This is a genomic window from Alkalibacillus almallahensis (genome assembly GCF_011761495.1).
GTDB lineage: Bacteria > Bacillota > Bacilli > Bacillales > Alkalibacillaceae > Alkalibacillus > Alkalibacillus almallahensis.
This window is the reverse complement of sequence record NZ_JAASRU010000001.1, coordinates 282840-340510: the sequence shown is the minus strand read 5'-3', so window position 1 is coordinate 340510 and position 57671 is coordinate 282840. Positions and strand designations below refer to the sequence as shown.

Below are 57671 nucleotides of genomic sequence, written 5' to 3'. Positions count from 1 at the left end.
ATAGGCTGTTGTAGCATTGAGAAAACTTAGTTATCTTGTATGTATAAGTCGTATTTTGCGCTTACCCGGGAAATAAAGGAGGTTAATGAATGATATTACCTGAAGATTGGGAGCAAAATTTAAAACCAGAAATAAATCATGGTTATTTTCAACATTTATTAGAAACGGTAGAACAAGCCTATACTGAGAACGTTATTTATCCTCCATATCATCAACTGTTTCGTGCTTTTGAATTAACACCCTTTGCCAATGTAAAAGTGGTGTTGTTAGGTCAAGATCCTTACCACCAACCGAAACAAGCTAATGGACTTAGTTTCTCTGTTCCTAAAGGACAAGCATTTCCACCATCGCTTCGAAATATTAATAAAGAGTTGTGGAATGATTTAGGTTGTGAGCTACCACATGGTGATTTAGCACAATGGGCTGAGGAAGGTGTATTAATGTTAAATACATCTCTAACAGTCAAACAAGGTGAAGCAAATAGTCACCGTCGTTTAGGTTGGCATTCTTTCACAGACTTCGTCATTACACAATTAAGTGAAAGTCATTCCCATATAGTCTTCATTTTATGGGGGAAACAAGCTTATCAAAAAGCTCAGTTTATTCAAGCGCGCCACACGATCGTGCATGCGCCACATCCAAGTCCTTTATCAGCTTATCGAGGTTTCTTTGGAAGCCAACCATTCTCACAAGTTAATAAGGCTTTAAAAAGACACCAACAAACGCCTATTGATTGGTGTTTGACACATTAGCCTATACAATAAGGGTCATAATCCCGTATAAGTATAGTAGCTGATAAAGGAGTGAGATGGAATGGAACCCATGTATAATTGGCATAATCCTATGCACGGTGGCTTAATGAATCGCAGAAAACCGAATCTTTTAGAAAAATTGTTTGGTTCAACTCACAGTCGTAAGCCCTTGTTGATGCAAGCTAAACCGAATGAACATTCATTGCACGAAACGCTTTATATGGTTCAAAAAGGGTTAGCACTTGTCCAACAATTAATTCCCGTTTGGAAACAATACGGTCCGCTTCTAAAGCATGCACCTTTTATGGTTGATATGATAAAATTAATGATGGAAGATGAAAAACATGATGAATCTAAGCATGCAATTGATGATCATGACTTAGATAAAACTAAATACCATGATTTAGGTGTAACTAAAGTAAATCAAACTAAAGAAAGCCATCACGATCAACTTCCAGAACCTAAATTGTATATCTAATTTGTCATTTAAGAGGTGATGATTTTGTCTAATAACTTAAAACTGGCAACATTTGCTGGCGGTTGTTTTTGGTGTATGGTTGAACCATTCGACCTCCGTCCAGGAATTGAATCCATTGAATCAGGTTATACAGGGGGACATACGGAAAATCCAACTTATGAAGAAGTATGTTCAGAAACTACTGGCCACCGAGAAGCTGTACAAATCAAATATAATCCTTCTGTGTTTCCTTATGAAGATTTATTAGAGGTCTTTTGGCAACAAATTGATCCAACTGATGCAGGTGGTCAATTTAATGATCGAGGTGAGTCGTACAAGCCAGCTATTTATTATCATGATGAGGAACAAAAACAATTAGCTAAACAGTCGAAGCAAGCTTTAGCTGAAAGTGACAAATTCAAAGATCCCATTGTCGTTGATATCCTTGAAGCTAAAACATTTTATCCTGCTGAAGAAGAGCACCAAGATTATTATAAAAAACACCCATTCCATTATAAAATGTATAAGAAAGGGTCAGGTCGACAAGGTTTTATTAAAGAACATTGGTCAAATCAGCAAGAAATGGACGATTTAAAAAAGCGATTAACTGACATACAGTATAAAGTCACGCAAGAGGATGCAACAGAAACTCCATATCAAAATGAGTACTGGGATCACGAAGAAGACGGTATTTACGTTGATATTGTGAGTGGTGAGCCACTATTTTCATCAAATGATAAGTATGATGCGGGCTGTGGTTGGCCAAGCTTCACGAAACCTATCGCACCGTTAGAAGAAGATCTTGATACTTCTTTAGGCATGCGCCGAATAGAAGTGCGCAGTCAGCATGCAGATAGTCATTTAGGTCATTTGTTTGATGATGGACCTCAGGAAGCAGGTGGTATGCGTTATTGTATTAATTCGGCTGCGCTTAAATTTATACCGAAAGAACAGCTGGATGAACAAGGTTACGGCAGATATAAAGAATTATTCGATCAATAAGTAGGAGTGATAACAGTGATTCATAAAACATGGGAGCAAAACGAACCTATTAAACAAATTAAATGTGTTCACACAAATGCGGAAAAATTCACAGTTGAAAATGTGTTAACATCAGGCAAAACATATGACGTAAAAAATGAATCAGAAGAATTTTACTTTGTTATTGATGATAGTGGTAAAATGGGCGGCTTTTACAAAGATTATTTTCAAGAGGTTTAAAATTAAGAGGCTGAGACAAAAGTTGATAATGCAAAGTAAACCCGAACGATTTATTTTTTCAATTAAATCGTTCGGGTTTACTGCTTGAATGACGCTTCATCAAAACACTCCGCTTGCCGCGGGCACGGCTGGAGCCTCCTCAGCCCAAATACGGGGCTTGCGGGGTCTCGAGACGCGTGCTGTTCCCGCAGGCGTCTACGTGTTTTGATTCCGCTTTACTACTGCTTACATATAATTATTTCAAGAATTCCTTTTACAAGAGAATTTCCTTTTATCCCATCCTGTTATTCATACCTCCATATTGGCTAAAATAATACTTAAGGCTTGAGGGTAGAACTTGTTTAAATCACTTATAGGCAACGGATTCACGCCGCTACCAAGTTCTACTGTGAATCCGGGTCTTTTAAATGTTTGAATAAACCAGTCTTTATACCCGGCATGACTATCAACGAACTGGATTGGTTCATAACCACTAACATGGCCATAATAATTAGCAATTTGTTCAGATTCTGGTGGTTCTAATCCTTCATATCCCCAGTAAATCACTTCACCTTGCGTATGAAATGCTAGGACACGATCAAATTGTTTATTAATCGTCAACTCATAAATAGCTATCGCTTCAGGCTCTGTCAGAGGTTCAAAGCCTGGAAAATCTCGAGGTGAAGGTTGTTTAGGTTTTCGTTGTTGTTCGATTTCCCAATGAGCTGGGAACTGATTGTTAAGATCAACACCTCGAATGTTGGCTTTCCATCCTGCAAACTGGTGTGAATATTGATTAATCGATAATACGTCATTTTTGAGTGATTTTGATTGAGGTAGCCCTTGATTAATTAAATCGACACCATCAGGGTTAACAAGAGGTACAATGGAAAACTTAATCTGATTATACATAGACCTTGCATTTATATGGTTAATCGACTCATTATTCTCATAGGCATCAATATAATCAGCAAGAAACCGCATTAAGACGTTGGTTGTAATTGATTCATGAGCGTGCATTGAACCATTTAAATGGATGGATTGGTCACCATCTCCTATGACGATTTCATATATTGATTTTCCCTGAATAGAAGTCCCGATTTTATCAATTGAAAAGATAGGGTGTTCAGCGTGTAATGCCATTAAATCATGCTCAAACTTTGCATAAGTGTAAAGAGATTGATCTTGAATAAGTTGTCTGGCCCGCATTAATTAAAACCTCCTAATCGGTTCATAATATGTATGTTAAGGTTTAAATTTGCACAAAATTTGAAAACTCCTTATAATGAAAGGGAAAATTTCTATTCAGACGTAGTTAACAGCGTTAATAAATGGTATGATGGGTTTATACACAACAGTTAAAGGAGGATTTATCTTGGCATTTGTTATTTCATCACCATGTAAAGATGAAAAGGCAGCAGAGTGTGTGGATGTGTGTCCAGTTGATTGTATTGAAGAAGGTAAAGACATGTTCTATATAGATCCAGATATTTGTATTGATTGCGGAGCATGTGAGGCCGTATGCCCGGTTGAGGCAATTTATCACGAGGACGAGCTTCCACAAGAAGAACGTGAATACATCGAAATCAATCGGAAATTTTTCCAAAGTTAACAGATACATTAGAAAGAGACTGGATGTCGTATCTAGTCTCTTTTTTTTACACTGAATGAATTCAATTTATTAGGAGATTATAGATATGTTCAATAAAAAAGACGAGTACATCGAAAATATTTTTTCATATGCACGCTGGTTATTATTAGTTAGTTTAGCCTTAATTTTTATGCTACAACAAGGAGAAGAGATTTTCATAATTGATCAACAGATTTTTTGGTATAGTATAGGCATTGTTGCACTTTATACCTTGATTGTTCATATCAGTTTGAAAGCCTTGGCGACGTATTCTAAAGTGAAGTTGATTATTGTTCATATAGGATTAATCTTGGATTTAATATTTTATACGATTATATTACTAATGGCAGGAAGTCATTATTCATTATTCTTACCATTATTCTTTATATGGTTATTACATATTACACTTGTTTGGAGTATGAAGGTTTCAATGTTAATGACTGTCTTAGTTATGGCAACCTATAGTATTATTAGTTACTATGTTAATGGAGTAAATGATTTTATTACGATTCCCTTTGTTATGAATCTAGTAATTATATTATTAATTGGTATTTTAACGAGTTCAATGACCATTCGAAAAGAAGCTAGCTCATTTGATCACATCGATTACAAGGAAGAGGCGATGAAAGATTATGTTTCAGGCCTCTATAATCACCGCACGTTCCAAAACACCCTAATGAAGCTCGTGGATCAAAGGAAACCTATCGCTTTAATTAAATTCAATATTGACGATTTTCAAACGTTAAACGATCGCTTGGGCTACGAGTGGGGTGATCGAGTACTAGCTGTTATCGGCTCTACGCTAGATTTTTGGGTTGAACCTCAGAAAGGTTATAGCTTTAGATATAATGGAGATGAGTTTACGGTGATTCTATTCGATCAGAAACGTACTCATCTAGAACAAGAGATTGAGAGATGGAATAACTATATCTACGAACATGTTCAATTGCTTGAACCTTTGCAAGGCGAAAATGTCACATTAAGTTATGGCGTTGGGACGCTAATGGAGAAAGACGACCATAATGAATTCTTACGACGAGTGGATCGTTGCATGCAACAAGCTAAAGCGACAGGTAAAAATCGAGCCGTTTTTGATGAGACATTTCAATAGATTCGTATAAGGGAAGATGGGGAGTTAGAGAATGACAACAGGAACACAGATGGCATTAAATCTAGATACGTTATTTGAAGTGGCTAAACGAAATGATGAGAAAAAAGAGCAACAAAAAATAATGGATTTATATCAAAAGTGGTTAAATGTTGAAACAGTCATTGGATTTACTGGACATTTTTCAGCAGGAAAGTCATCCATGATTAATCATATATTAGATCAATCCATATTACCATCAAGTCCGATTCCAACAAGTGCTAATATAGTAGAAATTAAGCACGGAGATGAACATGTGACTTATCACTTAAATCAGGAACGATATGCTACGTCATCATCTATTGATATGGAAGAAGTACATCGTCTTTCAAAAAATGGTGAAGAAGTTCAGTCTTTAACGATTGAGACAGACTTACCATCTCTAAAAGGAACGACATTAATGGACACTCCAGGTATTGATTCTGCAGACGATCAAGAATTTGCTAGAACTCTATCTCGTGTGCATTTAATTGATTATTTCGTATATGTTGTCGATTATAATCACGTACAATCAGAGATTAATTTTCAGTTTTTATATGAATTAGAGAAAAAATCAGTGCCATATATTATTGTCGTGAACCAAGTCGATAAGCATGATGCTAAAGAAATGACAATGTCTGACTATTTGAACGCTTTACGAGAAAGTTGCGAACTTTGGGGGCTTAATCCAGATGGGATTTTCACAACATCTTTAATTGATCTTGATCATGAACATAACCAATTGGATGAACTTAAGTCTTATATCGATCGTATGACTGATACAATACAGGATCAGCTTGAATCACGCGTGAAAGTAGAAGTTGAGACGGTGATTGATCAGTTAGCGAACCGATATTATGATGAGGCAAACCAAACGTTGAATGCTGCCGATGAACAAACCTATCAAAGTCAATATGATGAACTAAAAGAGCAACTTAGCTTATTAAATTTAGATCAACGACAATTTATCACACAGTATAAACAAACGATTGGAAAAATAGTTAATGAAGCTTACGTCATGACAGCAGATACACGTGAACTTGCAAAGGCTTATCTTGAATCTTTACAACCTAAATTTAAAGTTGGTGGCTTATTTTCTAAAAAGAAAACTGATGAAGAAAAGGAAAAACGTCGAGATCAGTTTATTAACCAATTACAAGAAAAAGTCACGACTGAAATTAGCTGGCATGTTCGTCACACTTTGCTTGAAACATATAATCAGCAATCTTTAAGTAATAGTCAATTAAAACAGACGCTTCAACAATATGATTTTCAAATAAACGAGGCTATTTTATTAGAAACTCTCAATTCATCTGCAGAAATTACGGGTCATTATGTACTTAATTACACAGAAAATCTGCAAACAAAGCTCAATCAATCTATTAAAGAAGATGTAACCCCTTTATTAGAACAATTGTTCACAGAAATAGCAAATGCAACTGAGGATCAGCAGGAACAATTGACTGAGCAACTTAAAGACATTGAAGAACACTTGGAAAATGCTAAGAAATCAAATCAGGAAACATTAGAAAAGAAACAATTTATTGATTATCTTAAACGTGAGACTTGGATGACCACGAGTGAACATAGTCTTCTAGAAGATGCGATCAACCATAAAAAAGCTGAGCAAACTAAGGTGTTAATTGATGATATTATATCTGATTCAATAACTGATTCTATAACAAGTTCTGATTCTGAACCATCTCATAATCAATCTACTTTAGTAGTAGAAGAAGTCCAAACTCAAGCCCAAAACATATTATCACATTTAGAAACGATGCCTCTGTTAACAGAATTTTATAGTTCAATTCAGAAAAGCCTTACTCAATTAGATCAACAGCAGTATACTGTTGCTTTGTTCGGTGCCTTTAGTGCTGGTAAATCATCATTTGCCAATGCTTGGGTAGGCCAGGCAATACTGCCAGTTTCACCAAATCCAACAACAGCAGCCATTAATAAGATTGCACCGCCTAATCTTTCTAGGGAACATGGTGAGGTCATCGTACAATTCAAGACAGAAAATACTTTATTACATCAAGTTTCAAAAGTGCTAGAACCTGTAACTGATAAACAGTTTAATGCGATCGAACAGCTATATTCATTTATAGATAAACAACAAGAGGACTTACAGGCCATGCTTTCTAAGGCAGATTGGTCATTTGTAGAAGCATTCTTTACAGGGAAGCAACAGTCAGAACAATATTTAGGTGAAACATTAACTTCAAGTTTACAAACGTTCGAGCCTTATGTGACGGATGAGACACTATCTTGTTACGTAGAGGAAATAACGGTTTATTATGATTGTGAACTAACAAGACAAGGCGTCACTCTGGTTGATACGCCTGGAGCAGATTCAATTCATGCACGACACACAAATGTATCGATGCATTATGTGCGTCATTCTGATGTGATTGTTTATGTTAATTACTATAATCATGCTTTTGCTCGAGCAGACCGTGAATTCTTATCTCAACTAGGACGTGTGAAATCATCCTTTTCATTAGATAAGATGTTCTTTATTTTAAACGCAGCTGATTTAGCCAAAGACGATCAGGAATTAAATGATGTAAAAGATTATTTATCAGAACAATTACGACAATATGGGATTGAATCGCCTCAGATTTTCCCACTCTCTAGCAAAAGATTAAATGAAGATATGAGTCAAAAATATTCTGATTCTCGTTCAATTGCATTTTTTGATCGTTTTCAACAATTCATTGAAACAGATGCTAAACTATTAACGGCTCAAACATTATCGCAAGAAATTGAAAACCTAAAAACGTTCGTTACACAAACTGTTCAAGAATTACAAGAAAATCATGTCGAACAAGAACAACGTATCCAGCAATACGAAGAGCAATTCAAGAGCCTAAAACAATTTTTATCATCAATGGATAAGACCATTTACGAACAACAAATCAATCAACAAATAGATGAACTTGTTTATTACTTAAATGATCGCGTTATGATTCAACTAAATGAAATGATGAAAGAGGTTATTAATCCGACCACCATCACTCAAAAAGGTAAACGTGGCCAATCACAATTAAAGCAAGCGATAAAACAACTTGCGATCAATGCTGAAAACCGATTAGAAACAGAATTTCATTCAACAAACATGATTTTAGATCGTCATTTTCAACAAGTGCTTCAATCGATCAGGCAAGACATTAATCGTTTCGTTGATTCGGAGACAAATTTTGAACGATTAAATATAGCTGAGCAGGCAATGGAAGATGCAACGTATGAAATAGTGAATTCCATTGTTAATATGAATTCACTTGATCATTTTGTTTCGATGTACAAAGATCAAAAACAATTTTTTGTTGAACAACAGGTCAAAACTTTATTCGAAGAACTCAAAGCTCATGTACAATCCAATTTAAATGAAATTCAAAATCAATTTCTCTTATCATTTAAAGCACATTACCAAAATCAAATTGAAGTCACATATCATACAGAAACAGAGCGTTATTTAACCAATATTCGTCATATGATTGACTCTAAAGCCCAATTGTATGGTGATGCGGAACAAGCGAATCAATTAAGAGAATTACATGATGAATTTATTTAAAAAGTTTTAATTTTATTCGACATATTCTGAAAAAAATTATAACATGAAGGTAATAATATTTTACTTAGCTAGTTCATCATTTTATGAATCTAGTTGTGTTTCGATCATTGAATCCATATAGTCGGAGGGAATTATGACAACAAAAAAAGCAGTACAAGCGAATGATATTTTTAATTTGGCATCTTTAACAGATCCTAGGTATTCACCAGATTATAAGGAAGCTTTATTTGTTAAAACCACTTTGAATGAAGAACGCAATCAATATGAATCTAATCTGTTCCATTACAATGTGGCAGAAGATAGACTGTTACAATTCACATTTGGAGAATCACGTGTCAGTAATCCACGCTGGTCACCTAAGGGTGATTCAATCATTTTTATTTCGAATCGTGATGATCAGAATCAAGTCTATTGGATGTCTCGTTACGGTGGTGAGGCCAAGAAGATTACAGATGAGAAAGAAGGTGTATCGAAGGCTGAGTTCTCACCAGATGGTCAATTCATTATGCTACAAACTTCTGTTAAAGCAGAGGATTTAAATCAACGAGAAGAAGAGAACGAATCAAAAGATGATCAAGATGATGAATTACCTAAGCCTGTCGTGATTAATCGAATGAAATATAAAGCAGATGGAGCTGGACTCTTAAAGCGGAAATATCAAGTGATAAAACGACTGAACGTTGAATCAGAAGAAGTTGAAACCATTAAAGAAGGAGAGCAAAACTTCTCTTTTCAAACATGGGTTAACCAATCTCAAATTGTTTATACAACCGATTATTCTGAAGACGAAGATTTTAATTTCAACCAAGAAGCTTATTTGTACCATCTAACAGCCAAAACTGAACACCCGTTATTCACAGAAGAAGGATCGCCTTCAGGGTTTAGTGTCTCGCCTAATGGAGAGCATCTATTATTTGCTCATATGGGACGAAACTATGAAAACGCAACCCATGTTGAACTATATGCTTATCACATCTCTTCAGGCGTGACAGCTTGTTTAACAGAACATTTTGATGCACCTGTAGGCGATTTTATTGTTGCAGATACTCAGCAACAGCCAGTTTTAAGACCTGCTGTTTGGGCGAGTAATGAAACATTTTATTTTCCAGTATCAAATTATGGCAATGTGCTATTATATTTCGGGCATGTCGATGGATCATTATATCCAGCCATCAACGACAACTTACATGTTGTAGGCTATGATATTGATCCGAATAAACAAACTGCCTTAGTGACTATTAGTTATCCAACAAGCCCAAGTGAGTTATATGAATTATCTTTAACTGATGGACGCTTAACGCAAATAACAAACGAGCATCAGACATTTATTGATGAAACAGAATTGGTTGAACCAGAAGCCATTCAATACAAAAGCTTTGATGATTGGACAGTCCATGGTTGGTTGATGAAACCGGCGAATTTCGATGAAGCCAAATCATATCCATTGATAGTTAATATCCACGGTGGACCACATGCGTTTTATGGGAATACATTTTTCCATGAGATGCAGCAGTTTGCTGGTCAGGGATACGGCGTTCTTTATGTAAATCCTCGCGGTAGTCATAGTTATGGTCAAGAATTTGTAGATGCTGTACGTGGAGATTATGGTAATGGAGATTACCAAGATATTATGGCAGGTGTCGAACATGTCTTAACAAACCATGCTTGGATTGATGAGAATCGTTTGGCTGTAACAGGTGGTAGTTATGGTGGCTTTATGACGAATTGGATTGTCAGCCATACGAATCGTTTTAAAGCAGCGGTTACTCAACGAAGTATTTCCAATTGGACAAGCTTCCGTGGCGTTAGTGATATTGGTTATTACTTTTCGGATTGGCAAATCCAAGCCTCATTCTATGATATTGAAACAATGTGGAAGCATTCACCGATTGCATATGTTGACCAAGTTCAAACACCACTTAAAATTATTCATAATGAGCATGATTTCCGGTGCCCAATGGAACAAGCTGAACAACTTTACATTGCTTTGAAATACCAGCGCAATGAAACAGAATTTGTTCGTTTTCCAGAAGCAGATCATAACCTATCGCGCACCGGTAAACCAAACTTAAGAATCGAAAGACTACAGCATATTATTGATTGGTTTAATCAATATATTAGCTAAAAAAAGCCGTTTCCTCTCAATGAAAGGGGAAACGGCTTTAATTAATTAGACCAATATTCCTCGATGAATTCATCACGACCTGATTTCACGCGATCAGCTTGATATTCATCAGGATTCTTTTCATGAAAATCTTGGTGATATCCTTCTGCTGGATAGAAGGTTTCAGCTGGCTTAATTTCAGTTACAATTGGTTTATTAAATTTTCCTGATGCTTCAAGTTGTTGCCGACTAGCTTCTGCTAATTTTTGTTGTTCATCAGTATGATAAAAAATAGCCGTACGATACTGAGGACCTCTGTCGTGAAATTGTCCGTCTGGGTCAGTAGGATCAATCTGTTTCCAATATAAGTCTAAAATTGTGTTATAATCTATTTTATTAGGGTCATATGTAATTTGAACGGATTCATAATGACCACTTTGACCAGATTTTACCTGCTCATATGTTGGGTTTTCAATGTGGCCGCCAGTATAACCAGAGATGACACTGTCGACGCCATCCCATTGATCGAATGGTTTTACCATACACCAAAAACAACCACCAGCAAATGTTGCATATGCTTTTTGCTTGCTCATGTCCATCACTCCTTAAATCGTCTTTTGATTATAGCAATTTTTTTCAAAAGACGAAAGACAACCGCTTCAAAAAAAGCTGCCAATCAAGTGATTAGCAGCTACAAACTTCGTTTTCCTGTAATAAGTTGATAAATAAAGACAATGCCTGCTACTACGAGAAGGAGATGAATGAGTCCACCCGCAATTTCTAATACAAAACCAATCAGCCATAATGCTAAAATGATAATAATAATAGTCCAAAGCATTTTAATCACCTCAGTTATAAGATTACCCTAATTTTAAATCTTTCAATCAAATTATCACTATTTTTCAATATTTTTTGCTAAAATATTGGTAGACTGTTCAGATTAATGGAGGTACATAATGAAAAAAGCATTTGTTTTATTTCCCATTCTTATATTCGTCTTAGTTGCATGTTCAGATGAAGAAGTCGTGATTCCTCATGATAGCATGGGAGATTACATTTCCCTATGGGAAGAGAATTCATTTCAAGAGATGTATGATCAACATTTAACTTCGGAGGCTTCAGAATCATTTGGTGAAGAAGATTTTGTCGATCGTTACAATGATTTGTATAACGTTTTAGAAATAAAAAACCTGTCAGTAGAAATGACAAACAATAATGAAGAACAGTTAACAGAGCTTAGAGAAAATATTGAAGATCGCGATGAATACGAAATGCCTCTTAAGATTTCATTCTCTACATTAGCGGGCGATGTTGAATATGAAGTTAAAGTTAATATGACTAAGCAGGCAGCTGACGATCATGAAGACTTAGAAGAAGATCGTTGGTTAATTAACTGGAAGCCAGAATTAATTTTACCCGATTTAGAAAAGGATGAAAGAGTTACTCTAGAGGAGAATAAGGGAAGAAGAGGGGATATTTTAGACCGAAATGGTAATGCACTTGCGACATTAGGTGAGGTGTATGAAGTCGGCATCACTCCTGAGCAATTTGATGAATCTAATTTAGATGAATTAAGTGAATCCTTAACAGTATCTAATGAGTACATTGAAAATAAGTTGAACCAGAGCTGGGTTGAATCGAATTATTTTGTTCCGATTCGAAATATTGGGATTAACGAAGAGGATGTAGTAGAAGAAGCGACAAGCGTTTCAGGTGTCACAACAAGAGTTAAAACAGATCGAGTTTATCCTTATGGAAAAGCAGCTGCTCATTTAACAGGGTATATTGGACCGATTACCGCGAGCGAACTGGAAGAAAGAGAATCAGAAGGTTATAGTTCAAATGACGTTATTGGTAAACGTGGGCTAGAGCAATTGTTTGAAGATCAACTACGTGCTGAAGATGGTGTAGCAATCGTTATTGAAAAAAATAACGGATCTAATACGACTGTCGTTGAGAAAGAACCTGTAGACGGTGAAACAGTAGAAACAACCATAGATATGAATGTACAAGAGACATTATATGATATTGTAAAAGAAGAAACGGGTACAGCTACAGTCATGCACCCACAAACTGGTGAAGTGTTAAGTTTATTAAGTTTTCCAACTTTTGATCCGAATCAATTTGTAATGGGCATGACAAATGCTGAGTATGACGAAGTTACATCGAATGAAAACAACCCAACACTTAACCGATTTGCATCTAACTATTCGCCAGGGTCTACGATGAAGTTATTAACTAGCCTTGTTGGGTTTAAACAAGATAAATTAAACCCTGAAGAAGTTGAACAAATCGAAGGCTTACGTTGGCAAAAAGATTCTAGCTGGGGAGATTATTACGTAACTCGAGTGAGTTCAAGTTATTCAGAAGTCGATTTTGATACTGCTATGACTCATTCTGATAACATTTACTTCGCTCGACTAGGGTTGGATATAGGGGCAGAACCTTTAGCAAACGGATTGCAATCATTAGGTTTTGGTGAATCGTTACCGTTTACTTATCCATTACCAGCATCTCAAGTATCGAATTCAGGTGAAATTACGTCAGAAGGTATGCTAGCTGATACATCGTTTGGTCAAGGTGAAGTGCTTATAAATAACACTCATTTGGCTTCTATTTATAGCGGTGTGGCAAATGATGGTCAATATATGAAACCTAAATTGTTGTTAAATGAAGAAGATGAGATTTGGTTAGAGGATGTTGTATCAAATGAGGAAAATCAAATTTTACAAGATGCTTTAAGAAGTGTTGTAACAGATGGATCAGCTACACAGATTGATCTTGATGGTAAAGCAATGGCAGGTAAAACAGGAACAGCAGAATTAAAATCAAGTCAGGAAGAAGACAATGGTAAACAAAATGGTCTCTTTGTTAGTTATGATCAAGATAACCCCAATTTATTATTAAGTTTGTTAGTTGAAGGGGTGCAAGATCGAGGTGGAAGTGGCGTTGCTGTCGATTTAAGTAAACAGTTTTTTGAGGAATATAAATAAAAAATGAGTGGTCAGCATACTGGCCACTCATTTTTCTTTTTCTAAATCTTGAATAACCTCAATTAATAAATCAGGTCTATCAGTTATAATTCCATCGGCGCCAGATTTTAATAGTTCACGCATGGTTTCTTCATCATTGATTGTCCAATAAAAAACTTCTAGCCCTAAACGCTCAGCACCGTCTAACAGGGAGTTGGATGTCAAATCAAAACCACTATCTGAAGTTGGTATTGAAACAGCATCAATACTTGGATTATATAAATTTCTTATCCATAACTTATGAGTAAGCACAAAATCACGGATCTCTTGACGCCCGCCAGAAGTCGCCACATTAAAGGGGTCTTTACGTTGAAATTGTTTAATAATATTATGATCAAATGATCCGATTAAAACTTTGTCTTGCATATTATATTGATCAATTAAATTAATTAGTCTAGTAATCATTTCATCAATTCGATGGTCTGGATTTGTCGCTTTTATTTCTAAAATAAATTTTTGATTTGGAAAGGCTTGAAACAGTTCATTTAAGGTGATTAATTCTAAACCTTTTCCACGATAAGCATAATGACCGTCTGGGTCTGTGAAATAATAACCTGCGTCTAATTCTTTTAATTCTTCAAGTGTCAAATTAGCCACAAGTCCTGTTCCATCAGTTGTACGGTCAACTGTTGCATCATGTATATTCATTAAATAACCATCTTCACTTATATGTAAATCAGTCTCTAAAGCATCGACTCCTAATTGGTCAGCATGTTTAAAAGCTGCCATTGTTGAAGAGGGCCTTAATTCTTCACCTCCTTGATGAGCAATCACCATAGGCCTGTCTTTTTCAAAAAAAAGTTTTGATTCGACAGGATGAAATACAATCACATTAAAACCAATATACAAGAGCACCACTGTTACTAAACTAACTATAATCACTTTATTTAGCTTGAATTTGAAAACCATCACCCCAATCCAAGATATAAATGCATGGTTCCATAGCTTTTTTTGTTAAGCAAAACGGTAAGATAACCATAATAATATTATGTTAACTTATTTGTGATTTATATTGATGATGGTATAATATATGAAAGAAGGGAGGGGTAGTATGAATGATGAAAAACCTATTGTTCAAATAAGAGATAATGGGTCGATCTTAGTAAAAGGTGATGTGACATTATTGGATGCTGAAGGCAATGAATATGAAACAAAACCAGCATTTTCACTTTGTCGTTGTGGGGCTTCTCAAAATAAACCATTTTGTGACGGGTCACATAAACAGATTGATTTCCAAGATATTTCACGGGCCTAATTACATATTAAATCCCCTTTGTGTTTAATTTACACAAAGGGGATTTTATTATTGTTGTTTGAAATGAAGAAAAGCGTCATGAGAAAATGTCACACCTTGACTCCAAGCTGCGCCTCCACCTAAAGCAATGGCGACACCAATTGCTTCTAAAACTTCTTGTTCTTCTGCTTGATGTTCAGCAGCCCCTTTTGCATGATACACCATGCAATAATGGTCTTTCGTATAAACAGCAATGCTTAATGCTATAAGCTGTTTTGTCTTCTCGTCTAAAGATCCCTCTTTAAAAGCAGAATCAGTAAAACGAAAATACTGTTCAGTCAACTCAGGTAAATTTTTCTCCACTTCGCTTGTTTTTTCTTTTACATAAAGCAGTACATCATCGAAATTTTCATGATTCTTATGATTCATAGTTATCACACCTTTCTTTATTAATGTGATTTATCTGCGTGAGGTTATTCATTTTATTTCCGGACTTTCTTTATTTTTGATCCGATTATGACGAATCTCGATTAAATAACTTGTCAAAATTATAAACATTTTGACCTGAATTGTTTGATTTATATAGTATTTGCGCTTACCCAGGAAATAATTCTTTAGATTTATATTTACAGAGTTGTTATAAGATTGGTACAATTTATTACATATTACAAAGTCGAGAATTGTCGAGGGGGAATACATATGAAATCCATTAAATTTAAGCTAACAGCCATTATGTTAGCACTATTGATCATTCCGTTAGTGATTATAGGCTTTATTTCTTATAGTCAAACATCATTCTTGGAAAATACCATTATTCCAAAAGATGTGATTGAATCGGAAACGAGTGAGGCAACAGAGGTGTTTAATGAATACGAGCAATTATTAACGTCGATCACTGAAGAAGGTGAAATCAACTATAATAACACAGATATTCCAAGTGCTAGTACAAACTATGATAATATGCCTACAACCAATGATGAAGACTTAACTGATTATTATCAGTCATTTTTTGAGGAACAGAGTGATGGACACGATTATATTTTGAACTTATATATGGGCACACCAGATGGCAGTCTATATTTAGATAACATACCCGATGCGGATTTATCGGACTATAATGCGACTGAACGTGAATGGTACCAATTAGCAACTGAGCAACAAGGAGAAGTTGTTTGGACAGAGCCATATATAGATGCCGCGACCAATCAATCGATCATTACATTAGCGAAAACGGTAACCAATGATCAAGGTGAAGTTATTTCGGTGGCAGCAATTGATTTCGAAATGTCTAAATTAGCGACATTAGTACGTAATGACAATGCACAGACAATCTTTATTATAGGATTAATTGCTGTGATAGTGGGTGGAGTTGCTGTTTATTTATTTGTTCGTTATATGAATAGGCAAATGAATCAATTAGAAACAGGCCTAAAAAATGTGGCAAACGGAGACTTAACTCAAGCAATTGAAGTAACTTCAGAAGATGAATTTGGTCGTTTGGCAGAAGAATATAACCAAATGATTGATCAAATGCACGTTTTAATTAAAAAAGTTGTTGAATCTTCAGAGCAAGTTGCTGCTTCTTCTCAGCAACTTAATGCAAATGCAGATGAAACTTCTAAGGCAGCCGAACAAATTGCGCATTCCATTCAACAAGTATCTGAAGGACACGAGCATCAATCTCGCCAAGTGCATGAATCAACTGAATACGTTTCAGAAATCTCTAATGATATTCAGGAAATTTCTTCACGTGCTGAACGTGTTAATGAATCATCTGAAGAGACATCTAAGCAAGCGGCGGATGGAGAACAAGTTGTCCAACAAGCTGTCCAGCAAATGGATGAAATTAGCGATAATACATCATCGACACGTGATATTATTCAGAATCTCAATGAACGTTCAAAAGAAGTTGAGAAGATTTTAACTATTATTAATGATATTTCAGAACAAACCAATTTACTGGCATTAAATGCAGCGATAGAAGCCGCTCGCGCAGGAGAACATGGTAAAGGATTTGCTGTCGTTGCTGATGAAGTAAGAAAATTAGCCGAGCAATCAACAGAATCAACAAGTCAAATTTCGTCAATCATTAATGAGATTCAAGAACAAACAAAAGAAGCAGTCGATTCAATGGAAAATGGTGTTGAAAACGTGGACCAAGGGAAAGAGCTTGTTCATAAAGCAGGTGAATCCTTTGAGGATATCGCTCAAGCTGTTAATTCAGTCTCAGATCGAATGAAAGAAGTATCTGACTCCATACAGCAAATTGATGAACGAAGTGGCAAGTTAGTTCAATCAATGGAAGCTGTTTCTGAACAAACAGAAAAATCGTCTGGATTAGCTGAAGAAGTTGCGAGTGCAGCTGAAGAACAATCAGCAAGTGTAGAAGAAGTGACATCAGCAACTGATGCACTCTCACATATGGCTGAAGAACTCCAAGAAGCTGCTAATCAATTTAAAGTGAAATAATCAAAAAAGCTGTCACATTTGTGGCAGCTTTTTTTGAAAGAAAATTGTTATGTTAATAAAGCAAATTAATTTCATTCTAATACAGATATTGATAGGATATGAAGTGACATTAACAGATGAAAGGAACATCCTTATGGCAAATCTAAATATACCATTATCCGTATTAAATTTAGCACCTGTTCGCGAAGGAGGCGACCAAAAACAAGCAATTGACGACCTTGTTGATTTAGCTCAAGCGACTGAAGAAATGGGTTATGAACGTTATTGGATCGCTGAACATCATAATACATCAACCTTAGTCAGTTCTGCTACATCCATGTTAATCAAACATACATTAGAGAATACAAACTCTATTCGAGTTGGTTCTGGTGGCGTGATGTTACCAAATCATTCTCCACTTATTGTAGCTGAACAATTTGGTACGATGGAAACGTTATATCCAAACCGTGTTGACCTAGGGCTAGGGAGAGCACCTGGAACTGATCAATTAACAGCCAGTGCGATTAGAAGATCTAATCATGATGCTGTTCATGATTTTCCTTCTGACATTAAAGATTTATTACAATACTTTGGACCGGAAGATAAACAAGGTTATGTTAAAGCATTCCCAGGTGTTGGTAAAGACGTTCCTTTATATATTTTAGGCTCTTCGACTGATTCAGCACGCTTGGCTGCTAATCTTGGTCTACCATATGCTTTTGCAGCTCATTTCGCTCCACATCAAATGGATGCTGCTATTGATTTATATCGTCGGAACTTCCAACCATCTGAGTATTTAAGCGAACCTTACATGATGATTTGTTTAAACGTCATTGCAGCTGAGACAGATGAGGAAGCTAAATTTGAAAAGACGACGTTAGATCAGTTCTTTTTAAATGTAGTCAGAGGAACAAGCAATCCGCTAAGCCCTCCAGATGAGGATGTCATCAATCAGTTCAGAGATGCAGAATGGCAAATGGTTCACAATATGTCTAAAACATCACTGATTGGAAGTCCTGAAACGATCAAGGAACAGTTAACCCAGTTCCAATCAAGATATGACATTGATGAATTGATGGCGGTAACGTACATTTATGACCGGGATAAACAAAAGCGTTCATACCAAATATTAAAAGATGTTATAGATGGTAAAGTTTAATCAACTAACTGCTTTAAGCTGAATAGCATTGATATCACGTGCATCAGCAATTAGAAGTTGTCGTTCAGCATCAACAAAAGTGACAAGGTTTGTGTCATGGTTCATGTGCACGAAAAGCCGAACGGAAATCGAATCACCGTTAACAGTGACCGTTGTTAGGGGTGTACCTGGATTCAATTTTTGTAGTAAATAGATCTGCGACGTTTGATTGGATTCAATCATTTTGTTCATATGCTCGATGACTTGATTATAGTAAGTCTTGATGGTGTCGTTTACTTGCTCTTGTTCATCTAGAAATATTCGTTGCAAGTCTTCAATCTCTTTAATATGTTCATCCATCTCGATTTGTAGTTGAGAGGATTTGTTTAATTGTAGATCTACGCCATTAATTTTGTTAATAGCTTCATTTTGCATTGCCATCAGTGTTTCAAGTTGATTATTGATCTGATTTTCTTCTTTTATAATCTGTTTAGTTAAGCTGCTTAAATCATCTAATTTGTCGTCATGATGCATTATTTGATGGGTAAGACGGTTAAAATAATTGTTGGATTTGAGATCGATATGTTTTGTAGTATTGATTAACTGCATCATGTATTGTTGCAGTTGATCTTGTTTAACGTCGGATTGAATAGCGTGTTCATTAAGTGCGAAAAGTTGCTGAAATACTGATTGCATAAGCAATAGCAACCGATTTATTTTAAGTTGATTTGTTGGTTTGTGTTCTTTTTGAGACTGTGTTTCTACAAAAGAATTCTGTTGCGATGGTTTAAAATTTTGATTTAAATAAAGCTTCGCGACCATACAATACGACCCCTAATAATTTTTGTTATATTATCATATGTAACAAGGCCCAATTTGTTCAAAAAAGAAGGGAGCCAATGCCATTGGCTCCCTTCCAGAAATAGATATATTAAGTGTCAATTTCAATCATATCGATTCGGTTACAGTCAGCAACTAATAAATCGTCATCTTCTTGAACGAAATAAGCTAGATTCGAATCAGAATCAAGCGACGCGAAATATTGTGCTGGTTCAGATTCACCGTTCACAAAGACTTCATTAATAGGTGTACCTGGGTTAAGCGTTTCGAGTAATTGACATACAGCAGATTGGCTATTTTGACTCATAGTAAACACCTCCGTTAAATAGATTTTCCTGATCAGGATACTATATCTTATGGTGGTTCAAGCTAAACTACTTGTTCTAATAACCAATTCAATAAAAAATGAGTAGTATATAAGAGGTTTAATAGTCTATAGAAGAAATAGATGAAAGGTGATCATAAATGGAACAATATCGGATTGACCCTAGTAAAGGACTAGAATTTGGTTTATATACATTAGGCGATCATTTGCCAGATCCTCATTCTGGTGAAAGAATTTCTGCTCAAACCCGTTTAAATGAAATCATTGAACTATCACAGCTTGCTGAACAAGCAGGATTGGACTTTTTTAGCGTTGGAGAAAGTCATCAGGAATATTTCACAACACAAGCACATTCTGTCGTACTTAGTGCAATCGCTCAAGCAACAGAGAAAATTAAGATAGCCAGTTCATCAACGATTATTAGTACACTGGATCCCGTACGAGCATTTGAAGACTTTGCTACAGTTGATTTAATCTCTAATGGACGTACAGAAATCGTGGCAGGTCGTGCATCACGCATTGGTAATTTTGAGTTACTCGGTTATCCGTTACGCGATTATGAAGAGTTGTATGAAGAAAAATTTGAACTACTGAATTTAATTAATCAACAAGAAGAAGTCACTTGGCAAGGGAAGCACCGAGCACCGCTTAATCAGGCGCGTGTGATTCCGCGACCTAAACACGGCTCATTACCGATTTGGCGAGCAGTTGGGGGTTCACCATCAAGTGCTGTGAAGGCAGGTTTTGCTGGTGTACCCATGTTTATGGCTCATTTAGGAGGGCCAGCATCAGTATTCAAACGCACGGTTGATGCTTACCGCGATGCAGCAAAACAGGCAGGACATAATCCAGATGAGTTACCCGTTGCAACAGCTGGCTTTTTCTACGCAGCTGAGTCGTCTCAACAAGCACTACAAGACTTATATCCGCATATTAATGAAGGAATGAAAAAAACAAACGGTCAAGGCTTTCCGAAGCAAAACTTTGCTCAAGGCGCTGATCCGCAAAACGTTATGAATATCGGCAGTCCGCAACAAATCATTGAAAAGATTTTATATCAACATGAACTGTATGGCCATCAGCGATATATTGCTCAAATGGATTTTGGCGGGATGCCGTTCGATAAATTAAAACGGAATATTGATTTAATCGGTTCAGAGATTTTACCAGCAATTAGGAAATATACAAAACAGTAGAGGAGGGGGAAGAGTATGAAAGTTGTTGCTTTGTCAGGGTCTATTGTTGGTTCGAAAACACGAACAGCAATGGATTATACAATGGCATCTATAGAAAAGCAATACTCTGAGATCGAAACCACCTTAATTGATTTAAAAGATTATGACATCCAATTTAGTGATGGTCGACATTATTTAGATTATCCTAGTGACACAAAATATGTCACACAAACCATTATGGAAGCTGATGCGATCATCATCGGAACGCCAATTTTTCAGGCATCGATTCCAGCAACATTAAAAAATATTTTTGATTTATTACCAGTCGATGCATTTCGCGATAAAGTTGTTGGCATGTTAGCAACAGCTGGATCAGCAAAGCATTACTTAATATTGGAACAACAACTTAAATCAATATTAGGTTATATGAAAGCACAAATTGTGCAATCATATGTATTTATTGAAGAAATAGATTTTGATCAGAAACAAATTGTTAATGATGACGTATTAGCACGAATTGATCGCTTAGTTGAAGATACAATTATACTGAGTGAGACGTATCAACAAATTAAACAATCAAAAGAGGATCAATACGATTTTTAACGCGAAATCCTGATGTTAAATCAACAATTTAGCATCAGGATTTATTATATTTAGCGATGTAGGTACTAAATGGGTCTAATTAAATTCATCTTTAGGTTTACATAACATTGATTATACCAAGTTAGTGATGTAGTTTAACAGGCGCTTTTTACCGTGAATTAAGTATTTTGCGCCTGTTTTTAATGCTTATACAATCATTATACGAAACTTATATAATGGTTATACAATCATTATATTTGTTGTTGATCTTCTCTAATTTGCTTATGAGTAATCGTTTGTTTAGGCCCAAGCAAGATTGCAATTAATCCAATCACACCAGAGATCATAAACGTTGTGCTATAACTCCATATACTAATCCACGTCCCTGCTAAAGTTGAACCGAAAACTTGGCCTAATGCTAGCAATAAAAACGGAATCCCTATACCTAATGATGCGTTAGTAATAAATACTTTAATTCCCCACACTAATAAGACTCCAGATATGAAAATATACCCTGCACCGAAAATTCCAGCTGATGCAAATGCCATCACACCATTTGTTGGAAATAATGCCAATATAATCGATGCACTTGCTAAAACAATCCCTCCTACCTTATATGCTGTTGGTAAACCAATTGTTTCAATCAGTGACCCTGAAAAACCTCCTAGAATTCCAAATATTCCAATCATCACCCAAAAAAGTGATAATTGCCAATCAGGATAATGACCCGCTATTTCTATAAATGTACGAGAGAAAGTCCAAAATGCCGCTGTCGAAACACCTAGAATAAGTGATGCAATAATGAGTGGAATAGCGCCCTTCACGCCTTTGATTGAAAGCTCACCTATTTGGAAAAATGACGTTCGTTCTGTTTTTGGAATGGCGCGGTAGTTCCAAATCAAAACTATAAACGTTAATATGGCATAGATTAGATAAGTTATACGCCAGTTTGGTGATAATACGATCGCTCCTAAACCTGATAATATAATCCCTAGACTAGTACCTGAATTAATCCATGTGTTTGCTTTACCTTGCTCGGCATGATTAATCCATAATGAAATAGCAGCTCCATATGGTGGTGAAATTAATCCCGTACTACTGCCGGCAAGTAATACGCCAATTCCTAAAACCCAAGCATTCGGAGTCACAGTAATAATCATAAGTCCTATTACGGCTGCGGCACCTGCTAATAGAATCATCTTTCTCGGGCCATCTCGTGTCGTTAGTACAGTTGAATAAATAATAGTAAAACAATAAGCTAAATAAAATAATGACGAGATCAATCCTGATGTAAACTCAGACATGTTTAAGGTGCTGTTAATGTCTGGTAGTAATAATCCGAAGCTAAAACGAGCCAAACCATATGTGACAGCAATCATCGTAACCCCTGGTAAAACGAGTTGTGAGAAGCGCAACATGACTTCCTCCTTATTACATATTTAGATAGAACGTCCTTTCTACTATTAGCTATAGAAATTATGACGCTTGTCGCACAAGGATGCGAGCCATGGCAATAGAATGTTCGGTAGCTTGTTCAGCACCAATTAAAGTCGTCATTGATGTTGTTCCTTCTAATAATAGTGTCAGTTGATGGGCTAGATCATGATCGTGGTCCTTCCCTTTTGCTTGGGCAAGTTTCTTAAAATACTGTAATAGTTTTGCTTTATGTCCCCTAGCGATCGCTTCGATTTCATTATCTTCGCCAGAATAATCTTCTATTGCTCTAAGGAACATATCGCCTTGATAAGACTCTTTTTTCAACCATTTTCCATGCGCTTCTACCGCGAGAATAAATGGTGAATCAGCATCTGACTCAACATATGAATCAAGATAAGTCCAATACCTACTCTCACGTTGTCTTAATACTTCTTCAACGAGATTATCCTTAGAATTGAAATGGTTATACAACGTCATCGTTGCCACATTTGCTTCTTGAATAATTTGCTTTAAGCCAACACCACGAAACCCATATTGATAAAATAAATCTTCAGCTACCCGAAGTAATTGTTCACGTTTAACAGAATAGCTCATTTAAATACCACCTTCACTGTATATTAGATAGAACGGTCATTCTATTCTATACTCTAGCAACCTATCTCAAATAGTGTCAATTCCAAAGCCTTATGCAGAAAAGTAAAATGTAACCGCTTTTATTCATAACCTTCTCACAATTCATAATCTAAGTTATAATAAGTGTCAGATTAATAACTTAACAGAAACGGAGTGAACAGTTGTTATGACAAAAGCAGTATGGCATCCAAGTGAAAGCTATTTAACGAATACCCGTCTTTATCAGATGATGAATCGTCTTGGTTTCGAAGATTATGATCGATTTCATCAATACTCTGTTCAAGATATTGCGACTTTTTGGCACGAAGCAGAACAAGAACTTGGTATTAATTGGTTTGAACCATATGATCAGGCATTAGATTTAACAAATGGTGTGATGTATCCTGAATGGTATGTAAATGGAAAAATGAACGTGGCCTATAATGCAGTTGAAAAATGGGCGCATGATCCACATTATAAAAATCAACATGCTTTGATTTGGGAGAGTGATGCTGGAGAGACACGTATATTCACTTTTGAAGAGTTAGATGAAGAAGTGAATCGTGTGGCTAATGGTTTACTTGATCAGGGTGCACTAAAAGGTGATATTTTTACGATTTATATGCCGATGATCCCTGAAACAACGATTGCCATGCTCGCCATTTCCAAAATCGGTGCGATCTTCTCACCTGCTTTTTCTGGCTATAAAGCAGAAGCTGTTGCAACACGAATTAATGCTGCGGAAGCCAAGTATTTAATAACAGTAGATGGCTTTCATCGCGGCGGTAAAACCGTTAATTTAAAAGATGATGCTTCTGAAGCAGTCCAAGCGACCTCTTCTATTGATAAAGTCTTTGTTGTTGAACATGCACAAAATGATGTGAGTTGGAATAATGATGTTGATGTTCGTTGGCAAGATGTTCGTTCTTCCAATAATTCATTTAAATCAGTCCATACGAACGGCAATGACCCTTATATGATTATTTATACATCTGGTACCACTGGCAAACCGAAAGGCGCGCTACATACGCATAATGGTTTTCCGATCAAATCAGCGTTTGATGCGGGTATTACCATGGATGTCTCAGCTGGTGATACGCTTTTCTGGTTTACTGATATGGGTTGGATGATGGGTCCATTCTTAGTTTACGGCGGTTTATTAAACGGTGCTACGATCTTAATGTTCGAAGGCACTCCTACCTACCCTGAGCCCGATCGGATTTGGGATATTGTCGAACGTCATGACGTTACCCATCTTGGTATTGCACCAACACTAATTCGAACGCTTATGACATTAGATGAATCCAATGTGACGAAACATGACCTATCTTCTCTTAAAGTAATAGGATCAACAGGTGAACCATGGAATGAAGAACCATGGATGTGGTTATTCGATAAAGTATGCGAACGTCGAATTCCTATTTTTAATTACTCGGGAGGTACAGAAATTTCTGGTGGTATATTTGGAAATGTGCTCGTCAAACCGATAGCACCAGTTGGTTTTAATGCTGCCTTACCAGGTATGGATATTGACGTTTATGATCAAGATGGTGAGCGTGTTGAAAACGAAGTCGGTGAGCTTGTCATTAAACAGCCTTGGGTTGGAATGACAAATGGTTTTTATAAAGAAAATGAGCGCTATGAAAACACATACTGGAATCGTTTTAAAGATACCTGGGTTCACGGAGACTGGGTGATTCATGATGACGAAGGCTTTTATACCATCACTGGTCGTTCAGATGACACATTAAATGTCGCCGGAAAACGTTTAGGTCCTGCAGAATTAGAATCAATTTTTGTTGAACATGATAATGTCGTGGAAGCTGGTGTGATTGGTATTCCAGATGAGGTCAAAGGTGAGAAACCAATTGCTTTTGTTGTACCAAAAGGCGAAGATTATAATGAAGAAAAGTTAAAAGAAGAATTAATTAATCACGCAATTGATCGTTTAGGAAAAGCGATTGCACCAAGAACATGTCATATAGTCGCTGACCTACCAAAAACTCGAAATGCAAAAGTGATGCGCCGTGCGATTAAGGCTGCATACTTAAATAAAGACGCAGGTGACTTATCTGCGTTAGAAAATCCTTATGTCGTCGATCAAATTCGCGAAATAGGTAAACAGACAACTTAATTAGCAAACAAAACCGCTCAGACTATAATCTGAGCGGTTTTAATGATTGGTGTGATCATTTAGTTTTCACTGATGCCGTAAGCAAATATTAATAAAATAACAAAATACAAAACGAAGCCATTAAGGATAGAACCTATTATAATATACCATATCCTCTTAGAAGCGATTGCGAGAATGATGCCAATGATCGATAGTCCTGTAAATACACCAATTCCTAGCTCAATGTTCGCATTTGGTCCTCTGATAAGTAAAAAAAAGACAATACTTATTATGACCATGGTGATCGATAAAACTCCAAATACGTGTTTTCTCACTAAGCTCCTCCCTTCTTTTATCAAGTTCCGTCGAAACTAAATCAATAAGTTCACATAATATAGTTATGGTTAACTTTTTCCGATTGTTTTACCAACGATCCTTCCTGTGAATAAACATCCTCCTAAAAATGTTCCTTCTAACGCTCGATAACCATGTATACCTCCACCACCGAAACCTGATGCTTCACCAGCTGCATACAGTCCTGTGATTGGTTTTCCTTGTTGGTTTAACACCTGTCCGGACAAATTGGTTTGTAGGCCTCCAAGTGTTTTTCGACTTAAAATATTCAAACGCACTGCTATTAACGGGCCATGTTTTGCATCAAAAAGCTTATGTGGTTTCGCTGTACGAATGAGTTTATCCCCTTTGTAAAAACGTGATCCACGTAAGGCTGTAATTTGTAAGTCTTTCGTAAATTGATTATCCATTTCACGATCTCGTGCTTCTATTTGTGATAAGATATGCTGTTCATCTAGCAAATTTTCGCCGCTTAGTTGATTCATTTCAGTCACTAACTCCGATAGATTATCAGCGACAACAAAGTCCTCACCTTGTTCTTTAAAAGCTTCCACTGGTCCTGGAGCTCCTGGTAAAGCACGCTTTAACACTTTCTTAATGCTTTTACCAGTTAAATCAGGATTTTGCTCAGAACCAGATAATGCAAACTCCTTTTCTATTAAACTCTGTGTCAAAATAAACCACGAGTAATCATATCCCGTTTTCATAATGCTCTCTAATGTTCCTAGAGTATCAAAGCCTGGAAAATTAGGAGAAGGTAAACGATTACCTTCAGCATCAAGCCATAAAGATGATGGTCCGGGTAATATTCGTATGCCGTGATTGGACCATACGGGATCATAATTTTTGATTCCTTCTGTGTAATGCCACATACGATCTTTATTAACGACGTTTGCTCCACTTTCTTCTGCTTTTTGGATCATCTGACCATCGACATGGTCTGGTACACCTGAGATCATTTGCTTTGGTGGTGGCCCAAGACGTTCAGGCCAATTTTCTCTTATTAGTTTAAAATTAGCTCCGATCCCTCCTGTTGCAATCACGACATGGTCAGTCTTATAGTGAAATGCATCCTTTATTTCTCGACTACTTTTTTCTCCGCGCTCGCTTTCATCATCAACTAAGACGGAACCTTCTACACCTACAACAGCATTATTTTCTTTAAGTAGTGAATTAACTTGATGACGTGGTAGATACGTCACTAAGCCGCCGTCAATGTATTTTGATACAAGCTTTTTAAAAGGATCTAGTATCCCTGCACCTGTCCCCCATACAATATGAAATCGAGGAACCGAATTGCCGTGACCATCTGCCAAGTATCCTCCACGTTCAGCCCAGCCAATGACAGGGAAGAAACTAATGCCTAAATTTTTGAGCCATTGTCGTTTCTCATTTGCTGCAAAGTCCAAATAAGCTTCAGCCCACTGTTTTCCCCAATAATCATGTTCTCCTTGATCAAATGCCGCTGATCCCAACCAATCTTGTCTAGCTAATTCATATGAATCTCGAATCCCCACTCTACGTTGCTCAGGACTATCAATTAAAAATAAACCACCAAATGACCACCATGCTTGGCCTCCAAACGATGATTCTGGTTCTTGATCAAGTAATAAAACGTGTTTCCCATAAGCAGCAATTCCTGATGTTGCAACAAGCCCTGATAAACCAGCGCCGATTACTATGGCATCGTATTTCATTTAATCACACCCTTATAAGTTTGATCGTCTAATCAATAAAAAACAGCATAGCTAAACCTATATTAGGTCTATGCCATGCTGCACAAAATCATTATACCGGATAAACACCGTGTTTACGTTCTGTGAATTGTACGTTCTTCGACTGATAAACATCAAGTCGTTGCGTTAAAGCGCCTCGTAAATGGTTTGGTTCAACAATGTCATCAACAATCATTTCGGATGCTAAACGGTAAATGTCGATATTTTCTTTGTATTCTTCATGTTTTTCTTTAATAAATTCTTGTCTTTCTTCTTCTGGTAATTCGGCTATTTTATTCGCATATACTGCATTAACAGCTGCCTCTGGTCCCATGACAGCAATTTGTGCAGTTGGAAGTGCAATAGTGACGTCTGGATCAAACGCTGGCCCTGCCATGGCATATAAGCCAGCACCATATGCTTTTCGTACAACAACACAAATCTTAGGTACGGTTACTTCACTCATAGCCGAAATCATTTTAGCACCATGTCGAATAATACCAGCTCGCTCTACTTTGGTTCCAATCATGAACCCAGGAATATCAGCTAAGAAAACGAGCGGGATATTAAAGGCATCGCATAATTGAATAAATTTAGCGGCTTTATCAGCTGAATCATGGAATAATACGCCGCCTTTTTGACGTGGTTGATTAGCAATAATACCGACTGATTTACCGTCGATTCGAGCTAATCCTGTAATCAACTCTTTAGCGAATTCACGCTTGATTTCGCAGAAACTGTCGTTATCAATCAAACGATTGATTAACTCGTACATATCGAACGGAGCGTTCTGATTTTCTGGGATTAATTCACTAATCGTCTTGTCGAATTGTCCTGGTTCAACTGTCTCGTGTTCATTCGGCTGTGTTCTAAAGTTTTGCGGAAAATAAGTTAAATATTTTTGTACATAATCAATCGCTTCTTGCTCACTTTCAACTAACACGTCACCAACACCTGAAACAGAACAGTGCATTTTGGCTCCGCCCATTTCTTCCAGTGATACTTGTTCACCAATCACTTTCTCAGCCATTCGTGGTGAGCCTAAATACATCGAAGCATTGCCTTCAACCATGACAACGATATCACAAAAGGCTGGTATGTATGCTCCTCCGGCTGCTGATGGTCCGAATAACAAGCAAACTTGTGGGACACGTCCGGACATTTTCACCTGATTATGAAAAATTCTTCCTGCGCCTCGTCGATTCGGGAACATTTCAATCTGATCTGTAATTCTTGCACCAGCCGAATCCACCAAATATAACATAGGGACTTCTAATTTCATGGCTGTTTCTTGTATACGAATGATTTTCTCTACTGTGCGAGCTCCCCATGACCCCGCTTTAACCGTTGAGTCATTTGCCATCACTGCGACTGTTTCCCCGTTTAATTTGCCAAGTCCAGTAACGACCCCATCTGCTGGTAATGATTCATCAACACAGTTAGCAAAGAAAGCATCTTCAACATTTAAATCGTCATCCAAAAGCATGTTAAGTCTGTCACGGACGAACATTTTACCCTTTTCGGCGTTTTTCTCGTGGTATTTCTCTGCGCCACCTTTTTCGATTTGTTCGCGCATCGCTTGGTGTTGTTCTTCAAATGCCACCTAAATCACCCTTTCTGTCTATTTTCCTTTAAATTGTGGTTGTCTCTTGTCTTTAAACGCTTGTAAAGCTTCCAAACGATCTTCAGTTGGGATCGTCGTTAAATAATAATGACGTTCGATTTCAAGACCTGTTGCTATATCTCGCTCATAACCACGTTCAATCGCTTGTTTAGCGGCACGAACACCAACTGGTCCGTTGGCTGAAATTTGATTAGCTAACGTAATTGCCTGGTCTACTAATTCATTAGGACTCACACTTTCTTCAATTAAGCCGATTGATTGCGCTTCTTCACTCCCGAATCGTTTCGCCGTTAATATATAATACTTCGCTTTAGCAAGACCAATTAACTTAGCTAAACGTTGAGTGCCTCCAGCACCCGGTATAATGGCTAATGACGTCTCCGTAAGCCCCATTTTCGCTTTATCACTTGCTATACGAATATCACAAGCTAGTGATAACTCTAATCCACCCCCGAAAGCGGCACCATTAATGGCTGCGATCGTTGGTACTGATAATTGTTCGACACGACGTACTAGGCCACCAATGGAACGAACTGTTTTAACAACTTCATCTTCTGTCATCGTTTGACGCTCTTTTAAATCAGCCCCTGCACAAAATGCCTTCTCACCTTTTCCTATTATAATTAAGGTTCGTAAATCTTGTTGAGCCTCGATTTCATCTAGTGCATGATGAAAATCTTCAATAAGCTGTGTTGAAAAAGCATTTGCTGCATCTGGACGATTTAAATATAAAATTCCAACATGGTTCGTTTGCATTTCCCATGATACTGTACGCATTGCATCACATCCTTCTGACTAGTTCCATTTGTTTACTAGGCAATGATTTATCTAAATGCTTCTCGATTGCTAATCCTGCATCTGTTAACTTATCTAAATTCACACCTGTTTCGATCCCCATCTCAGTAAGCATATGAACTAAATCATCAGTTGCGACATTACCTGAAGCACCTTTCGCGTACGGGCAACCACCCAAGCCACCTAAAGAGCCATCAAATGTACGGAATCCGTGATCTAAAGCGACATACGTATTAGCAAGCGCCATCCCTCGTGTGTCATGAAAATGAAGAGCTAAGTGATCTTGGTCAAAACGCTCTTTCATTGATGATAAAACGTTATGAACTTGAATAGGATTAGCGACACCAATTGTGTCACCGATGGATAATTCATCAATGCCCATTGAAAACAGGTTGTCACATACTGACATTACTTGATTGACGTCAATTTGTCCTTCGTAAGGGCAACCAAAAACAGTGGAAATATAACCGCGAACTGATTTCCCTTCTTGTTTAGCACCATTAACGACTTCTTGTAGTACAGGATAGGTTTCATCAATCGATTTATTGATGTTCTTTTGATTATGCGTCTCGCTCGCTGACATGAAGATAGATACCTCATCAACATCAGCGTCAATCGCTCGTTCTAATCCTTTTAAATTAGGAACAAGTGCCGCATAAGTAACATCATCCTTTCGATCAATCCCTTTAGCAACCTCGACCGCATCTTTTAATTGCGGAATCCATTTAGGATGAACAAACGAGGTTAGCTCGATATAAGATAAACCGCTTTCAGACAAGCGATTAATTAGATCGATTTTTGCGTCTGTATCGATGAGTGTTTTTTCATTTTGTAGACCATCACGTGGTCCCACTTCTTTAATCGTCACATCTTTTGGTAGACTAACCATAATTGAAACTCCTTTTAGGGTGGATTATTCAATAATTGCGATAACGTCCCCTTCGTTAACGAAGTCTTCTTCTTTTACTTTCAATTCTTTAACAGTCCCTGTGACTTCGGCTGCAATCGGGATCTCCATTTTCATAGATTCTAAGATGACGACATCCTGACTAGAATCGACCGAATCTCCTTCTGAAATCATCACTTTCCAAACGTTACCTGCCATACTTGCTTTTACTTCTGTCATAAGTGTTACCTCCTATTGTTTGACCATAAATTCATTAATAAATGATGTTCGTGTTTCAGCTCGTTGAAAAGCCGGAGCTTTTGCTACATCAATTAAGAATGGGATGTTTGTTTTAATACCCTCTACTTTGTGTTGAGATAAAGCTTGTTCAAGCTTTTCAATCGCTTGATCTCTTGTTTCGCCATATACGATTAATTTCGCTAGCATTGGATCGTAATAAGGTGTGACTTGATATTGTCCATGAACACCAACATCGTTACGAATTCCTTCTCCTTCAGGTGGTTCAAATGCCGTTAATTGTCCCGGAGATGGGAAAAATGTTTTCGGATCCTCTGCATAAATACGGGCCTCAATTGCATGCCCTTTCAACTTAACATCCGATTGTTGGATATCTAGTGATTCACCATAAGCAATCTTCAACTGTTGTTCTACTAAATCAATACCTGTCACGAGTTCCGTGATGGGATGTTCAACTTGTAATCTCGTATTCATTTCGAGAAAATAAAAGTTTTCATTTTCATCAACTAAAAATTCAATCGTTCCTGCATTCACATAATTAATCGCTTCTGCAGCCCTAACAGCTGCTTGTCCCATTTTGTCTCGAGTCCTATTGCTAATTAATGGCGAAGGTGCTTCTTCAATTACTTTTTGGTGTCGACGTTGAATGGAACACTCACGATCATTTAAATGAATCGTGTAGCCTTGTTGGTCGGCTAGGACTTGAATTTCAACATGGTGAGCATCTTCAATGACTTTTTCGATAAACATGGTGCCATTACCGAAAAATTGTTCAGCTCTTCGCGCATTACTCTCAAAGGCTTTGGCCAGTTCTTGTTCATCATAAACAATCTGCATACCAATGCCTCCCCCACCATGAGCAGCCTTAACCATCACAGGATAACCGATTTCTGCCGCGAATGATTGGGCATCATCGACTGATTCAATCGGATCATTCGTTCCTGGAATGATGGGAACATCTGCATTTTCCATTGTTCGTCTTGCTGTTAATTTACTTCCCATGCGATTGATCGACTCAGAGGATGGCCCAATAAACGTAATACCAGCATCTTCAATTTGTTTAGCAAAATCGGTATTTTCACTCAACAAGCCATATCCAGGGTGAATGGCTTCGACTTTTGTTTGTTTAGCTATATCAATGATTTTCTCGATATTCAAATAACTCTCATTTACTTTCGGTCCACCAAGCAAATAAGCTTCATCTGCTTCAGTAACAAAAGGGGCATCAGCATCTGCTTCTGAGTAAACAGCGACTGTTTTCACATTTAATTGCTGACAAGTCTTAATAATACGTAAAGCAATTTCTCCGCGATTAGCGATTAAGATTTTGTTAAACATGATATCGCTCCCTTTATTCAAATTGTATTCCTAATTGTTCTTGAGCTACTTCTTTTAGTCGAATTTTTTGGATTTTACCACTTGGTGTGGTTGGGAATTCGTCAGTAAATAAAACGTAATCGGGTTTGTCATAATCGTCTCTGTGTTCACAATAAGCCCTTATTGATTGTTCTGTAATCAAATCATCATTTGGGATCACCCAAGCAATAACCAGTTCCCCTTGCTTAGCATCAGGTATGAAGACAACCTTCGCATCCTCAACTTGTTCATGGGATGCGATAAATTGTTCTAATTGATATGATTCAGGAATTTGTTCATGTTGCATCTTATCACCTTCACTTTAATCATTTGCTATTAAATCTTCAGCCTGTTGACGAAGTTTGAATTTCTGAACCTTGCCACTTGCTGTCATTGGGTACTCATCGGTGAATTGAATATATCTCGGTACTTTATGATAAGCAATATGACCTCGACAATAGTCTTTTAATCCATCTTCTGTTAAAGTTGAATCTTCTTTAAGAATGGTCCAAGCCATTAATTCTTCCCCATATTTCGCATCAGGAACTCCCACTACTTGAACATCTAAGACATCATCATGTTGGATTAAAAATTCTTCAATTTCACGTGGATAGATATTTTCTCCGCCACGAATGACCATATCTTTAATACGACCCGTAATTTTTACATAGCCTTCGTCATCCATTTCTGCAATATCGCCCGTGTGTAACCAACCATCAGTATCGATTGCGTTCCGAGTTTCTTCTTCATTATTGTAATAACCTTGCATCACATGATAACCTCTAGTGCACAGTTCGCCGGGTTCATTGGTTTTTACTTCTCGGTTTGTACCAGGCTCTACTATCTTAACTTCGACATTAGGGTGTTGTTTTCCTACCGTACTGACTTTTCTTTCGATTGGATCATCAGTCGTTGTCTGAGTGATAGCAGGTGATGACTCTGTTTGTCCGTAAGTAATGGTGATTTCAGATGCTCCCATCTTTTCCATGACATCTTTCATCACATCGATTGGACAATTTGAACCTGCCATAATCCCAGTTCTTAAATAAGGAAATTCATAGTCATTGAAACTAGGATGATTAAGCTCAGCAATAAACATGGTCGGCACACCATGAAGGGCTGTACATTGTTCTTCAGACACAGCAGCTAACACTTTCTCAGGATCAAACTGTTCAACTACCACCATTGTCGCTGCTTTCGATACGGCAGCTAGTGTACCTAAGACACAACCAAAACAATGGAAAAACGGAACAGGGATACATAAACGATCATTTTCTGTGAAGCTCATGCATTCAGCAATTTGTTTTCCATTATTGACAATATTGTAATGAGAAAGCATGACCCCTTTAGGAAACCCTGTGGTACCTGAGGTGTATTGCATATTAATTACATCGTGTTCATTAAGTGATGATAATCTTTGAGTCAGTTCCTCATTTGATATATCATCGCTTGCATGAACCACGTCATGCCATGTGTAGCAGCCTGCATAAGACTTGTCACTGAGCACGATAATATTTTTTAAGTGTGGAAATTTTTCAGATTGTATGTTTCCTTTTTCTTGATTAGCTAAATCTGGAATCAACTCTTGCACAATATCAATATAAGATGTACCTTTAAAAGTTTCCGCAAGAATGAGTGTAGAAGACTCAGATTGTTTTAATAGATATTCTAATTCTTGCGCTTGATAGCTTGTGTTAACGGTAACTAGTACTGCACCCATTTTTCCGGTTGCGAATTGTGACGTTAGCCATTCTGGTTTGTTATCAGCCCAAATCGCAACGTGATCGCCTTTATCAATTCCAAAAGCCATGAAGCCTTTTGCAACGCGATTAACTTCTTCGTTAAATTGCTTATACGTCCATCGAATTCCCTTTTCAGGATAGACAGCTGCTTCGTAGTCTGGGAAGTTGTTTGCCTGCTGTTCAATTAATTCACCAATCGTTAGATTTGTAAGTGGCATGAGGCATCCCCCTATATTTTTAAAATAGTTAGCAACCTATTTGACGTGCAATAACAAGACGTTGTATCTCGGATGTTCCTTCACCAATTTCGAGTAATTTAGCATCACGCAAGTAACGCTCCACTTCATACTCACGCATATAACCATATCCACCATGAATTTGAATAGCCTGATTAGCAGCTCTAAAAGCGGTTTCAGTTGCTGTTAATTTAGCCATAGCAGCTTCTTTAGAAAATGGCTTACCTTGGTCTTTCAACCAAGCAGCTTTTAACACAATATTACGCGCAAGTTCGATTTCTGTTGCCATATCAGCTAATTTAAATTGAATGGCCTGAAAAGAAGAAATAGGCTGACCGAATTGTTGGCGTTCTTGCGCATAGGCTAATGCGCGGTCTAATGATGCTTGAGCAATTCCAAGACCTAAAGCTCCAATCGAGATTCGTCCACCGTCTAAAGTCTGTAAAAACTGTTTGAATCCTTTTTCAGGGTCACCTAGTAAATTCCCACGTGGTACCCTCACATCTTCTAAAACAATTTCAGCCGTATTAGAACCACGAACACCCATTTTGTCGTAATTGTCCGTAATCGTAAGACCTTCAGTGTCTGTTGGGACCACAATTGCTGAGATAATATTTTTACCGCGCTCATCTTTACCTGTGACAGCGGTTACAATTATTTGTTTAGCATAGGAAGCATTCGTGATATAGCATTTCTCGCCGTTTATAATAAAATCATCACCATCAACTGTGGCAGTTGTTTTAGTGCCAGCTGCATCCGAACCTGCGTTGGGCTCAGTCAAACCAAAAGATCCTAATGCCTCGCCTTTTGCTAATGGTACTAGGAATTTCTGTTTTTGTTCTTCAGTTCCAAATTGATATATTGGTGATGAACCAAGCGAAACAGAAGCGGCATAGCTTAATCCTGTACTACCACAAACGCGCCCGATTTCTTCAACTGAAAGTGCATATGTAATCGTATCACCTCCAGATCCTCCGTACTCATCAGGATACGGAATGCCGAGCAGGCCTAATTCACCCATTTCTTTGAATAAATCTTCTGGAAATTCTGCGTTGACATCGATATCAATTGCTCGAGGTTGGATTTTGGCTTCTGCAAAATCACGAACCATTTTGCGGGTCATTTCTTGCTCTTCGGTTAATGTGAAGTCCATTTAAATTTCCCCTTTTGTCAGACCGACTAGTTGGTCTGTTATTAGTATAAATAAAAAGCTTATTTGTTTAAGCCTTTATAAACTACTTGTTTGCAGATATTCTTTTAATATTTGATCCGTTAATACCCCTCGAAATAATATGTCTATATAAATTTCTGCGATGTCATCTATATTTAATTCTCCATCTCGTTGATACCACATATAGGTCCAGTTAACCATACCTAGAATGGACATGCTTGTAATCGTAGTTGGTAAATTGTCACGAAACTCGCCTCGTCTCTGTCCTTCTGATATAACTTCGATAACGATTCGCTTGAATTGATCGCGTTTTTGTTTAATGAGCTCTTCATATTCAGGTTTTAAATATTTGTTTTCTTGGTAGAAAACGACAATATGTTCTTGATATAAATCAAAAACACGTACAAACGAATATAAAATTCCTTGTAATTGTTGAACTGGTCGTTCATGTTGCAGTTTCGCTCGGTGTGCTTCGTTTAAGACATATGAGATGAATAAATCATGGATCACATAAAGCAATTCATCTTTTGATTGAAAATAGTGATAGAAGCCACCTTTAGATGTTTGGCAATCCTCCACTATGTCTTTCACTGATACACCGTGAAACCCTTTGTCTGAAAACAAGTTCAACGACGATTGAATAATTCTTTCTTTTAACTGTGTCATTATCTTCCTACCTTTTGTCAATATTTTAACACAATTTTGACAAGTATCAATGGGTAAATTTAAAGAGGTAGTCTAAGTAAATGACTACCTCTTGTTAAATTACTCTTCACCTTGTTGGTTAAACCATTTCGTATATTCAGGTTGGACATAGGTGTTAACAACTTCACCTTTTTGGTCAGTATCAATCATAAAGGAACCATTGTTTTGTCTCGTTTGTTCTTTGACTTCGATTGGTAATACGGTGTGAGCTTCATTGTTTTCTGTTTGGATGACAACTGAATGATCATCTTTGACAACATGGAAACCGACGATATGATGTGGTTTCTGTTTGAGTTCTTTAAGCATGACTAAACCACGCTTTGCTCGAGATCCTTGTTCGAATTGGTCAATCGCCATACGTTTACATGCGCCACGTTGCGTGACGACAAAAAGTTGCGGATTGGTTAATTCATTAAACACTTCACCATTCACAATCCATTCTTGTTCTTTTAAATTCATAGCTTTGACGCCTGCTGCCTTAACGCCAACTGCTTTTACATCTGCTTCATGATACCATAATCCATACCCAGTCTGTGAGGTCACGAAAACTTCTTGATGACCGTTCGTTAAATGAACATTTACTACTTCATCTTCACCTTTCATTTTCATACCAACAATTGGTCGATTATAGCGCTGGACTTTAAAATCAGACAATAAAGATTTCTTAATCATGCCTTCGCGGGAGATCGAAACAATGTAATGTTGATCATCAAATTCTCTAATTGGAATGGCCTTAATAACATGTTCTGATGAATCAATAGGTATTAAATTCGCGATATGCTGACCCATATCTTTCCACTTAATATCAGGCAATTCATGCACAGGCATATATAAATAATGACCTTTATTTGTAAACAGCAGTAATGTATCTGTTGTATTCACTTCAAACAAATGAGTTAGATAATCTTCATCTTTTTTCTGTAGGTCATCGATATTAGAAGCTCCAAATGAACGTAAACTAGTCCGTTTAATATAGCCTTCACTTGTTAAAGAAACAACAATATCTTCTGAAGGAACCATAACTTCTAAGTTGATTTGTAAGTCCTCTACTTCATCTTGAATTTGTGATTGTCGTTTTTCTTTATACGTTTTTTTCACGCGTTTCAAATCAGTTTTAATCACTTCTAGAAGTTTATTTTCATCAGATAAGATCGTTTGTAAGTATGAGATTCGTTCATTTAATTCTTTAGCTTCTTCTTCTAACTGTGTCACATCTGTGTTGGTTAAACGATAAAGTTGTAACATAACAATTGCTTCTGCTTGCTTCTCAGAGAATTGATACTGATTTTGTAATTGAATTTTTGCATCTTTCTTATCATTGGCTTGTCTAATCGTTGCAATGACATCATCCAATATCGAAACGGCATAAATTAAACCTTCGACAATATGAGCACGATCCTGTGCTTTTCTTAAATCGTGTTCAGACTGACGTTTTATAACTTCTCGTTGATGCGTTATATAAGCATCAAGAATGCCATGAAGTGTCATAACTGTCGGTGTTTTATCGGAAATAGCCACCATATTGAAGTTAAAGGATACTTGTAAGTCAGTATTCTTATATAAATAGTTTAAGACACTTTGACTGTCGATGTCCTTTTTCATTTCAATGACAATTCTAAGACCAGTACGATCACTTTCATCACGAACTTCAGAAATGCCTTCAACTTTACGTTCTAATCGAAGCTCGTCCATTTTTTTGACAAGTGTCGCTTTATTCACATCGAAAGGCAATTCATTAATGGCGATCTGTTCACGACCGCCTTTAAGTGTTTCGATTTCGGCTTTGCCACGGACGACTATTTTACCTTTACCAGTTTCATAAGCCTTACGAATACCATCTTCACCTTGAATGATTCCACCAGTTGGAAAATCAGGACCAGGTAACTTCTTCATTAATTGATCAATTGATGCCTCAGGGTGTTCAATCTTATAAATCACTGCATCAATAACTTCAGCGAGATTATGTGGTGGTATATCTGTTGCATAACCAGAAGAAATACCTGTTGAACCGTTAACGAGAAGATTAGGATATTTCGCAGGAAAAACAATGGGTTCATAATCTGTATCATCAAAATTTGGGATAAAATCGACTGTTTCTTTGTCGATATCCTGCATTAATTCTGAAGCAATTCCTGAAAGTCTTGCTTCAGTGTAACGCATAGCTGCAGGCGGATCCCCATCTACACTTCCGTTATTTCCGTGCATCTCGACTAATTCTTTTTTGACTTTCCAAGATTGACTCATTCTAACAAGTGCTTCGTAAACAGATGAGTCACCATGAGGGTGGTAGTTACCAATCACGGTTCCGACTGTTTTGGCCGATTTACGAAACGGCTTATCATGCGTGTTTTTCTCTTGGTGCATAGCATATAAAATACGGCGTTGTACTGGTTTTAAGCCGTCTCTTACATCCGGAAGAGCACGGTCTTGAATAATGTATTTACTATAACGACCAAAGCGGTCACCTATCACTTCTTCTAATGGTAAATCTAAATACTTTGCTTCTTCAGCCAAATTCTTCACTCCTAGTTAAGCAATCGATCGTTGTCTAAAATTGTATCGTCTTCTTCCATTCCAAATGCAACATTAGATTCAATCCACTTACGTCGAGGCTCTACTTTATCGCCCATAAGTGTCGTTACTCGTCGTTCCGCACGTGCAACATCATCAATTGTTACGCGAATTAATGTACGAGTTTCTGGATTCATCGTTGTTTCCCATAATTGTTCAGCATCCATTTCGCCTAAACCTTTATAACGTTGAACGGTGTAACCATTCTTATATTCTTTTAATAGTTTCTCCATCTCATCATCGTCCCAAGCATAGGATTCCTTATATTGCTTCCCTTTACCTTTTGAAACTTTGAATAGAGGTGGTAAAGCAATATAAATTTTACCTTGTTCGATGAGTGGTTTCATATAACGATAAAAGAATGTCAGTAATAACACTTGAATGTGTGCCCCATCGGTATCAGCGTCTGTCATGATAATGATTTTATCGTACTGAGCATCATCAATATTGAAATCTGGGCCTACACCTGCATTGATGGTATGAACAATGGTTGATATCTCTTCGTTTTTAAATATGTCGTCAATCTTAGCTTTCTCTGTGTTAACGACTTTTCCTCGAAGGGGTAATACCGCTTGAAAACGACGATCACGACCTTGTTTGGCAGACCCTCCTGCAGAATCACCCTCAACTAAAAATAATTCGTTTTTAGCTGCATTTTTTGACTGAGCAGGGGTTAATTTACCACTCAAGATCGAATCACGACGCTTACGCTTTTTGCCATTACGAGCCTCTTCACGCGCTTTGCGAGCAGCTTCACGTGCATCACGTGCTTTGATTGCTTTTTTGATCAGCATTTTAGACGTGTTCGGATTTTCTTCTAAGAAATAAGCCAATTTCTCAGCGATCACGCTATCAACAGCACTTCTCGCTTCCGGCGTCCCTAATTTACTTTTCGTTTGGCCTTCAAACTGGAGTAACTGTTCAGGGATTCGGACAGAAATAATAGCTGTTAAGCCTTCTCGAATATCATTACCATCTAAGTTCTTATCTTTTTCTCTTAATAGTTGCATTTTCCGAGCATACTCATTAAATGCACGAGTTAAAGCTGTTTTGGCTCCTGATTCGTGCGTTCCGCCATCTTTTGTTCGAACATTATTAACAAATGACAAGATGCTTTCTGAATAGCCGTCATTGAACTGCATCGCAAAGTCCACTTCAATTTCTTTCACTTCACCTTCAAGCGAAACAACTTCATGTAAAGCATCTTTTTCTTCGTTTAAATAATGCACAAATGATTGTAAGCCATCTGGATACACATAAGATTCTTCAGCGCCTTCACGTTCATCTTTTAAGACGAGTTTAATACCTTTTAATAAAAAGGCAGCCTCTCGTAGTCGCTCAGAGAGTGTTTCAAACTGATAATGTATTGTCGAAAACATTGATTCATCTGGTTTGAAGTGAATGGTGGTCCCTGACTTTCGTGTATTACCTACTTCAGTTAAGGGGTGTTTCACTTTACCTCCATCAGCAAAAACGATTTCGTGGCGCTTACCATCACGACAAATTGTTACTTTCATCCATTCAGATAAAGCGTTCACGACAGAGGCACCGACACCATGTAGACCGCCACTTGTTTTATAACCGCCTTGACCAAATTTTCCTCCAGCGTGAAGAATGGTGAAAATTATTTCTGGAGTTGGTCTGCCCATTTTATGCATGCCAGTTGGCATACCACGTCCATAGTCAGTCACCGAGATTGATTCGTCTTTATGTATGGTGACGGTGATTGTTTCACCATAACCCGCTAACGCTTCATCCACCGCATTATCTACTATTTCAAAAACGAGGTGGTGAAGCCCGCGGTGATCTGTACTACCAATGTACATACCTGGACGTTTTCGAACGGCGTCTAAACCTTCTAGAACTTGGATTGAATCATCGTTGTATTGTTCAAATGAATGCGTCACTTATAATTGTCCCCTTTCTAATTCGCTAAACAAGTGCTGTCTTTATTTATTCGGGAAAACATGAGAAATCCCTGCTAATTAGCAGAGATAACTCAATTCATATTAACTACCAATTGTGACAGCATGAACGACTTTTATGCAAGCATCCATAATCACAGTAAAATCATTTTCATTAAGAAGTTCATTAGCTTCTTCATTCACGATACCTTGCTGTGCCCAAAACACACGACAATCTGTAGTCAAAGCATCATGTGCTACATCAACAAGGTGTTCAGGTCTGCGAAAAACGTTAATAATATCAATTGATTCTTCTACTTCACTAAGTGATGAATAACTTTTTTCGCCAAGAACTTCAGTGGCATTAGGATTAATTGGGATAATCTTATAGCCACGATCTTGCATGATTTTTGCAATTTGATGTGACGTACGATCAGGCTTGTCCGATAATCCGACGACTGCAATCGTATTAGCATTGATTAATATTTCGCGCATTGTTTCTTGTGTTGGGTTTTCCATAATATCGCTCCTAATTAATCGTGATAATACTAGGATAGCGCGTTTAGCAATATTTCTCAACTTTCGTTTTACTCATTCTTAAAATTTAACATCTTCTTTCTTTGCCATACATTTGATAAAATAAGGTGTATTATTAGAAGCCAATAAAGGAGGGATTATATGTTTTATCTTTTATACAGTGTGATTGCTTATCTATTCGGTTCTTTTCCATCTGCACTTATAATCGGTAAATTATTTTATCAAATTGATATAAGAGAACATGGTAGTGGCAATCTTGGTGCAACAAACGCCTTTAGAGTTTTAGGTGTCAAAGTAGGTTTAATTGTCACAATCCTCGATATATTGAAAGGTACGATTCCAGTTGTCATGGTGGTTGTACTAGCTCCCGAATTGCAACCGCTCATTGTTGGTGGTTTCGCAGTGATTGGCCACACATTTCCGATTTTCGCTAAATTTAAGGGCGGAAAGGCAGTTGCTACATCGGGTGGTGTTCTACTTGGGGTAAGCCCAGTGTTATTCGCTATTCTTATTGGTTCATTTTTTATTTTCTTAAAATTATTCAAGTATGTATCATTAGCGTCGATTCTTGTAGGGATTACAGCTGTAGTGACATCGGTTATCATGCAAGATATTCCTTTAATCATTGTGACCTGCTTCTTTGCTTTCTTTGTCATCTATCGTCATACAGATAATATTAAGCGAATTAAAAATAAAACTGAACCGAAGATAACCTGGTTTTAAAATAAGGTGATTAAGTGAAAAAACAAATTACATTAGTCGTGGCAAGCTTCATCATAGTTGTAATGGGCATAACAATGATCTTACAAGTACAATCAAATCAGTCGAGTTATACGGCGGATAAACTTGCGAATATGACGCATGATCTTTCTAATAAACAGTCTCAAAAGTCAATCACGTTAAATGCTGTTGGGGACATTTTAATACATGATCGTGTCTATCGCGGTGCTAAGGAAGGACAAGACTATGATTTTAGACCTATGTTGTCCACAATTAAACCGCAACTAGAGTCAGCAGATCTTTTATTTGCTAACCAAGAAACAATGTTGGCTGGAGAAGAAATGGGTTTATCGGGTTATCCTCAATTTAATGCACCTAAATCGGTGGCCGATGCTTTAAGTTATGTATCTACTGACATTGTATCATTGGCCAACAACCATACACTGGATTATGGACAAGAGGCTATAGAAAAAACGACTAGTCTTCTTAGAGATTTATCAATCGATTATATTGGATCTTACCAAAGTGAATCAGACCAACAAAAACCAAGAATACTAGAGAAAAATGGTATATCAGTTGGTTTTACGGCTTACACTTATGGAACTAATGGTATCCCTCGCCCAGACGATAAAGATTATTTAGTTCAATATATAAGGGATGGAAACATCAAGGATGATATTAATGAAATTGAGGACCAAGCAGATTTTACTGTTGTTAGCCTTCATTTTGGTAACCAATACGAACCTTTACCAACTCAGGGCCAAAAGGAATTAGTTCGCGAGTTAACTGAAGCTGGAGCTGATATCATTCTTGGGCATCATCCCCATGTGCTTCAACCAATCGAACGAGTGAAGACCGAAAACCATCAATCAATTGTCGTCTATTCTTTAGGTAATTTTTTGTCAGGGCAGCGTGAATTAGACCGACGAATAGGTGGAATCATGCAGCTCCAATTAAATAAGGGATTAATCAATCAAACAAGCGAGACTTCTGTTTCAAATATACGATTTATGCCTACATATGTAGAATTTGATGACCAAGGAGACATCATGCGCGATGTAGAAGTTGTTCCGCTTATTGACAGTTCTATAACTGATGTTAATACAAACTTTCAAGAGATTGAAAACCATATGAAACATTACTCAGAACAAATACAAGTCGTGCCACACCTTGAGCAAGTTCAATAAATTGAACCAAGCAATTTCAATCATGTATAATATAAGTTGTGCTTATGCTCTTCTCTCAAGAACTGAAAGGAGTCCTCGATATGAACGAAGCAGTTAAAAAACAGTTACCAACGAAATCTGAGCGACATAAATTATTTGGATCTGTTGAACCAGGTCCTAAAACAAAACCAATGGAAAAAAATAAAATGAAAGATTTACAGAATACCAAAAAGGATTTTCTGTTTGAATTAGATGCTGTAGGTGTGAGTAATGTTAAACATCCCGTTACGCTCAAAAGTCAATTAGAGCCCAAAACACAAACAACCGTAGCTCAATTTTACTTTGCCTCTTCTATTTCCCAAGATTCTAAGGGTACGAATATGAGCCGGTTTACAGAACAACTTCATTCTTATTATCAAAATGGGTTCACGTTGGATTTTGCGACACTAAAATCATTTGTATTTGATTTACAACAGCGTCTAGAGCAAAAAGATGCGGAATTAACAGTGTCTTTCCCTTGGTTTTTTGAGCGACAAGCGCCTTATTCTGAGCAAGCAGGATTAAATCATGCCGATGCTTGGATGCGCGTTCGTTATCACGAAGAATTTGGTTATGACCTTAAGGTTGGTTTAACAGGTACGATCACAACGCTTTGCCCTTGTTCAAAAGAAATCAGCGAATATAGTGCCCATAACCAACGAGGTAATATTGAAATGGAAGTTACTTTACAACCTGAGTTTGATGATACTCTTTATGATTGGAAACACATGCTATTAGAAGCAGCTGAATCTAATGCAAGTGCTCGAATTCATCCAGTTCTAAAACGACCAGATGAAAAAATGGTTACCGAACAAGCTTATGAAAATCCGCGTTTTGTAGAAGATATGGTTCGTCTTGTTGCGAGTGATTTATATGAATATGAATCCGTTAAGCAATTTTCAGTTAAGTGTGTGAACGAGGAATCAATCCACCTACATGATGCGATTGCATCGATTAGTTATGATAAACGCGAAGAGTAGTGTGATAAGATGAAACATCTTTTTATATGGCTTATAAAAGGCTATCAACAATTTATTTCACCGTTGTTAGGGCCTACATGTCGGTTTCACCCGACGTGTTCGTCCTATAGCTTAACAGCGTTTGAACGGTTTGGTTTCTTTAAAGGGTTTTACTTATCGATAAAGCGAATTTTAAAGTGCCATCCATTTAATGATGGTGGTTTTGATCCTGTACCAGAAAAACAAGATCATAAAAGCCGTGGTTGATTAACCACGGCTTTTTTAAATTGAACGAAAACGTCTTAATTGATCAAGTTTTCCTTCAGCTTGTAATATATCCTCTTCAAATTGGCCGATTAAATCAAAATGTGGGTATTCCTCATCTACATGGATCCATTCTGGTTTTAATCCATATCGTCGTCCCCATGCTTTTAAACGTTCAATATCTTGACAACCTGCTTTGGTTACTGTTTTATGGCCAGGGAAACGATCATCTGCCCAGTAGTGCGTTAAAAATGCTATTTCCCCAGCTTCAACTTGACTTTTCCAACGTCTTAATTCATCTCGTTTAATCCCGAACGCCATTAGTTTCACCTATCGCTTTCAAATAAGCATTGTGCCAAGCTGGATAATGTTTTCGGATCGAGATCGGCTTGAAATTTTGTTTTTTAACACAAACGTGTGAGGATGAACCTGTTACTGCTAATTCACCAGCCTCAGTGTAGATCTCATAACCATAGATGATTCGAAATCCATCATACGAACTGATATATGTTTTAACAGAAGCGGTTTCACCGTATGTTAAAGGTTTCTTGTATTGTGCATTAATATCGACTACAGGAGACACAATCCCATCGCGTTCCATATCGGCATAATTAAAGCCTAGTTGTTCAATTAAATGAGTTCGACCAATTTCAAACCAAACTAAATAATTGGCGTGATAAACAACGCCCATTTGATCCGTTTCCTGGTAACGGACTTTTATATCGGTTTCATTTATGACCATATTTGTCCTCTCTCCCTCTTACTTCAACTTAAATATTATTTTAAAATAAAAAGGCTAGCTATGGCTAGCCTTTCGATTGTTATTTTTGTCGTTTTTCATGAGCATGTTCATCCCGTAATTCATCACGCATACCGTCGATAGCTTCTGTTCTTCTTGCGTTTTTCTTCTTAATTTCTTCCTCTTGAAATTCTGACGCTGTTTCCATTGAATCTTCAGCTTCTTGCATATTTTCCAAAGTGTTGTTCAGGTTTTCCTGAATCTTTTTCATGTTATCTCGACGTTCATCAGAGTTTGGTTTCTTTTGATGTTGACTCATAGTTACGCCTCCTTTGAGTTGTTACAGTCGTTAGTATTAGCAGATTAATATCAGCTATACACGGGACTGTTTAGAAGGCGTAATGCTTAACCGAGAATCTAACTTATCATAAATTTTGTCTAGTTCTTGTGGGTTGTTCATAATTTTTTCTTTCTCAGATTGAATAAGTCGCTGAAACGTTAAATGATCTTTCTTTCGCATAATGACTGATTCTCCTTTTTGCTTTTTAGGATAGCCATTATGCTAGAAGAATATACTTAATCTAGTTCTTTTATCTTTTGTTCCATATCGTCATACGAAAGTGGCCCAACATGTCTTGGTATTTGGACTTTACCTTCAGTATTGATGAAATACGTTGTTGGTAGGCTTAAGACTTGATAACGTACATTCACTTCTCCAGTCTTGTCCATTAAAATAGGAAATGTTAAATCAAGCTCATTTACAAATGATGAAACCTTATCTGTATTCGTCTCTTGTGATGTTGCATTAACCCCTAAAATCACAACATCTTCGCCATATTCGTCTGATATTTCTTGCATATGGGGCATCTCAGCTCTACAAGGTGGACACCATGTCGCCCAGAAGTTTAAAAAGACCTTTTGACCACGAAAGTCAGCTAATTCCACTTCTTCTCCATCTAATGTCTCAAGTTTAAAATTTGGTGCCTCTTCTCCTACTTCAATTTCATCTGTCTCTATATCAACACCTTCTGGTTGTACAAAAATTCCTTCTCCTGATGTCTCATTATTTTCATCAGAATTAGAAAACCAGGTATTATAGACCACAATTCCAACTAATATACCAATCAGAGTTAACCCAATGATGCGTTTAGTTAATTTCACTTACGCAACGCTCCTCTCTTATGACGTCCGTCTATAATCCACTCAACGATATAAGTTATAACAGCAATGGCAAGAACCGTCATGACCTCAAAGATAAATATTTCTGCAGAGTTGTCCAACACTCGAAATAACACCCAATTAATCGCAACCCAACGACTTGCCCCTAATAATTGGAACCAAGTTAATGGCTGTGAATTGAAAAAATATATAACAACAATCCCCAAATAAATAATGACTTCAAAAACCACTATAAAGCTGAATCCGTAAATTAGTGAAATCATTTGTTCTATGCTTAACATTATAAATATACCTAGTAACCACCATGCGATTTGCCATAGATACGATATTCGAAAATAACGTTTTTGCCTAATACTATATAATAATAAAGCTATAATACCGAATAATATTCCAAGAATACCTCCATCAAAGTATATGATGGCGATTGGATTCTCAATCAAATCAGCGGGGTGTTTAAAGAGATAGCTTAATTTCCAAATAACGATAAAAACAAACCAATATTCGAAGATGACATCTCCTGGCTTCTTGTCAATTGATTGTGTACTTTTTCGATTGAAAACAAGATTACCTATTATGCCAGATAAAATGATCCCACCAATATAAAATAATAAAGGTATATATAAATTGAGTGGTCCAATTTGGATGATGTCATTCATAATTTTTCACTCCTATTATCTATCCTACCAAACAGTCATACAATCTCGTCTAGAGATGATTTACGATTCCATGACAATTAAGAATCACACGAATAAACTTGGATTTATTTAACAAACTAATGATTGACTGAGGAGGTTATATTTATGGACCGTAAACAACGTGATGCAAAACAAGAACAATTAAAAGCTTTTAAAAATTCAAATGAAAGCCAGTCTTTATCAACTGATCAAGGTACAAAATTACCCAATACGTCAGAATCCCTAACTGCAGGAGAACGTGGGCCAACTTTAATGGAAGACTTTCATTACCGCGAGAAAATGACTCACTTTGATCATGAACGAATCCCTGAACGTGTTGTACATGCAAGAGGATTTGGCGTACATGGCGTCTTTAAACCATACGAATCTTTATCCTCTTTAACAAGTGCTTCGTTTTTAAATGATCCGAATGTAGAAACACCTGTATTTGTGAGGTTTTCAACAGTTGTTGGTTCGCGTGGTTCAGCTGATACTGTACGCGATGTACGAGGTTTCGCCACTAAGTTTTATACTGAAGATGGCAACTTTGACTTGGTAGGTAACAATATGCCAATCTTTTTTATCCAAGATGCTATTAAATTCCCGGATGTCGTTCATGCCATCAAACCAGAACCTGATAATGAGATCCCACAAGCTTCTGCGGCACATGATACATTTTGGGACTGGGTCGTTCATAATCAAGAATCGGCACATATGATTATGTGGCTGCTGTCAGATCGCGGGATCCCTCGAAGTTTCCGCATGATGGAAGGTTTTGGCGTTCATACATTTCGATTGGTTAATGAACAGGGCCAAGCACATTTCGTGAAATTTCATTGGAAGCCGTTGCTTGGTGTGCACTCTTTGACTTGGGATGAAGCACAGAAAATTGCTGGTAAAAATCCAGATTTTCATCGCCAAGACCTCTGGGATGCCATCAATAACGGTGAATACCCAGAATTTGAACTAGGCATTCAGGTAATTGAAGAAGGACAAGAACATCAATTCGATTTTGATATATTAGATCCAACCAAAATTTGGCCAGAAGAGCAAGTACCAGTTCAAAAGGTTGGAAAAATGACATTGAATCGCAACCAAGATAATTTCTTTTCTGAAACTGAGCAGGCTGCATTTCACATCGGAAATATTGTACCAGGAATTGATTTTACTAATGATCCGTTATTACAAGGACGCTTGTTTTCATATTTAGATACACAGTTATTACGTTTAGGTGGTCCTAACTTTCATGAAATTCCAATCAATCGACCGATAACACCTGTTCACAATAATCAACGAGACGGTTTTCATCGTATGACGATTAATCAAGGGAAAGTTGCTTATAGCCCGAACGGCATAGCTCATAATAATCCGCAACCTGTGTCTAAAGAGCAACAAGGTTTCGAACATTATGAAGAAAAAGTTGAAGGCAAAAAAGTTCGGAAACGTAGTGCTAGTTTTAATGATCATTTTTCCCAAGCAACGCTTTTTTACAATAGCCTATCTGAGCATGAAAAACGTCACTTGTTCAAAGCTTTTCATTTTGAAGTCGGAAATGTTAAGGATCCTGCGATCAAGCAGCATGTCGTTGAAATGTTTAACCATGTGAGTCATGAGCTAGCCAAGAAAATTGCTGATTCTGTTGGTGTTAAATCTCCACAGCCACTCAATCAAGAAATGACTCAACAAAAATCAAATGCCTTAAGTCAAGCTCAAACGGTATTCACGCCGAAAACGCGTAAAATAGCGATTTTACTAGCAGACGGTTTTAATTTTGAAGACGTTAAATCATTCATGACGATGATGGAACAACAAGGGATTCACGTCGAAATAGTAAGCCGTAATCTAGGACAGGTTAACAGCATGAATCAAGAACCCATTCAAGTCCATCAAAATTACTCAACGACCTATCCAGTCTTATATGATGGTTTATTTATTCCTGGTGGTACCCAGCATATTCAAGAACTACTTAAACACCATGAAGGGAAAAGTTTTGTTAAAGAAATGTTTACCCATGCTAAAACAATTGGGGTAAGTCAAGAAGCAGTTGATTTATTGACTCAAGTACTACCTTCATCAATCCAAAATATCTCACCAAAATCATCAACTGAAGTGTTTAATGATCACGGCATACTTTCAACATGGTCAAATGATTTAACTCGTTTTAATGAGTTGTTTATCCAAGCCTTAACCCAACATCGCCATTGGGAACGCGAATACATGGATGAGAAACAAGCATAAAAAAATCCCTGCCAACTTTTAAAGTCGGCAGGGATTTATTCTTAATTTTATACTGTTTCTAATTTTTGACGTAGAACCATTTGTAGAATACCACCATGACGGTAGTAATCAACTTCTACATCACTGTCGAAACGAGCTGTTACTTCAAATTCTTTCTTATCTCCATTAAGGCTTGTCGCTGTTACTTTGACGAGATCATGTGGTTTAACGTCTTCTGTCACATGAACATCAAAGTGTTCCTCGCCTGTTAAGCCTAGGGATTCGATGCTATCTCCTTCTTGGAACTGTAACGGTAATACACCCATCATAACTAAGTTTGAACGGTGAATACGCTCAAAGCTTTGAGCAATTACTGTTTCGATACCAAGTAAGTCTGTACCTTTAGCTGCCCAGTCACGAGAACTACCCATTCCGTAATCATGGCCAGCAATCACACATAGGCCTGTGCCATCTTCTTTATACTTCATCGCAGCATCATAAATTGGCATAACATCACCTGTTGGCCAATACGTTGTGAAGCCACCTTCTTTGCCGCCACCGATTTCGTTACGAATTCGAATGTTAGCAAACGTACCACGCATCATGACTTCATGGTTACCACGACGTGAACCATAAGAGTTGAAGTTACGCGGGGAAACGCCATTTTCGATTAAATAGCGACCTGCTGGCATATCTTTAGGAATGGCACCAGCTGGCGAAATGTGGTCCGTCGTAACCGAGTCACCAAATTTACCAATCACGCGAAGATCTTCAAGCGGTTTGACTTCTTTTGGATCTTTCGACATTTCTTCGAAGAATGGTGGGTTTTGAATATAAGTTGAGTTTTCATCGAACTCATATAATGGTTCATCTGTTGTTTGGATCTTGTTCCATTCTTCATTTGAGTTGAACACTTCTTCGTATTCTTTACGGAAGATTTCTGGTGTAACAACTTCAGCAATCTGAGCCTTGATCTCATCTGATGATGGCCAAAGGTCTTTGAAATAAACATCTTCGCCATTATGGTCTTGGCCAATTGGCTCATTTAAGATATCAATATCAACAGTACCAGCTAATGCATAAGCGACAACTAATGGCGGTGACGCTAAGTAGTTTGCGCGCACTAATGGATGAATACGACCTTCGAAGTTACGGTTACCAGATAGAACGGATGAAACCGTTAAATCTTCATTTGCAATTGCTTCTTCGATTTCAGGAAGTAATGGACCTGAGTTACCAATACAAGTTGTACAACCATAACCAACTAGGTTAAAGCCTAGGTGATCAAGATATTCCATTAACCCAGAGTTTTCTAGATAGTTAGTAACAACTTTCGAACCTGGTGCTAATGATGTCTTAACATAATCAGGAACTTCTAGTCCTTTTTCAACTGCATTCTTAGCAAGAAGACCTGCACCTAACATCACGTGTGGGTTAGATGTGTTCGTACAAGATGTAATCGCCGCAATCGCTAGTGCACCTGTTTTCATAGTTGTTTCGCTACCATTATTAAATTTAACGACAGCTTCTTTATCTTTGTCTTTCGCATCGAGTCCGAAGCCATGATTTCCAGCAGGTGCTGTTAAAGCTTCGTTAAATGACTCTTTCATTTGAGAAAGCGGAATTAAATCTTGTGGTCGTTTTGGACCTGATAAGTTTGGTTCTAGTTCTGATAGATCAATCTCTACAAGTTCAGAGAATTCAGGGTCTTCTTGATCAGGTGTATAGAATAAATCATTATTTTGAAGATATTCTCTCACCATATCAATATGCTCTTCTGTACGACCAGTCAAGCGCATATAGTCTAGAGTTTCTTCATCAACAGGGAAGAAACCACATGTTGCACCATACTCTGGCGCCATGTTTGAGATCGTTGCACGATCCGCAAGTGGCATTTCTGTAAGACCTGGGCCGAAGAACTCAACGAACTTACCAACAACATTCTTCTGACGTAGAACCTGCGTTACTTTTAGAGCCAAGTCAGTAGCTGTGGTTGCTTCTGGGAAGCTTCCTACTAACTTAACACCAATAACATCAGGTGTTGGAACATACGATGGTTGACCAAGCATACCTGCTTCGGCTTCAATACCACCAACACCCCAGCCTAGAACACCTAAGCCGTTAATCATCGTTGTATGTGAGTCTGTACCGAATAATGTATCTGGGAATGCATCATATGAACCATCATCTTGTTCTTGTTCATGGACAACGTTCGCAATGTACTCAAGGTTAACCTGGTGAACAATTCCTGTAGCTGGTGGAACAGCACGATAGTTATTAAATGCTTTTTGTGCCCAGTGTAAGAATTCGTAACGTTCTTTGTTACGATCGAACTCCATTTCCATATTGACACGTAAGGCATCTGGAGTACCATAACGGTCTACTTGTACGGAGTGGTCGATAACAAGATCCACTGGAACTTCTGGGTTAATTTGGTCCGGGCTTCCACCCATATCTACCATTGCTTTACGTAATGACGCTAAGTCAACGACAGCTGGAACCCCTGTGAAGTCCTGAAGAATAACACGAGATGGTTTGAAAGGAACATCTACTTTTGCCCCTTCTGCCCACTGTGCTAATTTTTCTACGTGTTCATTTTGAATAACATGTCCGTCTTGTTGACGAAGAATTGATTCTAAAAGCACACGAATTGAATAAGGTAATTTGGAAATTTTTCCATAACCTTGTTCTTCAAGTGCTTTGAGATGGTAATAGTTGTACGTTTTACCATTCAGTTCAAACTGCTTTTTCGCTTTGGCAGCATGACTTTCTACCATGTTACTTACCCCCTTAACTTATGTAATGTCTCATTAAATCAATTTATAAGCGTATTCTACAGAAAATCTATTATTTCTGCACGTATTCATTTTATATTAAATCGATATAGAAGTAAAACGATTAAAACAAATTTTATCGTTTCATTATTAGATGAGTTGATCAATATTGGAAATCGCCAAAATAATAGCATCATGTTCGTTGGAATCGACCGTTCGAAAATCAAGATAAACTTTTTCGTTTTCGACTCTAGCAATAATCGCAGGTTGATTGAGTCGCAATAATTCTGTTACATATGCAGCATTTGCCTCGTTAAAAGTCATGACAAGACTGTATGATGGCAACGTAACTTCAGGTAATGTTCCACCACCCACTTGTGCCGATGTCTGTTCAACTGACACGTTAATATTTTCTAAAGATGGTAAACTTCTGATAAGTGATTGTACTGATCGTTTGATTTGCTCATCATTTTTTAAAACAGTCCCTAAAGTCGGGATTTCTTCATAGGAACCTGCTTCAAACAGTCGAAGTGTTTCGTCAAGAGCGGCATAAGTCATTTTATCAACTCGTAAAATACGGTTAAGTGAATGAGATCTTAGTTGATCGATATAGTCTTTCTTACCAGCAATGATTCCTGCTTGTGGGCCACCTAATAGTTTATCAACGCTAAATGACACAAGGTCGACTCCAGAGGCAATGACTTGCTGGACAGTTGGTTCATCACTGATGCCATGTTCACTCAAATTATATAATAACCCACTTCCTAGATCCTCGTATAACACTACATCATGTTGTGTTGTTAATGGTTGAAGTTCTTGGCGATTAACACTTGCTGTAAAACCTCCCATATAAAAATTGCTTTGATGAACTTTCATAATCATACGTGTGGCTTCAGAGATCGCCTTTTGATAATCACTTAAGTGTGTTTTATTTGTGGTTCCCACTTCATGAAGAATAGCTCCAGTCTCTTCCATAATCTCAGAAACTCTGAAACTACCACCAATTTCGACTAGCTCTCCACGTGATACAATAACTTCTTCATCTTGGGCTAAAGCACTTAATACCAAAAACACAGCAGCTGCGTTATTGTTAACGACGATTGCCGCTTCAGCACCTGTTAATGCCTTAATACGTTCTTCCACTAAATCGTGACGAGATCCTCTTCTCCCTGTAGTTAAGTCATACTCTAACGTTGAGTAGTTCTTCGCTACTTCAGTGACACGGTCAGTTGCAGTATCGGCTAATCGGGATCGCCCTAAGTTTGTGTGGATGATTGTTCCCGTAGCATTAATCACAGATTGCAATGATTTTCGTTGTTTAGTCTCTAATGTCTCAAATGCATAGGATAAAGTAACTTCATATAAATTATCCTCACTCCAAGTTGAAAGGGCCTGATTATTTAAGATAGTTGAACGTATATCTTCAGTCACTTCTTGAAAGACGGACTTCAAAGTAACCAATGGTACACCTTCCTGATCAATCACCTTTTGACTTCTTTCATCATTTAGTAATTGGTCAATCGCCGGAATTGATCTTAGCAATGTCATACTAATCGCCTCATTTATTTTATATACTCAGATTACAATCTGAACCTCCATTAGCATTTGCTAATGGAGGCTTATCATGATCTTATATCATTAATTATAGCATTAATGTCTGGAAACTCACCTGTATCTAGTTTTGAATAGATTTTCTGATCATTTACTGTTATTTCAAAGGCACCACCTGAAGACGGAATTAACTTCATTTCTACAATCTCATGACGAAACTCTGTAAATAATTGATCTGCGAAACTCGCAGCTTTAGGTGCATAGTTTCACTGCATACAAAACTCAATTGACACTCGATAATCCATAACAAGTCCCTCCTCTTATGTTTGACTATTAGATTAGTAAAAATACAGACTTTTTGCAACAATATAGATCGGAATGATAGTCTTTTTTTGAAACATGTAATAAGCTTGTACCAGGAGGTGATCCTATGAATCGTGATCGAGACGAGATTGTTAGGTTAACATCATTATCAACAAAAGCTGGTTGAGGATGCAAACTCGCACCGAGCGAGCTGACTCAAGTGTTGGGTCAAGTAGAATCAAAAACAAATAACCAAAACGTTTTATATAGTCAAAATAGTGCTGATGATGCTGGTGTTTACTATATTGATGATCAACTTGCTATGGTACAATCAGTGGATTATTTTACACCTATCGTGGATGATCCTTATCAATTTGGTCAAATTGCCGTTGCCAATGCGGTAAGCGATATCTACGCGATGGGAGCCGATGTTAAAACAGCTCTAAATATCGTCGGTTTCTCTGTTGAAAAGTATGGATCAGAGATATTAGCTTCTATTTTACAAGGGGCTGAGGATAAGATGGCTGAAACAGGTGGTGCCATTATAGGTGGTCACTCCATTGATGATGACGAGCCTAAATTCGGTTTATCAGTCACTGGATTCGCTCATCCCAATCAAATATGGACAAACGGAAATGCTAAACCAGGTGATCAATTGATCCTAACCAAACCGATTGGAACAGGCATTGCAACGACTGCCATTAAAAAAGGTTTAGCTGATGAAGCCCTTCAAACAACAACTATTAATTGGATGCGTCAGTTAAACAAGCGAGCGAAGTCAATTTTAGAAAATTATCAGCCTAGTGCTGTAACCGATGTTACAGGGTTTGGTTTACTAGGGCATGCTTATGAAATGGCTGAGAACAGTCATGCTCGTCTATTAATTAATTATGATTCGGTTCCTGTAATTGAAGGTGTTGAATATTATCTTAAACAAGGTGCTGTACCTGGTGGGTCTAAAGCCAATTTATCATGGCTTGAAGACCATGTAACATTTAATTCTGATCTAAATCAGAATGACCAATTGTTATTAACGGATGCTGTAACATCTGGTGGGTTACTTATTTCATTAAATCCTCAAGACGCAGAGCGTTTTATTAAACAGATGAATGAATCACCTGACCATTTAGCGGTAACAATTGGCGAAGTGGTGGATCATCAAACACCACATATCATGGTGTCACGTTAGCGCGAAGTTTTGATTATGAAACTAAATAAAACTGGACGGGGCAATTCCCGTCCAGTTTTTTATGTCCAGTATCGATATTGTTCCTCACGCCTTGTCTTCTCTAATTGGTCACACGTTTCTAAGAAAGGAATTAAATATTTTCTAGAAACTTGTAATTGCTCCTTAGCATCCTTTAACGAAAACTGGTTCGGGAAAGCATGATAAAGTGATTGGACCGCACGATAAAAACAATCATAATGAACCACTAGTTCTTCAGTTAGTTGAATAACGAGTTGCTTAGATAAACAATAATTCTTTAAAGACTCAAGCGTTGCTGCTTCCAACTCAGGAAAATACGTCCCCCACTCTTTTACTGTTAATCCATCTTCATATAAGTAATTTAATCCTCTATTCACAGCTTCTTTGATTTCACTAGGTATATAAGGTTCAAATTCAGGGAGTTTAACTAAGTGTTGTTCTTGAATAATACGATTATTGTTCACCCATTCATTCAGGATTTTCTTTTGGGCTTTATCAGGTGCCTTGATGGTTTGCATAACAATCGATTTATCAAGCCCATTTTCCATAGGGCGCTGATTGTGGAAATTTTGTAATTGATTGAAAACGTGATGATATTGACTTTCTAACCACGCTTTTGATGCGAATGATTGATCTATTTGAATTAGTGCTTGTGTTTTTATTAATTGTTCTAATAATGAAGTAACTTGGGCTTCTTGTAAGTTTAAAACGTTAGCAATTTCGCCTTCAGTTAAAAGTGGTTCTTCTTGATGCAAATAATCTATTAATTGTTCACTAGGTGACTGTACAGATGCCCTTCTGACCGTATCAACTGTTTGTTTTCCAAATTTATGTTTCTTAGCAGGTGCATGCACCACTTTACCGCCACCAATTGTTTCTTTTGGGCTAGCACGTCTTAATACAAATAAATCATGCCTAAATGCATACACTGAGTCCTCAAGTTCAAGTTGCGCGTAAACTGTCTCATCAGCTTCTTGAATCTCATTACGATCAAATAGAATTATTCGTCCATATACTTCAGTTGTTCCAATATGTAACTTAATCGGGCTTCGCTGTTTAATAGAATGCTTTAAATATTTAGAAGTCTTAAATTCAATATCTAGACGATAAGCTTCTGCTTGACTAGGATGATTACTTAGAACGTCTCCTCGTTTGATCGTGTCGGTTTCAACCCCCTTGATCGATAAAGCAGCTCGACTACCGAGTGACGCTGATTCTACTGATTGGCCAAATTGTTCAATACTTTTTACGCTCACAGACCGATTACCCGGTTGAACGAACAATTGATCACGGTTATACACCACTCCATCTATCACAGTGCCACGAACTACTGTTCCAATCCCGTGAATTTGAAAGGCTTGGTCAATCGGCATACGAAAGTAACCCATTGAGTCGCGATATGGCGAATCTTCAAGCAGCTGCAACAAAGCATGTCTTAAATCACTAATTCCTGTCTCTGATTGCGAATCGACTAAATGTGTTGGCGCTTGTTCAAACACCGTATCATGAGTGTATCGATTTAATTCTTCTAAAACGAGTTGTAGCCATTCATCGTCTACTAAGTCTACTTTCGTGATCACAACCATCGTATTCTGGATCTTTAAATAATCTAAAATCTCGAGATGTTCAACCGTTTGTGGCATCACCCCATCATCGGCTGCTACAACTAACATTGTTATATCAACACCAGAGACCCCTGCAATCATTTGCCTTATAAAACGTTCATGTCCTGGTACATCAATAATAGATAAAGTCATCCCATCATCTTCATACAACGGGGCATAACCTAATTCAATTGAGATGTTTCGCTCCTGCTCTTCTTGTAATCGATCAGTGTTAATCCCTGTTAATGCTTCAGTTAATTTGGTTTTTCCGTGGTCTATATGGCCGGCCATACCTATTGTGTATTGTTTCATGTCTATTATGTCACCATCTAAATTTATTTAAAGTCGATTTTAAAGATACTTCCTTGTGGTTCGCGGTCCAAAATATTTAATTCAGCATGATGATTCTGTAATATATCTAACGTCACCATTAAGCCTAGTCCAGTCCCTTTATCTTTTGTCGTAAAAAATGGTTGCCCTAACTTTTCCTTTAATGAATCAGGCACACCAGGCCCTTCATCTATTATTTCAATCGTTAATATTTCGTCTGTATTAATGCGAATCGTTATGACCCCTGGTTCTTGCATTGCTTCGATTGCATTTTTTATTAGGTTAATGAAAACTTGTTTTAATTGCATCGGA

At 37.4% G+C, this 57671-nt stretch carries 53 protein-coding genes and 1 pseudogene (1 of these 54 only partly in view); 21 read left to right on the top strand and 33 right to left on the bottom strand.

Going from position 1 to position 57671, the window contains the following annotated elements; all coding sequences use genetic code 11:
- The first annotated feature begins 89 nt into the window (after nucleotides 1-89).
- From FHR85_RS01860 to FHR85_RS01845, 4 genes are all read left to right on the top strand, one after another.
- The gene (locus tag FHR85_RS01860; RefSeq protein ID WP_167260437.1) at nucleotides 90-752 is read left to right on the top strand and encodes a uracil-DNA glycosylase; all 663 of its coding nucleotides are present in this window, start codon (nucleotides 90-92) and stop codon (nucleotides 750-752) included.
- Nucleotides 753-813: 61 nt separating this feature from the next.
- Nucleotides 814-1230 carry a VrrA/YqfQ family protein gene (gene vrrA, locus FHR85_RS01855; protein ID WP_167260435.1) on the top strand — a complete coding sequence of 139 codons (417 nt, stop codon included), beginning with the start codon at nucleotides 814-816 and terminating at the stop codon, nucleotides 1228-1230.
- 18 nt (nucleotides 1231-1248) lie between these two features.
- Nucleotides 1249-2211 carry a peptide-methionine (S)-S-oxide reductase MsrA gene (gene msrA, locus FHR85_RS01850; RefSeq protein ID WP_424923974.1) on the top strand — a complete coding sequence of 321 codons (963 nt, stop codon included), beginning with the start codon at nucleotides 1249-1251 and terminating at the stop codon, nucleotides 2209-2211.
- A gap of 15 nt (nucleotides 2212-2226) precedes the next feature.
- Nucleotides 2227-2430: a DUF6501 family protein gene (locus tag FHR85_RS01845; protein WP_167260431.1), complete on the top strand. Its 204-nt coding sequence runs from the start codon at nucleotides 2227-2229 to the stop codon at nucleotides 2428-2430.
- 288 nt (nucleotides 2431-2718) lie between these two features.
- Here FHR85_RS01845 and FHR85_RS01840 read toward each other — a convergent pair whose 3' ends face one another.
- Nucleotides 2719-3618 carry a M14 family metallopeptidase gene (locus tag FHR85_RS01840; protein ID WP_167260429.1) on the bottom strand — a complete coding sequence of 300 codons (900 nt, stop codon included), beginning with the start codon at nucleotides 3616-3618 and terminating at the stop codon, nucleotides 2719-2721.
- 166 nt (nucleotides 3619-3784) lie between these two features.
- Between FHR85_RS01840 and FHR85_RS01835 the strand changes: the two genes are divergently transcribed.
- The 4 genes from FHR85_RS01835 to FHR85_RS01820 all read left to right on the top strand — a co-directional run bounded on the left by FHR85_RS01835 (nucleotide 3785) and on the right by FHR85_RS01820 (nucleotide 10864).
- On the top strand, nucleotides 3785-4021 hold the full coding sequence (locus FHR85_RS01835; RefSeq protein WP_167260427.1) for an indolepyruvate ferredoxin oxidoreductase subunit alpha: 237 nt from the start codon (nucleotides 3785-3787) through the stop codon (nucleotides 4019-4021).
- Between the two features lie 85 nt (nucleotides 4022-4106).
- A complete protein-coding gene (locus FHR85_RS01830) occupies nucleotides 4107-5150 on the top strand; it encodes a GGDEF domain-containing protein (RefSeq protein ID WP_167260425.1) in 1044 nt (347 codons plus the stop codon).
- A gap of 31 nt (nucleotides 5151-5181) precedes the next feature.
- Nucleotides 5182-8739: a dynamin family protein gene (locus FHR85_RS01825; RefSeq protein WP_167260423.1), complete on the top strand. Its 3558-nt coding sequence runs from the start codon at nucleotides 5182-5184 to the stop codon at nucleotides 8737-8739.
- A gap of 133 nt (nucleotides 8740-8872) precedes the next feature.
- Nucleotides 8873-10864 (top strand): S9 family peptidase, encoded by a 1992-nt coding sequence (locus FHR85_RS01820; protein ID WP_167260421.1) that lies wholly within the window; start codon nucleotides 8873-8875, stop codon nucleotides 10862-10864.
- 41 nt (nucleotides 10865-10905) lie between these two features.
- Here the strand turns inward: FHR85_RS01820 and msrA (FHR85_RS01815) are convergent, their stop codons facing one another.
- Both msrA (FHR85_RS01815) and FHR85_RS01810 read right to left on the bottom strand, forming a co-directional pair.
- The gene (gene msrA, locus FHR85_RS01815; protein ID WP_167260419.1) at nucleotides 10906-11436 is read right to left on the bottom strand and encodes a peptide-methionine (S)-S-oxide reductase MsrA; all 531 of its coding nucleotides are present in this window, start codon (nucleotides 11434-11436) and stop codon (nucleotides 10906-10908) included.
- A gap of 98 nt (nucleotides 11437-11534) precedes the next feature.
- Nucleotides 11535-11681, bottom strand: coding sequence for a lmo0937 family membrane protein (locus tag FHR85_RS01810; RefSeq protein WP_167260417.1), 147 nt, complete (start codon nucleotides 11679-11681; stop codon nucleotides 11535-11537).
- Between the two features lie 118 nt (nucleotides 11682-11799).
- Here FHR85_RS01810 and FHR85_RS01805 point away from each other — a divergent pair, with 118 nt between their 5' ends.
- A complete protein-coding gene (locus FHR85_RS01805) occupies nucleotides 11800-13836 on the top strand; it encodes a penicillin-binding transpeptidase domain-containing protein (protein WP_167260415.1) in 2037 nt (678 codons plus the stop codon).
- A gap of 27 nt (nucleotides 13837-13863) precedes the next feature.
- Here FHR85_RS01805 and FHR85_RS01800 read toward each other — a convergent pair whose 3' ends face one another.
- The gene (locus FHR85_RS01800) at nucleotides 13864-14784 is read right to left on the bottom strand and encodes a glycerophosphodiester phosphodiesterase family protein (protein WP_167260413.1); all 921 of its coding nucleotides are present in this window, start codon (nucleotides 14782-14784) and stop codon (nucleotides 13864-13866) included.
- Nucleotides 14785-14926: 142 nt separating this feature from the next.
- On the opposite strand from FHR85_RS01800, the gene FHR85_RS01795 reads away from it, so the two are divergent.
- Nucleotides 14927-15130, top strand: a complete 204-nt coding sequence (locus FHR85_RS01795) for a CDGSH iron-sulfur domain-containing protein (protein WP_167260411.1) — start codon at nucleotides 14927-14929, stop codon at nucleotides 15128-15130.
- Nucleotides 15131-15178: 48 nt separating this feature from the next.
- Here the strand turns inward: FHR85_RS01795 and FHR85_RS01790 are convergent, their stop codons facing one another.
- Nucleotides 15179-15538, bottom strand: a complete 360-nt coding sequence (locus tag FHR85_RS01790; RefSeq protein ID WP_167260409.1) for a carboxymuconolactone decarboxylase family protein — start codon at nucleotides 15536-15538, stop codon at nucleotides 15179-15181.
- A gap of 270 nt (nucleotides 15539-15808) precedes the next feature.
- Here FHR85_RS01790 and FHR85_RS01785 point away from each other — a divergent pair, with 270 nt between their 5' ends.
- Together FHR85_RS01785 and FHR85_RS01780 are read left to right on the top strand one after the other, a co-directional pair.
- Nucleotides 15809-17578, top strand: a complete 1770-nt coding sequence (locus FHR85_RS01785; protein ID WP_167260407.1) for a methyl-accepting chemotaxis protein — start codon at nucleotides 15809-15811, stop codon at nucleotides 17576-17578.
- 133 nt (nucleotides 17579-17711) lie between these two features.
- Nucleotides 17712-18716: an LLM class flavin-dependent oxidoreductase gene (locus FHR85_RS01780; RefSeq protein WP_167260405.1), complete on the top strand. Its 1005-nt coding sequence runs from the start codon at nucleotides 17712-17714 to the stop codon at nucleotides 18714-18716.
- Here the strand turns inward: FHR85_RS01780 and FHR85_RS01775 are convergent, their stop codons facing one another.
- Nucleotides 18717-19517 (bottom strand): coiled-coil domain-containing protein, encoded by an 801-nt coding sequence (locus FHR85_RS01775; protein ID WP_167260403.1) that lies wholly within the window; start codon nucleotides 19515-19517, stop codon nucleotides 18717-18719. It abuts the gene before it with no gap.
- A gap of 109 nt (nucleotides 19518-19626) precedes the next feature.
- Nucleotides 19627-19842, bottom strand: coding sequence for a hypothetical protein (locus tag FHR85_RS01770; protein WP_167260401.1), 216 nt, complete (start codon nucleotides 19840-19842; stop codon nucleotides 19627-19629).
- Nucleotides 19843-20000: 158 nt separating this feature from the next.
- On the opposite strand from FHR85_RS01770, the gene FHR85_RS01765 reads away from it, so the two are divergent.
- Nucleotides 20001-21056, top strand: coding sequence for an LLM class flavin-dependent oxidoreductase (locus tag FHR85_RS01765; RefSeq protein WP_167260399.1), 1056 nt, complete (start codon nucleotides 20001-20003; stop codon nucleotides 21054-21056).
- A 15-nt stretch (nucleotides 21057-21071) separates the two neighbouring features.
- Complete coding sequence (locus FHR85_RS01760; protein WP_167260397.1) at nucleotides 21072-21638, top strand: NADPH-dependent FMN reductase; 567 nt, start codon at nucleotides 21072-21074, stop codon at nucleotides 21636-21638.
- Nucleotides 21639-21868: 230 nt separating this feature from the next.
- On the opposite strand, the gene FHR85_RS01755 is transcribed toward FHR85_RS01760, so the two are convergent.
- A complete protein-coding gene (locus FHR85_RS01755; protein ID WP_243864121.1) occupies nucleotides 21869-23035 on the bottom strand; it encodes an MFS transporter in 1167 nt (388 codons plus the stop codon).
- A gap of 58 nt (nucleotides 23036-23093) precedes the next feature.
- A complete protein-coding gene (locus tag FHR85_RS01750) occupies nucleotides 23094-23648 on the bottom strand; it encodes a TetR/AcrR family transcriptional regulator (protein ID WP_167260395.1) in 555 nt (184 codons plus the stop codon).
- 205 nt (nucleotides 23649-23853) lie between these two features.
- Between FHR85_RS01750 and FHR85_RS01745 the strand changes: the two genes are divergently transcribed.
- Complete coding sequence (locus FHR85_RS01745) at nucleotides 23854-25800, top strand: AMP-binding protein (RefSeq protein ID WP_167260393.1); 1947 nt, start codon at nucleotides 23854-23856, stop codon at nucleotides 25798-25800.
- 383 nt (nucleotides 25801-26183) lie between these two features.
- On the opposite strand, the gene FHR85_RS01740 is transcribed toward FHR85_RS01745, so the two are convergent.
- The 13 genes from FHR85_RS01740 to FHR85_RS01680 form a co-directional block, all read right to left on the bottom strand.
- Nucleotides 26184-27830 carry an FAD-binding dehydrogenase gene (locus FHR85_RS01740; protein ID WP_167260391.1) on the bottom strand — a complete coding sequence of 549 codons (1647 nt, stop codon included), beginning with the start codon at nucleotides 27828-27830 and terminating at the stop codon, nucleotides 26184-26186.
- A 91-nt stretch (nucleotides 27831-27921) separates the two neighbouring features.
- Nucleotides 27922-29424 (bottom strand): acyl-CoA carboxylase subunit beta, encoded by a 1503-nt coding sequence (locus FHR85_RS01735; RefSeq protein WP_167260532.1) that lies wholly within the window; start codon nucleotides 29422-29424, stop codon nucleotides 27922-27924.
- Between the two features lie 45 nt (nucleotides 29425-29469).
- The gene (locus FHR85_RS01730; protein WP_167260389.1) at nucleotides 29470-30249 is read right to left on the bottom strand and encodes an enoyl-CoA hydratase-related protein; all 780 of its coding nucleotides are present in this window, start codon (nucleotides 30247-30249) and stop codon (nucleotides 29470-29472) included.
- Between the two features lie 4 nt (nucleotides 30250-30253).
- The gene (locus tag FHR85_RS01725) at nucleotides 30254-31156 is read right to left on the bottom strand and encodes a hydroxymethylglutaryl-CoA lyase (RefSeq protein ID WP_167260387.1); all 903 of its coding nucleotides are present in this window, start codon (nucleotides 31154-31156) and stop codon (nucleotides 30254-30256) included.
- A 24-nt stretch (nucleotides 31157-31180) separates the two neighbouring features.
- Nucleotides 31181-31393, bottom strand: coding sequence for an acetyl-CoA carboxylase biotin carboxyl carrier protein subunit (locus FHR85_RS01720; protein ID WP_167260385.1), 213 nt, complete (start codon nucleotides 31391-31393; stop codon nucleotides 31181-31183).
- A 12-nt stretch (nucleotides 31394-31405) separates the two neighbouring features.
- Nucleotides 31406-32749: an acetyl-CoA carboxylase biotin carboxylase subunit gene (locus tag FHR85_RS01715; RefSeq protein WP_167260383.1), complete on the bottom strand. Its 1344-nt coding sequence runs from the start codon at nucleotides 32747-32749 to the stop codon at nucleotides 31406-31408.
- A gap of 13 nt (nucleotides 32750-32762) precedes the next feature.
- On the bottom strand, nucleotides 32763-33074 hold the full coding sequence (locus FHR85_RS01710; protein WP_167260381.1) for an AMP-binding enzyme: 312 nt from the start codon (nucleotides 33072-33074) through the stop codon (nucleotides 32763-32765).
- A 15-nt stretch (nucleotides 33075-33089) separates the two neighbouring features.
- On the bottom strand, nucleotides 33090-34727 hold the full coding sequence (locus FHR85_RS01705) for an AMP-binding protein (RefSeq protein ID WP_167260379.1): 1638 nt from the start codon (nucleotides 34725-34727) through the stop codon (nucleotides 33090-33092).
- Nucleotides 34728-34755: 28 nt separating this feature from the next.
- Nucleotides 34756-35898 carry an acyl-CoA dehydrogenase gene (locus FHR85_RS01700; protein ID WP_167260377.1) on the bottom strand — a complete coding sequence of 381 codons (1143 nt, stop codon included), beginning with the start codon at nucleotides 35896-35898 and terminating at the stop codon, nucleotides 34756-34758.
- Nucleotides 35899-35973: 75 nt separating this feature from the next.
- The gene (locus FHR85_RS01695; protein ID WP_167260375.1) at nucleotides 35974-36582 is read right to left on the bottom strand and encodes a TetR/AcrR family transcriptional regulator; all 609 of its coding nucleotides are present in this window, start codon (nucleotides 36580-36582) and stop codon (nucleotides 35974-35976) included.
- Between the two features lie 99 nt (nucleotides 36583-36681).
- On the bottom strand, nucleotides 36682-39135 hold the full coding sequence (gene parC, locus FHR85_RS01690) for a DNA topoisomerase IV subunit A (protein ID WP_167260373.1): 2454 nt from the start codon (nucleotides 39133-39135) through the stop codon (nucleotides 36682-36684).
- Nucleotides 39136-39146: 11 nt separating this feature from the next.
- Entirely contained in the window at nucleotides 39147-41099 is a 1953-nt protein-coding gene (parE, locus tag FHR85_RS01685) for a DNA topoisomerase IV subunit B (protein WP_167260371.1), read from the bottom strand.
- A gap of 102 nt (nucleotides 41100-41201) precedes the next feature.
- The gene (locus FHR85_RS01680; protein ID WP_167260369.1) at nucleotides 41202-41615 is read right to left on the bottom strand and encodes a CoA-binding protein; all 414 of its coding nucleotides are present in this window, start codon (nucleotides 41613-41615) and stop codon (nucleotides 41202-41204) included.
- A gap of 159 nt (nucleotides 41616-41774) precedes the next feature.
- Between FHR85_RS01680 and plsY the strand changes: the two genes are divergently transcribed.
- From plsY to yidD, 4 genes are all read left to right on the top strand, one after another.
- A complete protein-coding gene (plsY, locus tag FHR85_RS01675; RefSeq protein WP_167260367.1) occupies nucleotides 41775-42356 on the top strand; it encodes a glycerol-3-phosphate 1-O-acyltransferase PlsY in 582 nt (193 codons plus the stop codon).
- A gap of 14 nt (nucleotides 42357-42370) precedes the next feature.
- Nucleotides 42371-43540, top strand: coding sequence for a CapA family protein (locus tag FHR85_RS01670; RefSeq protein ID WP_167260365.1), 1170 nt, complete (start codon nucleotides 42371-42373; stop codon nucleotides 43538-43540).
- Nucleotides 43541-43620: 80 nt separating this feature from the next.
- A complete protein-coding gene (gene folE2, locus FHR85_RS01665) occupies nucleotides 43621-44538 on the top strand; it encodes a GTP cyclohydrolase FolE2 (protein WP_167260363.1) in 918 nt (305 codons plus the stop codon).
- A gap of 9 nt (nucleotides 44539-44547) precedes the next feature.
- Complete coding sequence (gene yidD / locus FHR85_RS01660) at nucleotides 44548-44784, top strand: membrane protein insertion efficiency factor YidD (RefSeq protein WP_167260362.1); 237 nt, start codon at nucleotides 44548-44550, stop codon at nucleotides 44782-44784.
- 15 nt (nucleotides 44785-44799) lie between these two features.
- On the opposite strand, the gene FHR85_RS01655 is transcribed toward yidD, so the two are convergent.
- The 6 genes from FHR85_RS01655 to FHR85_RS01630 form a co-directional block, all read right to left on the bottom strand.
- On the bottom strand, nucleotides 44800-45102 hold the full coding sequence (locus FHR85_RS01655) for a hypothetical protein (protein WP_167260360.1): 303 nt from the start codon (nucleotides 45100-45102) through the stop codon (nucleotides 44800-44802).
- Complete coding sequence (locus FHR85_RS01650) at nucleotides 45086-45523, bottom strand: acyl-CoA thioesterase (RefSeq protein WP_167260358.1); 438 nt, start codon at nucleotides 45521-45523, stop codon at nucleotides 45086-45088. The genes FHR85_RS01655 and FHR85_RS01650 overlap by 17 nt, the downstream gene beginning before the upstream one ends.
- Nucleotides 45524-45602: 79 nt before the next feature.
- Complete coding sequence (locus tag FHR85_RS01645; protein ID WP_167260356.1) at nucleotides 45603-45839, bottom strand: small acid-soluble spore protein Tlp; 237 nt, start codon at nucleotides 45837-45839, stop codon at nucleotides 45603-45605.
- Nucleotides 45840-45893: 54 nt separating this feature from the next.
- Nucleotides 45894-46040 (bottom strand): FbpB family small basic protein, encoded by a 147-nt coding sequence (locus FHR85_RS01640; RefSeq protein ID WP_167260354.1) that lies wholly within the window; start codon nucleotides 46038-46040, stop codon nucleotides 45894-45896.
- A gap of 56 nt (nucleotides 46041-46096) precedes the next feature.
- Nucleotides 46097-46681 carry a redoxin domain-containing protein gene (locus FHR85_RS01635; protein ID WP_167260352.1) on the bottom strand — a complete coding sequence of 195 codons (585 nt, stop codon included), beginning with the start codon at nucleotides 46679-46681 and terminating at the stop codon, nucleotides 46097-46099.
- Nucleotides 46678-47355, bottom strand: coding sequence for a hypothetical protein (locus FHR85_RS01630; RefSeq protein ID WP_167260350.1), 678 nt, complete (start codon nucleotides 47353-47355; stop codon nucleotides 46678-46680). Before FHR85_RS01630 ends, FHR85_RS01635 begins: the two co-directional genes overlap by 4 nt.
- A gap of 144 nt (nucleotides 47356-47499) precedes the next feature.
- On the opposite strand from FHR85_RS01630, the gene FHR85_RS01625 reads away from it, so the two are divergent.
- Complete coding sequence (locus FHR85_RS01625; RefSeq protein WP_167260348.1) at nucleotides 47500-49611, top strand: catalase; 2112 nt, start codon at nucleotides 47500-47502, stop codon at nucleotides 49609-49611.
- A gap of 47 nt (nucleotides 49612-49658) precedes the next feature.
- Here FHR85_RS01625 and acnA read toward each other — a convergent pair whose 3' ends face one another.
- From acnA to FHR85_RS14535, 3 genes and pseudogenes are all read right to left on the bottom strand, one after another.
- Nucleotides 49659-52367 carry an aconitate hydratase AcnA gene (gene acnA / locus FHR85_RS01620; RefSeq protein ID WP_167260346.1) on the bottom strand — a complete coding sequence of 903 codons (2709 nt, stop codon included), beginning with the start codon at nucleotides 52365-52367 and terminating at the stop codon, nucleotides 49659-49661.
- A gap of 147 nt (nucleotides 52368-52514) precedes the next feature.
- Nucleotides 52515-53912 (bottom strand): L-seryl-tRNA(Sec) selenium transferase, encoded by a 1398-nt coding sequence (gene selA / locus FHR85_RS01615; protein ID WP_167260344.1) that lies wholly within the window; start codon nucleotides 53910-53912, stop codon nucleotides 52515-52517.
- Between the two features lie 74 nt (nucleotides 53913-53986).
- Nucleotides 53987-54169: pseudogene (locus FHR85_RS14535) on the bottom strand (Rdx family protein); the annotation flags it as partial.
- A gap of 176 nt (nucleotides 54170-54345) precedes the next feature.
- Between FHR85_RS14535 and selD the strand changes: the two are divergent.
- Entirely contained in the window at nucleotides 54346-55407 is a 1062-nt protein-coding gene (gene selD, locus FHR85_RS01605; protein ID WP_167260342.1) for a selenide, water dikinase SelD, read from the top strand.
- Between the two features lie 59 nt (nucleotides 55408-55466).
- Here the strand turns inward: selD and selB are convergent, their stop codons facing one another.
- Nucleotides 55467-57341 carry a selenocysteine-specific translation elongation factor gene (gene selB / locus FHR85_RS01600; RefSeq protein WP_167260341.1) on the bottom strand — a complete coding sequence of 625 codons (1875 nt, stop codon included), beginning with the start codon at nucleotides 57339-57341 and terminating at the stop codon, nucleotides 55467-55469.
- A gap of 23 nt (nucleotides 57342-57364) precedes the next feature.
- Nucleotides 57365-57671: the end of an ATP-binding protein gene (locus FHR85_RS01595; RefSeq protein WP_167260339.1), read on the bottom strand. It continues 779 nt past the right edge of the window; only the last 307 of its 1086 coding nucleotides appear in the window; the start codon falls outside the window, past its right edge; the stop codon is at nucleotides 57365-57367.

Coding starts and splice junctions, on each gene's coding strand:
- FHR85_RS01740 (WP_167260391.1), bottom strand. CDS start 27,830: ATGAAATACGATGCCATAGTAATCGGCGCTGGTTTATCAGGGCTTGTT.
- FHR85_RS01680 (WP_167260369.1), bottom strand. CDS start 41,615: ATGGAAAACCCAACACAAGAAACAATGCGCGAAATATTAATCAATGCT.
- FHR85_RS01770 (WP_167260401.1), bottom strand. CDS start 19,842: ATGAGTCAAAATAGCCAATCTGCTGTATGTCAATTACTCGAAACGCTT.
- FHR85_RS01785 (WP_167260407.1), top strand. CDS start 15,809: ATGAAATCCATTAAATTTAAGCTAACAGCCATTATGTTAGCACTATTG.
- vrrA (WP_167260435.1), top strand. CDS start 814: ATGGAACCCATGTATAATTGGCATAATCCTATGCACGGTGGCTTAATG.
- FHR85_RS01700 (WP_167260377.1), bottom strand. CDS start 35,898: ATGGACTTCACATTAACCGAAGAGCAAGAAATGACCCGCAAAATGGTT.
- folE2 (WP_167260363.1), top strand. CDS start 43,621: ATGAACGAAGCAGTTAAAAAACAGTTACCAACGAAATCTGAGCGACAT.
- FHR85_RS01735 (WP_167260532.1), bottom strand. CDS start 29,424: ATGCGCGAACAAATCGAAAAAGGTGGCGCAGAGAAATACCACGAGAAA.
- FHR85_RS01860 (WP_167260437.1), top strand. CDS start 90: ATGATATTACCTGAAGATTGGGAGCAAAATTTAAAACCAGAAATAAAT.
- selA (WP_167260344.1), bottom strand. CDS start 53,912: ATGACATTGCTAAGATCAATTCCGGCGATTGACCAATTACTAAATGAT.
- FHR85_RS01725 (WP_167260387.1), bottom strand. CDS start 31,156: ATGGTTAGTCTACCAAAAGATGTGACGATTAAAGAAGTGGGACCACGT.
- FHR85_RS01755 (WP_243864121.1), bottom strand. CDS start 23,035: ATGTTGCGCTTCTCACAACTCGTTTTACCAGGGGTTACGATGATTGCT.
- FHR85_RS01645 (WP_167260356.1), bottom strand. CDS start 45,839: ATGAGTCAACATCAAAAGAAACCAAACTCTGATGAACGTCGAGATAAC.
- FHR85_RS01795 (WP_167260411.1), top strand. CDS start 14,927: ATGAATGATGAAAAACCTATTGTTCAAATAAGAGATAATGGGTCGATC.
- FHR85_RS01810 (WP_167260417.1), bottom strand. CDS start 11,681: ATGCTTTGGACTATTATTATTATCATTTTAGCATTATGGCTGATTGGT.
- selB (WP_167260341.1), bottom strand. CDS start 57,341: ATGAAACAATACACAATAGGTATGGCCGGCCATATAGACCACGGAAAA.
- FHR85_RS01780 (WP_167260405.1), top strand. CDS start 17,712: ATGGCAAATCTAAATATACCATTATCCGTATTAAATTTAGCACCTGTT.
- FHR85_RS01720 (WP_167260385.1), bottom strand. CDS start 31,393: ATGACAGAAGTAAAAGCAAGTATGGCAGGTAACGTTTGGAAAGTGATG.
- plsY (WP_167260367.1), top strand. CDS start 41,775: ATGTTTTATCTTTTATACAGTGTGATTGCTTATCTATTCGGTTCTTTT.
- FHR85_RS01625 (WP_167260348.1), top strand. CDS start 47,500: ATGGACCGTAAACAACGTGATGCAAAACAAGAACAATTAAAAGCTTTT.
- FHR85_RS01730 (WP_167260389.1), bottom strand. CDS start 30,249: ATGCGTACAGTATCATGGGAAATGCAAACGAACCATGTTGGAATTTTA.
- FHR85_RS01840 (WP_167260429.1), bottom strand. CDS start 3,618: ATGCGGGCCAGACAACTTATTCAAGATCAATCTCTTTACACTTATGCA.
- FHR85_RS01820 (WP_167260421.1), top strand. CDS start 8,873: ATGACAACAAAAAAAGCAGTACAAGCGAATGATATTTTTAATTTGGCA.
- FHR85_RS01655 (WP_167260360.1), bottom strand. CDS start 45,102: ATGGCGTTCGGGATTAAACGAGATGAATTAAGACGTTGGAAAAGTCAA.
- FHR85_RS01630 (WP_167260350.1), bottom strand. CDS start 47,355: ATGAATGACATCATCCAAATTGGACCACTCAATTTATATATACCTTTA.
- msrA (WP_424923974.1), top strand. CDS start 1,249: ATGATTTTGTCTAATAACTTAAAACTGGCAACATTTGCTGGCGGTTGT.
- FHR85_RS01640 (WP_167260354.1), bottom strand. CDS start 46,040: ATGCGAAAGAAAGATCATTTAACGTTTCAGCGACTTATTCAATCTGAG.
- acnA (WP_167260346.1), bottom strand. CDS start 52,367: ATGGTAGAAAGTCATGCTGCCAAAGCGAAAAAGCAGTTTGAACTGAAT.
- msrA (WP_167260419.1), bottom strand. CDS start 11,436: ATGAGCAAGCAAAAAGCATATGCAACATTTGCTGGTGGTTGTTTTTGG.
- FHR85_RS01650 (WP_167260358.1), bottom strand. CDS start 45,523: ATGGTCATAAATGAAACCGATATAAAAGTCCGTTACCAGGAAACGGAT.
- FHR85_RS01715 (WP_167260383.1), bottom strand. CDS start 32,749: ATGTTTAACAAAATCTTAATCGCTAATCGCGGAGAAATTGCTTTACGT.
- FHR85_RS01825 (WP_167260423.1), top strand. CDS start 5,182: ATGACAACAGGAACACAGATGGCATTAAATCTAGATACGTTATTTGAA.
- FHR85_RS01830 (WP_167260425.1), top strand. CDS start 4,107: ATGTTCAATAAAAAAGACGAGTACATCGAAAATATTTTTTCATATGCA.
- FHR85_RS01790 (WP_167260409.1), bottom strand. CDS start 15,538: ATGAATCATAAGAATCATGAAAATTTCGATGATGTACTGCTTTATGTA.
- FHR85_RS01805 (WP_167260415.1), top strand. CDS start 11,800: ATGAAAAAAGCATTTGTTTTATTTCCCATTCTTATATTCGTCTTAGTT.
- FHR85_RS01775 (WP_167260403.1), bottom strand. CDS start 19,517: ATGGTCGCGAAGCTTTATTTAAATCAAAATTTTAAACCATCGCAACAG.
- FHR85_RS01710 (WP_167260381.1), bottom strand. CDS start 33,074: ATGCAACATGAACAAATTCCTGAATCATATCAATTAGAACAATTTATC.
- FHR85_RS01800 (WP_167260413.1), bottom strand. CDS start 14,784: ATGGTTTTCAAATTCAAGCTAAATAAAGTGATTATAGTTAGTTTAGTA.
- FHR85_RS01765 (WP_167260399.1), top strand. CDS start 20,001: ATGGAACAATATCGGATTGACCCTAGTAAAGGACTAGAATTTGGTTTA.
- FHR85_RS01750 (WP_167260395.1), bottom strand. CDS start 23,648: ATGAGCTATTCTGTTAAACGTGAACAATTACTTCGGGTAGCTGAAGAT.
- yidD (WP_167260362.1), top strand. CDS start 44,548: ATGAAACATCTTTTTATATGGCTTATAAAAGGCTATCAACAATTTATT.
- FHR85_RS01695 (WP_167260375.1), bottom strand. CDS start 36,582: ATGACACAGTTAAAAGAAAGAATTATTCAATCGTCGTTGAACTTGTTT.
- FHR85_RS01745 (WP_167260393.1), top strand. CDS start 23,854: ATGACAAAAGCAGTATGGCATCCAAGTGAAAGCTATTTAACGAATACC.
- FHR85_RS01760 (WP_167260397.1), top strand. CDS start 21,072: ATGAAAGTTGTTGCTTTGTCAGGGTCTATTGTTGGTTCGAAAACACGA.
- FHR85_RS01705 (WP_167260379.1), bottom strand. CDS start 34,727: ATGCCACTTACAAATCTAACGATTGGTGAATTAATTGAACAGCAGGCA.